Genomic DNA, 57,300 nt, shown 5'->3' on the forward strand with positions numbered 1-57,300 from the left:
CCGTTCCCCCTGCCCCCTGCCTCTAATAAAAAATAATTCTTCCTACTCAATCATCCTTGGAGGATGTAAGCTTCTAAGGGTTTTAAAAACCTAAGCCCCACAAACCCCTTACCCATACATCCTCTGCCCAAACCCTCAATTTGAACGTATCCTCACTTCTAGAGATTTAATTACTTTTGTTCCAGATCCGATACATATCATCGAAAGTTTCAGTGATCAAACTACAATTACTTTTAATGTGTATGGTTAAACTAACATCAAAGTTTTCTACTTCAACGTAGTTGACCTACCATAAAGATCCAACTTTCCTAAGACTATGCTTGCAGGGGTGAAAAAGTTATTTATACAGCCAGCAATTGTAACTAGTGTGGTAGTTACAATAATTTTGGTTGGTGTTCAAAGGCTCAGACTATTAGAGTACTTTGAACTTAAGGTTTTTGACCAGATGATGCAAAGGCGTGCAGACCTACCTCCCGACCCTCGCCTTTTAATTGTGGGATTCACAGAGCAGGATATCCAAGAACTCAAACAAATAACGCCCACTGATGAAGTACTAGACAGACTCTTAGGCAAACTAGAAAGCAATCAACCTTAGGTAATTGCCATAGACTTTTTTCGGGATGTACCTGTAGAACCTGGTCATGCCCAGCTGCTGAACCGGCTGCAAAAAAACGATAACATTGTTACGATTTGTAGTGCCACAGTTCCTCCTCCCCCAGGATTAGAGGAAGATAATGTGGGGTTTGCCGATCTTCCAGAAGACCCCGATGCAGTCATTCGTCGCGCCCTGCTATTTATCAATCCTGAGCCTAAATCGCCCTGTCAAAGTCAGTACTCTCTGGCAGTGTTAGCCACATTAAAATATCTGGCAAACACTGCCAAAATTAAACCGCAACTTACCCCAACAGGCGACTCATTACAACTGGGCAAAACCGTGTTAAAACGTCTACCACCAGACGCTGGCGGTTATGTTCAAGCAGATAATGGTGGTTTTCAAATATTGCTCAACTATCGTTCTTTCCACAACGTTGCCCGCATCGTCAGTTTTACAGACGTACTCAACAATAAAGTCAATCCCGATTGGGTCAAGGGCAAAATTATTTTAATTGGAGCCACAGCACCCAGTAAGCAAGATATTCGTAATACTCCTTATACCACTGGTAAACAAGATAACTCTGGTAAGATGCCAGGAATAGTTATCCATGCTCATATAGTGAGTGAGATTGTAAGTGCAGTTATTGACCAAAGACCAATATTTTGGTATTTACCAGAGTGGGGTGAAGTGGTTTGGCTTTGGGGCTGGACTTTAATCGGTGGGTTAATAGGATGGAAAATTAAGCATCCACTGATTCTAGGGTTAGTAGGTGGAGGATCTGTAGTTCTTTTGGCAGGTGGTGGTTTTGTCATTTTTAACCAGGCTGGGTGGATACCTCTAGCACCACCTTTATTGGGATTAGTTGCAGCAGCTGGTAGCGTAGTCGTCTACACTGCATACCACGAAAAACAACAGCGAGACAAAATTGCCCATCAGATTCAAGAACAAGACAAAACCATTTCTCTATTGAAATCGCTGTTAAGAGAAGGTGGAAATGCTGGCAGCGAATCCACTCCACCGGTTGATAGTATGCCCCAAAGCGGAAAACTGCTAAACAACCGCTACAAAGTGACACAAGTATTAGGTTCAGGGGGTTTTGGTTATACTTACTTAGCTGACGATACCAAGCGGCCTAGTTCCCCGAAATGTGTTGTCAAGCACTTACAACCAGCGCAAAAAGATCCCAGATTTCTGGAAGTTGCTAGACGCTTATTTAATACGGAAGCAGAAATTTTAGAAATTTTAGGTCATCACAAGCGAATTCCCCAACTGCTGGCTTATTTTGAAGAGAATCAGCAATTTTATTTGGTGCAGGAGTTTATTAAAGGGCATTGCTTGCAAGATGAACTGATTCCTGGTAAGCCTCTTGAGGAAGCTGAAGTCATCAAAATCCTTAAGGATGTTTTGAAAGTGCTGGCATTTGTCCACGATCATAACGTCATCCATCGAGATATCAAACCCAGCAATTTGATGCGGCGGGAAACAGACACTAGGATAGTGCTGATTGACTTTGGCGCAGTCAAACAAATTCAACCTCTCCCAGAAGAGGAAAACGCAGAAAACTTCACAGTAGCGGTGGGTACTTTTGGTTATGCCTCACCAGAACAACTCATGGGACAGCCAAGGCTAAACAGTGATATTTATGCCCTAGGGATGATTGGGATTCAAGCTTTAACTGGAAAAAATGCTAAAGAAATTGAGCGAGACCCTCAGACAACTGTGCCAATTTGGCGAAATAAGGCGCAAGCTTCAGACGCACTGGCTGCGATATTAGAACGGATGACTTCCTACGATTATCTCAGAAGATATCAAACGGCTAAAGAAGTTCTAGATGAGCTAGAAAAGCTCTAGTACCGCTGCGCGGAAGTCAAACCGTTGAGGATGTAGGTGTGAGAAATTCTTATACCCCTACACCCTCCCAAAACCAATAGTCGTCCTGAGGAAGTTAGGCGCTGAAATACTTCGCTACTGGATGGTAAGCAATAATCGCCGTTGTTGACTGTTCTGGATAAAGTTGTTCACTTTCATCCATATACAGGTTTATTCTGTCAGTCTCTAACAAACCTAACTGCTTATATTGATCCTGAATGTTTGGACAAGCTGGATAGCCGAAACTATAACGTGAGCCAGAATAGCGTTGTGCCAAAATATCCCGAAGATTATCCGGTTCCCCACTCGTAAAACCTAACTCCCGACGAATTCTGGCGTGTGTCCACTCAGCCAGCGCCTCTGCTATTTGCACCGCCAAGCCGTGGAAGTATAAATAATCTGTGTATTGATTATCTGCAAAAAGTTTTTGAGCAAATTCCGTTGCAATTTCCCCGACAGTTACAGCCTGCATCGGGAAGACATCAATTACCCCTGACTCTTTCGGCGCAAAGAAATCTGCAATACACAGCCGCCGTAAAGACTTCTGTCTAGGAAACTCAAAACTTGCACTTACCTCCGCGCCCTCTGCGCCTCTGCGGTTCGTTTCATAAACATACAGCGTATTCCCCTCAGATTGACAAGGGAAATAACCATAAATCACCTGTGGATGTAATAAGTTCTCCTCAATAATTCGCTGCTTCCAATTTTCTAAAATTGGGTAAACTTTTTCATTCAAAAAATCCTGATATTCTTCCTTAGATTGTTCTTTTGGTTTACGGAATTGCCATTGTCCTGCAATCAAGGCTTGCAAATCCAAATACCAGAACAATTCTTCTAGAGGAATATCACTAGATTGTAATAACCGCGTTCCCCAAAAAGGTGGTGTGGGGCGTTCAATATCTATGGCTACGGCTTCGGAACGGCGTGTGTCAATCTCAGTGCTGTTAGCGGTAGCGGGGCGAGTGCTGAGTGAAGAATCTTCAGTGATGACTTGTGATTTTTGACTGATAATATCTGCTTTCTCAGTTCCAACTTCATCTAAAAATCCTTGCAAGTCATCCCAATTATTTGCAGCTTTGGCTGGCATTAATTTATCCATGAAATGCAAGTCTGAGAAAGCATCTTTGCCATAAATGACTTTTCCTCTGTAGGCTTTTTGGCAATCATCATGGACAAACTTGGGAGTTAGTGCTGCACCGCCTAAAATTACCGGGACGTTAATTCCTTTTTCGTTGAATATTTCCAAATTTTCCTTCATGAAGGCGGTGGATTTTACCAGCAAACCACTCATGGCAATACAATCAGCTTTGTGTTGATTGTAAGCCTCGATAATGTTTTCTACTGGCTGCTTAATTCCCAGGTTAATCACCTTGTAGCCGTTGTTAGATAAGATGATATCCACTAAATTTTTACCAATGTCGTGGACATCGCCTTTGACTGTGGCAATAATTAACGTTCCTTTGGCGTTATTACCCGCCTCAGATTTTTCCATGAAGGGTTCTAAGTAAGCTACCGCCGCTTTCATGGTTTCCGCAGATTGCAATACAAAGGGTAGCTGCATCTGTCCTGAACCAAACAATTCACCAACTACTTTCATCCCATCCAACAGGAAAGTGTTAATAATTTCCAGTGGTTTGTACGCTTCTAAGGCTTTTGTGAGGTGTTTTTCTAAACCGATGCGTTCACCGTCAATGATATGGCGTTTGAGAATTTCCTCAATGGGGAGATTTTCGTCAACGCCTTTGTCACGTTTTGCGCTCACCCCGGCAAATAATGTGGTAAGCTCTGCTAGAGGATCGTAAACGCAGACATTGCCTGCAAATTTTCGCTCATCATAAATTAACTGGCGACAAACTTCTTGATGCTGAGGTTCTATCTTAGATAGAGGTAAAATTTTGTTGGCGCTAACGATCGCCGCATCCATTCCTGCTACCATTGCCTCATGTAAAAATGTTGAATTCAGCACAATTCGTGAAGCTGGACTCAACCCAAAGGATATATTCGACACGCCTAGAATAACGTGACATCCAGGTAATTCTTGGCGAATGCGGCGAATGGCTGCAATGGTGGCTTTGCCATTTTCTCTGTCTTCTTCAATCCCAGTAGAAATTGGTAGAGCTAAGGTATCAAAAAATATTTCTGTGGGAGGAATCCCATATTCTACAGCTTGACGGTAAGCACGCCCCGCGATCGCAAATTTTCTCTCGGCTGTCCGTGCCATGCCTTCTTCATCAATAGTACCAATAACTACGCCAGCACCATACTTTTTCGCTAACTCCAGCACTTTTAAAAAGCGCGGTTCGCCATCTTCATAGTTGGTGGAGTTCAGCAAACACTTACCACCAGCCACTTTTAACCCCGCCTCCATTTTTTCCCATTCGGTGGAGTCGAGCATTAAAGGCAATGTGACATTATTAACAATGCGCGAAACTAATTCGTGCATATCCCGCACACCGTCACGTCCCACATAATCGACGTTAACATCAAGGATGTGTGCGCCTTCTTTAACTTGCGCCCTGGCCATTGACACCAATCCGTTCCAATCTTCGGCGTTGAGTAAATCGCGGCATTTTTTAGAACCACTGGCGTTGAGGCGTTCACCGACAATCAAAAAAGAATTATCTTGGGTGTAAGGCTGAGTGGTATATATCGATGCAGCCGCAGGTTCTAGGCTTGGCTGTCTAACTTTTGGCTTCAAGTCTTTAGCAATTTCCGCCATTTGTTGAATGTGTTCTGGACGTGTCCCACAGCAACCCCCAATCACTTGGACACCCAAATCTTCAACAAAGTGCATCAACGCCATCCGTAATTCCATTGGTGTTAGGCGGTAGTATGCTTGACCACCAACATTCTCTGGTAAACCCGCGTTGGGAATACAAGAAACCACAAACGGCGAATGTTCTGCCAAATATTTGATGTGTGGTTTCATTAAGTCTGGGCCTGTAGCACAGTTCAGACCGAGAATGTCAATTGAGTAAGGTTCCAAAATTGTCAGAACAGCACTGATTTCTGTTCCTACCAACATTGTCCCCATGCTTTCCATTGTCACAGATACCATCAACGGTAGGCGATCGCCATTCTTGGTAAAAACTTCTTCAATTCCATTCAGCGCGGCTTTAATTTGCAGCACATCTTGGCAAGTCTCAACCAATAATAAATCAACACCACCATCAATTAGCGCTTCGGCTTGTTCAGCAAAAGACGCTTTCATCGTGTCAAAGTCAATATGTCCCAGGGTAGGAAGTTTGGTTGTCGGGCCAATGGAACCAGCGACAAATCTAGGTTTTTCAGGCGTGGAAAATTCAGCAGCGACACGCTTCGCCAATTCTGCTGCTGTTTTGCTGAGGTAGTAGGCTTGATCTGCTAAATCATATTCTGCCAGCACAATGGAAGTACTACCAAAAGTATCTGTTTCAATGACATCAGCACCAGCAGCAAGAAAGTCACGGTGAACCTTGGCGACAGCTTCGGGTTTTGTGTGGACTAAATATTCATTACAACCTTCATATTGTGCGCCGCCGAAATCTTCAGCCGTGAGGTTTTGGGTTTGCAAGTTAGTTCCCATCGCCCCGTCGAAGACAATCACCGGGCTATCTGGACTACGCAAGCGTTCAAGGAAAGGATGAGTCATATTTTCCTAGAGGAAATGAGGAAAGTAGCTGAGTCTTGTGATACTCGACTTAATCTATTATTTTCCACAATTGTGTGAGTTGCTTTAGAGTTTGATGAAAGCTGGTATGAAAAAATGAGCGATGGGCTACGGCGGGGCGTAGTCCATCGCTCACAATAATTAGGAAATAGCCAAGAATTACCGTCATGGTTCATTGAGTTCTGGATTTCGGCAAAGTCTGTATTATCAGAAATTTTTCCACGGTTGCGATAAAAACGCCGTAAACGTTATTTTGGTTAGAGTTATTCAGATTAAAATAGCTATAGCCAGTGATAAAAAATACTTATATACTTTTTTACTTCTTGTCTAAGGATTACAAATAATGCACGTTCTCAAGAGATCCATCAAACCAGCAAGTTACATATCATTCCTCTACATTTACCAGACTACTTGGGGGACGGCTGGTGATATCTGTTTAATCCGTGAATCTGTAGCGAATTCAGGCGCATCAAAGTTTATTGGTCATAAAATCCAGCTTGCCATACCAAAAGGGTTAGAACGCGATCGCGTGGCTAACTTTCCGGTGATCAAAGTTGCAGGTAATGTTGGTGATGGACATCCCAAAGATCACCCCTTGGAATGGGAAGCTTATGAAGGTGTAGATATAGAAATAGCGATCGCAGCCCTAAAACCTTGGGGCTTTAAGTTAATTGAGTCTACAGATTAACTATAAACAACAACAGAGTTCCGCTGGCTTTTCTGATTTCCTGCTTCTACGCCGTGCTGTACTCTGTCAAAAAAATTTTGCTTGCTCTGCCTCTGTTTGTCAGTCACAAACCATTAATTTTGGGTTGATAGACTGCTATGAACTTGTAAATGAATGTTGAGTTTAGCTTTCCATTCTCGAATAGCGATCGCTGTTTTATTTGTCGGTGATGTGTATGTTTGTGGAGGTTCTGCTTTTGGTTGATCCTGGAAGCCCCTTAGCGGTTTAGTTGTTAAACAGTTGGCTAAATTAGGTAAATTACTATCCATACCTAAAGCTTTGATGACATCATCAGCGCTCTTGAAGCGATCGTCTAGAGAAAATTTCACCATTTTTTCTAAAATCTTGGCAAATTTATCACTAACCTTCACTTCTTTTTGCCAATATATCTCACCTGTGTAGATATCATGTTCAAAGTCTAAAGGCCCTTTACCAGTTAAAAGATAAAGACAAGTCACTCCCGCTGCATAGATATCACTGGCGTAAACTGGCCGCAATGCAAACTGTTCTGGAGGCGCAAACCCCATCGTCCCCACAAAATTAGTCGTTGCAGTTTTATTACAAGAGTCTTCAGCAGTATCAACTAATTTGTCTTTCACTGCACCGAAATCTATCATGACTAACCGCCGATCATCTTCACAGCGCAACAAGTTTTGCGGTTTAATATCTCGATGAATAACGCGATTTTGATGGATGTATTGTAATATTGGCAGTATTTCTCGCAAAAACTGTTTGACTTCTGCTTCATTTTTAGTGCCGTTTCGCCTCACTTCTCGCGCTAAAGTGCAGCCTCGCACATATTCCTGGACTAAATAAAACTCACCATTCCCTTCAAAGTAGTCTAAAAGCATGGGAATTTGCGAATGACTACCAAGTTGAGCCAAAGTTTTTGCTTCTTTTTCAAACCGCTGACATGCTTTTTCCCAACTTTTACGACTAGTGGTTCTTGGACAAAGCTGTTTAATCACACACAGAGGATTGCCTGGTAATCGGGCGTTTCTGGCTAAAAACGTAATACCAAAACCACCTCTACCTAAAATTCGCAGTATGGCGTAGCGATCGCGGAATAGCTGCTTGGAACCACACAATTGAGCCAGTTTATTTTGTTGTAAACTGTACTCGTCTTGAAAATTGGTAATCTTTCCAGAAAAGCGATTCATGGCTCAAAGACAGCTACTCTGTGTTGTCTTCAATTTAACTACAAAATTATTTTTTTGCCAGTAGCATTACTGCTACTTTGTCAAATTCTAGTCTATACCTAAATCTCATCCTGAAATTAAAATCAAGAATTTATAGTTTTTACTCAAATTTATCCGGACTACTTAGACTGTGGGCAAAATTTTTACTATGTAGTATAGCAGGTGACAGGGAACAGGCTTCCGCCGTGAGCGTCAGCCGAACGGTGACAGGTGACAGGGTTAAAAGTCTTTTAGTGCATGAGTTTTATCATTGGCCGATGTCCTAACTGTCTTGGCTACTGCTATAGCTTTTTGCCCCAGCGATCGCGTTACAAATTAGACAGCGATTGATGGTTAATTTTTACGATGGCGAAGTTAGAAGGTTTAGAGACGGTTCTCGATTTTCTCAAAGGTTTATAGCCTAAAATCGCTGCCCAAATAGCGAAAAATGTAATGCCGCTGAACGTTAACCCCTTACCAGCAGATTATAAGAAATTAACTGGTTATCCAGGATACTATCGTGTAGATTCTGGAGAGTATCGTATTGTTTACCGCTTGGACATAGATGCAGATTTAGTCGAGGTGATTTTAGTTGGTAAACGTAACGATGATGAAGTGTATAAACAACTCAAACGCTTCCTAGGCTAAGTACGAAGGCTGAAACAATTCTTTTCATACTTCAGCCTTCATACTTCATACTTCCCTAGGGTACTTCAATCGGTATCAAAGCATTTTCTGGCACATAATCACAGAAATGCCCATGATCAGCCAACACTAAAATTAGACGCAGGGGATAATCAGGTGGAACTTGTAGGTCTGCCCAAGGCACAGATAACTCTAAACAAGTGTCTAAAGCTACTTGAGCGCGACTAAAGCGGGGCTGCCATTTAGAGTCTTCTGCGGCTTCTCGGAACTGTACAGATTGGGTCAGTAAATTAATTTCTAAATGATGGTGGTACAAATAATTCAGTGGCGCTTGCTCTGGCATATCTGCCAGAGGAATCGGGCTGTTGTGCATTGTCTTCTCAGGATAGAACCACAGCAAATTTAGCTCTGGTGGCAAATCCTGCCCTGGTACGGCTCCACTTTTGAAGTCCAGGCGTAAATAGAAATTCCGGTGATCTACCCCATACCAAAGTCGTTGGACGACACTGCTGTTGTGCATTGTGCCTCTTGCACCACCAACTTCTATACGTCCGGCCTTGTCCCAATCCTGTTCATCACCTCTGCCATCAATAATGGGGTGAATAAAGCTTTGTGGGGTATGGTTTGAGCGGGCTTCATGCACCTCTAAAGATTGTGATAGATAGGGTGGTATGGGTTCATTTAAGGCTTTGTAAATGCCACATAAATGTTCTCGAAATAATTGATCAAAGATGGCATCTTGATTGGAAGAATGCCCTTCACCAAACCACCAAAACCAGTCTGAACCCTCAGCAGCATACAACGCTTCCCATGCTGCGGGGTTGCTTTCTTCTGTGGCTTCGGGATGACTTGCCAGCATTGCTCTGGCTTGGGTGAGGTAGTCCCAAGCCCGATTTTTAGCAGGGTCGCCAATCCAGGTTGTGAAGCTGCCATCTACCCAGGAACCGCTATGTAATTGTTCTTGAGGGATGGTGGCTGTGGGGGGAAATTTTTGGACAAATTCGGAGACAGTAACGAGTTGGAGTTGGGGGTCATTACTGAGATTTTGATATAAGGCTTCTAGGAAGAATTTGCCGTCTTGGGGATAAAATTCCCAACAATTTTCGCCATCCAAGGCGATGGTGACTAACCAAGGTTGTTCGCTGGGATTTTCTCGTTGCTTTTTGGCGATCGCTTGCAGGTGTGCCACTAAGTCGGCAGCAGCTTGTTTTGGCGGCATTGAACCGTAGGTAAAGCCGATTAAATCTGACAATCTATGGTCGCGGAAGACAATGGCCAAATCACCTGCTGGTGTTGTCAGGCGATAGGGTTGATACAGCAGTTCTGGTTGCTGGACATTCCCTGCACCATCCCGATGGAAGAAGTGTTGCAGTGTCCAACCTAGGACTGCTTCATCTGAGCAAATCCATTGGAAGCCTTGTTTAACAATATACGGCAATACTTCCGGGCTAACTGATTGTTCGGAAGGCCATAAACCTCGTGGTTCCTGTCCAAAACGGTCTGTATATAAATCCCAGGCTTTGCGTAAGTGGCGAGGAACGTCTTCTATCCACTGGAAGCGATGCTCTGGCAAGGTCATGTTTGGCACTGCCACCCGACCAGCGTTGGTATCAGCAAGCAAGGGCATAATTGGGTGAGTGTAAGGCGTGGTAGTGACTTCTAACTGCCCCGCCTGTTGCATTTTCCGGTGTTGGGGAATAATGCGGCTTAAGATTTCGCGCTGTTTGGCATAAATTTGCTGGCGATCGCTTAAATTAAAATTCCGCCCTTGTTTTAACCACCCAGCAATTTCTGGATCATCCCAAAACAGCGGGTCTATCCATGCTAGGTTGTGCCAAGCCAGCAAGTCACCATAATCCTCCACTCCCCAATTTGTCAAACACCAAGCTTGCCCTTTCTCTTGTCTTTGCTGATACAACTCGGCGTAGCGGGGATGGGGATCAATCAACGTGTGGTGATTGGCATCAAAAAAATGTTGAACGATAAATTCTTGCTGGTACTGCGTTAGTTTTTCAGCCGGGGTCAAGCTGGCTGTTAAATAAGGGTCAAAAGCCGTACCAGCAATGTAATCTTCTAGTTGCAATATCAGAGATGGTACCAGATTCACCGTTTGGTGTAACTTCGGATACTGTTCAAGAATTAATATTAAATCTAAATAATCTTTGGTTCCGTGCAGGCGTACCCAAGGAAGCTTGTACTGCTGAGTAGATGAAACTGAAACGCCGCTGTCAGGAGATTTGTACAGCGGCTGATGTTGATGCCAGATAAAGGCAACGTAAAGTGGATGGGGCATAATATTTAAGTAGTGATTAGGGATTAAGGATTAGGGTTTGGGGCTTAATTAAAGCCAAAAGTAAAAAGTAAAAAGCTTTTTACTTTTACCTTTTTACTTTTGACTTCCTATTCCCCAGTCCCTAAATTACTTGCTCGACTTCAGCGATTTCAGGAATCATTTCTCGCAGGCGGCGTTCAATACCCATTCTCAATGTCATTGTGGAGCTAGGGCAAGAACCACAAGCACCTTGTAACCGCAATCTGACCACAGGGCCATCAAGTTCCACGAGTTCCACATTACCGCCATCAGAAATCAAATAGGGGCGCATTTCATCTAAAACGGTTTCTACGTTGTCAATTGTCAGTTCCATTGTTTTAGACCTGTGAAGTTAGTGATGGTCATTAGGTATGAGTTTGTTGTAGATTTTTGGCACTACTACCAACTCAATACCCATAACTTTATTTTTTAGCTTTGTTACATCAATGCTAGATCCAATTGCCCCTAGATTGCCTGTCGTACTTTTTTCTTTCCCTTTTGTGACAGAACCAATGACAGCATAAAGCAGTCTTCTGGAGATTCGTGAACTTACTAGTGAACACAGGTGAAAGACATCATAACTTTACACTACTCCCTACCCATAGCTGTAGTGTTTCCATATACATTCGGAAAAAGCTAATTTTGGCTTCGGGAATTTCTCCCTACTTTCTCACTTTCTTCAATCCAGTTTCAACAGACAAGCTTCTTGCTTAAGTTCTGATTAACAAGCACAATCTAAGTTGTTATCAGTTGATGAGACAAGAACTGGTTGCTGATACAAAGGTACTGTAAAGGTAACAGTTGAGCCAAGCCCTTCACCCAAGCTGTAAAAATGCACTTCACCACCCATTGCTTCAATCAACTTTTGGGATATTACCAGTCCCAATCCTGTACCACCATACTGGCGAGTCCGAGAACCATCTACTTGAGAAAATAATTGAAATAGTTTGTCTTGTTTGTCTAAAGAAACACCAATTCCGGTGTCCGCTACTCTGACTCTGACCATGCCAGGGAATTGTTGTTCTTGGAATTTGACCTTTTTCTGTACAATGTCGGCAGTGATGGTAATACCGCCTTCATGGGTAAATTTGATGGCATTGTTTACCAAGTTAATCATAACTTGGAGCAACCCTTGATAATTTCCTTGGACAACGATTTCATCGCAGGTGGTGGGAATTTGTATCCTCAAACTGAGATTTTTCATCTCAGCTTGGGGACGCATGAAACTTTCTACACCACAAAATAGCTCATCCAAGTTAACGGCAGCGCAATCTAATTCCATTTTGCCTGCTTCGATTTTGGCGATATCCAAAATGTCGTTGATGATGCTGAGTAGGTGAATTGAGGATTGATGCGCTTCTAGAAGAAACTGATGTTGTTCTTGTGGGTCATCTGCCATACCGTCTAGTATCAGCTTCAAGAAACCAATCATCCCATTGAGGGGAGTGCGAATTTCATGGGAGACGTTGGCTAAAAATTCACTCTTGAGGCGAGAGGCTTCTTCAGCTTTTTGACGGGCTGCTTCTAATTCTTTATATAAAGTAGCATGAGCGATCGCAGTTCCTAGTTGATCTGCTACTTCTTTTGCTAATTCTAGTTCTGCATTCGTCAGTGGGTAACACTCATCCCGCAAACTTAGGGCAATCAAGCCATTTGCTTGGTCTTGATAGCTTGTTGCTACCACTAAAACTTTTTGTTCTGGAGACAGAGTATATCCTGTCACTTCCATTACAGTTGGATCGAGGGTTGCTAATGCTTGGACAAATGCTGGCTCAGAAGCTACTTCTATTTCTAAGCCAAGCATAGAACTGCGCTCTGGCTGATGATACTCTGCTATAACTCGTACTTTTGAGCTAGAGGGCTGATAAGGACAGATAATGCAACGTTCTACCTTCAGTGCTTTACCCAAACTATCTACTGTTTGTTGCCAAATTATGTCTAAGTCCAAAGTTCGCCGAATATTTCTAGTAATTTTATTTACTAGTTTTTGATGTTGCTGCGAACGTAAAGCCAACTCGATTGGTGTAGGAGCTTTTGGCTTAATATTGAGTTCTTTTTGATGAACTGTTGCCTGTAATAACCGTCCCATGACTACAACTGTAGTGGCAGCAGTTCCCAGGGCTGGCATGATTGGACAAATTACTAATTCCAACTCGCACAACTCTTGGTAGTAGCGAAACCAACACTGTAACTTTTCTGGCACCAAACTTTCTAGAATTCGGTGCAACCGTTCCAGATAGGCTACCTTATCCACTGGCGCAAAAGTTTCATCTTCATGGCTGCCATTCACTATTTGCTCAGGGTTTAATCCCAGGACTTCGCTTTGCTGCCAATAAAATGTTAAGTAGCGTCCTGAAGCATCTTGCGTGTATACCAACTCAGATCCTAGAGCCGGTAACGAGCCATTAGTTTGATTAGCTATGTCTTCCAGATTTTGAGAAAATAAGTTCGGCAATTGGGAGTTGGCAGTAATAGTCATTAATCGAGTTGGGTAGACAAGTGGCAACTCAATATAGTTTTGCTAAAGCTGCTGCAAACTTGGCAGACAATATTACAGCTTTTGCATACTTACATTGGTATTTTGACTGTTATGGCATTGATAATTTACAAACTTTACATTTGTTTCCTTGTCTATTGACAGCTTATATATTGTTGCTGTCAATCATTCCATTCACCTCTAGGCGGAACAGGTGTGCGATAGGGAGTACGAGTCAGTTCGTCATCTCTAGGAACCTCACCCCGCAACCATTGGCGGATGGCTACTTCAATTACTTTACTGGGGTCATTGGTAAGATGCTGAATTTGCTCTAGTAATTCAGAATCTAAGCGGACAGCGATTTCTACCTTATCGGCTTGTTGTTGCTCCCCGTCGGTAGCTTTTTCTTTCATATTCATAGGTTTATATACTCTGAAATTGTTTTGTCTAAAGCTTTGTGAAGTAGTTCTACTCACATTTCGGGTTAGTTTACTGACAAATCTTAAAGGTATAGTTACATAGTTCCCCGAAATCTTACCAAAAGTAACAGCATGAAATTTTAAGTCGCAATTTTCGTAGAACTAACAGGACAATGCTCTGGAAGTTTTGTCAGTAAATCAGTATATCTGAGCATTTACGGGGTGTAACTGCCCACGATATCTACACTATGTACTTAATATATATTTATTGTACGCTGCTGTTTGATCAATACTTGTAAGGAAAAATGGACTTAATTATATAGATTTTATATAGATTTGCAAAATACATAAGAGTCAACTGAAGTATGAAGTGTGAAGTCTGAAGTCTGAAAGGGTATCTCTTAATAGAGGGCTGGAGCATAAATCAGGAGAAACTAAATCTTTTTTCGCCTACCATAAGGCTTATAAGCTGCTACGCAGCTTATTTCATACTTCATACTTCACCCTTCATACTTCATGGCAGCGTCTTGGCGAAGAAAGCATTAAAATACATGAAGTAAATCGCTTGTTTAACCTTGGTTGCTACTTCAGCAAAAATAGTATATGACTGACGTTCCCGCAGTTCGCATTCGCAATTTCTGTATTATTGCTCACATTGATCACGGGAAATCAACCCTCGCCGATCGCCTACTGCAAGCTACTGGCACTGTTGATGTAAGGCAGATGAAGGAACAGTTTCTCGACAATATGGATTTAGAACGGGAGCGCGGCATTACAATTAAGCTGCAAGCTGCCCGGATGAACTATCAAGGTAAAGATGGTCAGCAGTATGTATTAAATTTAATTGATACGCCAGGACACGTAGATTTTTCCTATGAAGTGTCTCGCAGTTTAGCTGCTTGTGAAGGAGCGCTGTTGGTTGTGGACGCGTCTCAAGGTGTGGAAGCGCAAACTTTGGCCAATGTCTATTTGGCGCTGGAGCATAATTTAGAAATCATTACAGTTTTAAATAAAATTGACCTCCCAGGGGCAGAACCAGACCGAGTAATTAGCGAAATCGAAGAAATTATCGGTTTAGATTGCAGTGGGGCAATTTTGGCTTCGGCGAAAGAAGGAATTGGGATTGATGAGATTTTAGAGGCGATTGTTGAACGTGTACCACCAGCACCCAACACAGTAGATGAAAAATTACGGGCATTAATTTTTGATAGCTATTACGATCCCTACCGGGGTGTAATTGTGTATTTCCGGGTGATGGATGGTCGGTTGAAAAAAGGCGATCGCGTCTATCTGATGGCATCCGGCACAGAATACGAAATCGACGAGTTGGGTGTACTCTCCCCCACCCAGAAACAAGTTGAAGAACTGCACGCCGGGGAAGTGGGTTATTTGGCAGCAGCAATTAGAGCCGTAGCGGATGCACGGGTAGGCGATACCATTACTTTATCTAATGCGAAAGCTCCAGAACCCTTGCCTGGTTACACCGAAGCCAACCCGATGGTCTTCTGTGGGATGTTCCCCATTGATGCTGACCAATTTGAAGACTTGCGAGAAGCTTTAGAAAAGCTGAGACTTAATGATGCTGCCTTGCATTACGAACCGGAAACTTCTAGCGCGATGGGTTTTGGTTTCCGTTGTGGTTTCTTGGGCTTATTACACATGGAAATCGTCCAAGAACGACTGGAACGGGAATACAACTTGGATTTAATTATTACCGCTCCATCAGTAGTTTACCGTGTAACTACCGTTAAAGGTGAAGAATTATATATTGATAATCCTAGCCATTTGCCAGCCCCCAACGATCGCGAAAAAATTGAAGAACCCTACGTGCAAGTAGAGATGATTACGCCGGAAACCTATGTCGGCACATTGATGGAGTTATCGCAAAATCGGCGTGGTATTTTCAAAGATATGAAATATCTCGCCCAAGGACGTACCACCCTTACCTATGAGTTACCGTTAGCTGAAGTTGTCACCGACTTTTTTGATCAGATGAAATCGCGATCGCGTGGTTATGCCAGTATGGAATATCATCTCATCGGCTACCGCGAAAATCCCTTGGTGAAGCTGGATATCATGATTAACGGCGACCCCGTTGATTCTTTAGCGATGATTGTCCACCGAGATAAAGCTTACAACGTCGGGCGATCGATGGCAGAGAAACTTAAAGAATTGATTCCCCGCCATCAATTTAAAGTGCCAATTCAAGCATCAATTGGCAGTAAAGTTATTGCCAGTGAACATATCCCCGCTTTACGCAAAGATGTATTAGCTAAATGTTATGGTGGTGACATCAGCCGGAAGAAGAAACTTTTGCAAAAGCAAGCCAAAGGTAAGAAACGGATGAAATCTGTAGGTACGGTGGATGTACCACAGGAAGCTTTTATGGCAGTGTTGCGTTTAGATCAAAATTAAATAGGCATCTAGTGAAAATGAGTGTAGAGACGATACATGTAACGTCTCTACAAGGGTTTAAGGTAACGCATGATGAATTTCTGGAGATGTCTAATAAACACGGTTATTAACTACATACAACCAAGAAATAACAAGGAATGTATAAAGGGAAGATTCTTCAGTGTGAATTCTCTTAACATTCCTTTATTTATTTCCTGATGATTTTGATTCAAGCCTGAAAACAAGCAAAGTACGGTGAGATGCTCAAACTCGCAAGAGGGGTAAGGTACTTCATCCCCTGGGGACATTTATCAATTAATCTAAGAAGTTTCATGAGGTATTTGCGAATTTGCTCAACCTTGTTACTCTGTGATCTATCCTTAAAATTATTAAAAAACTTTAGTAAACTTACTTACTCAATTGATTTCTTCTCCTTGTATTTTTAGATAAATCTAGTTTTTGAGAAATTTATAAAACTTTGGAGAGTTTAGTAAATGAAAATATTAGTATTAAGTTGGGAGTTTCCACCAAGGATAGTAGGCGGGATTGCAAGACATGTGGCAGAGTTGTACCCGGAACTCGCTAAGTTGGGACATGAAGTTCACTTAGTGACAGTAGAGTTCGGTCAAGCGCCGATGTATGAAGTGGTTGAAGGTATAAATGTGCATCGAGTACCAGTGGGACATAGTAGTGATTTTTTCCACTGGGTTGTGAATCTCAACCAGAGCATGGGACATCATGGTGGTAAGTTAATTTTAGAGGAAGGCCCCTTTGATTTAATCCATGCCCATGATTGGTTAGTTGGAGATGCAGCGATCGCTCTTAAGCATAATTTTAAAATCCCCTTAATAGCAACAATCCACGCCACAGAATACGGACGCTACAACGGTATTCATAGCGATATCCAAAGTTATATTCATGGCAAAGAAAACTTACTAGCTTACGATGCTTGGCGGATTATCGTTTGTAGTGAGTACATGCGAGGGGAAGTTGAACGCACACTCAAAAGTCCTTGGGACAAAATTGATGTGATACATAACGGTATCCGTCCTGAAAAGAAACAGCATCACGAAGAATATTTTCATGCCCAAGATTTTCGCCGCCAATTTGCCGAAGATAGTGAAAAAATTGTTTATTATGTCGGACGAATGAGCTACGAAAAAGGTGTATCAGTATTATTGAATGCTGCACCTAAGGTACTTGCGGCAATGGGTGGTAACGTTAAATTTGTGCTTATTGGTGGCGGTAATACCGATCATCTTAAACGGCAAGCGGCAGATTTGGGTATTTGGCACAAATGTTATTTCACTGGTTTTCTGTCGGATGAATACTTAGATAAATTCCAAACCATCGCTGACTGTGCAGTATTCCCTAGTTTTTACGAACCCTTTGGTATTGTAGCCTTAGAAAGCTTTGCATCTCGTGTTCCTGTAGTGGTTTCGGATACAGGTGGTTTCCCCGAAGTTGTGCAGCATACTAAAACTGGTATTGTTACCTGGGTGAATAATCCTGATTCTTTAGCGTGGGGAATTTTAGAAGTTTTGAAAAACCCCGGATATCAACAGTGGTTGATAGATAACGCTTATGAGGATTTAGGACGGCGCTTTAGCTGGCCAAAATTAGCCAAGCAAACAGAATCAGTTTATCAGCGAGTTGTAGAGGAGCGATCGCAAGTTGAGTGGTAATTAAACACAGAGTAAAACTGAGGATACCGCCGAGAGATGCAGAGAATAAATGTTCACCCTGGGCTATTTTGCGTTAAAAAACATTACAAGCCCTGTACGCTGGGAATTTTAAGCCTTCTGATGCGAGAGTAAACAATAAATGCAGTTTGCTCTAAAAACTTAGTATGACGAAGGCATTCCCAGATATAGCAAAGTTCTGGAACAATTTGGGAACTGTGTTGTTAAGGATGGGTGCCAGTTTAATAACCCGTCTTACAGCATACCTGAAACGCCACTTTATTGACAACACTGTTGATGTTGTTCTGCCCCTTCCCCGATTAGCAGGCCCAGTGCTGAACTTAGGCGGGGGAGGCCCCGATGTTGAGAAAGCCATGCAATGGATGATTGACCAAGTGCGGGGAAGTACTAGCAGCGCTACTAAAGTTGATGTGGTAGTTATCCGCACCTATGGTGGTGATGATTATAATCACCTCATCCATCGCATGAGAGGTGTGAACTCTGTCAAGACTCTCATCATTAGCAACCGCCAAGATGCCAACAGAAATGATCTCGTCGAAAAAGTCAGAAAAGCTGGGGTAGTTTTCTTTGCTGGTGGGGATCAATGCCAATACATCCGCAGTTGGAAAAACACCAGACTAGAGAATGCGGTGCGAGAAGTCTACACCAGAGGCGGTGCAATTGGTGGGACTAGTGCGGGTGCAATGATTCATAGTGAGTATATCTACGATTCTTGTGCTTGCGAAGACAGCATAGAAACTAAGGAGATCCTCGAAGACCCTTATCGGAATATCACCTTTACATACGACTTTTTTCAATGGAGTCATTTGCGCGGAACCATCATTGATACCCACTTTGATAGTCGTAAACGCATGGGTCGAATTATGGCTTTCATTGCGCGGCAAATTCAGGATGGTAAAGCTAACCGTGTTTTAGGGATAGCAATTAGCGAGGAGACATCCGTTGTAGTAGATAAGTATGGTGTGGTCAAGGTGATGGGAAGAAATGCCGCCTATTTTGTTCTAGGAGATCATCCGCCAGAGGTTTGCAAACCCCGAACTCCTCTTACTTACCATGACTACAAAATTTGGCGAGTTCCCACAGGTGAAACCTTCGACCTCAAAAACCCACCAAATCGAGGTTATTACTTCAGAAGTGTGAAGCGGGGACGGTTTAATTCAGATCCTTACTGATCGAGGACTGAGGCAAAAAGCCTCTCAAACTCTCATTCCTCTGTGACCTCTGTGTCTCTGTATTTCGATTCTCCGTAATCTGTGCGTAAGTCCTGTCATACTCCAATTCAGCAACGCCAAAAAGCTTATAATACAGTTCAGTTAAGGCTAAAAACCCAAACTGGTAGAAGTTAAACTGGACTATTCCACCTGATCCACAGGCACATCATATAAAACCCCTAGCCTGGGGAGGGGGAAACAATCCATCAACAAACGGTGTATTTCTTGGGCCAGCAACCCATCAACTTTTCACGACTTGGTGGGCTAGTTTTAGCAACTTAAACTGGTAAGTCTTTAAATTTTTTACGAGCTACAATTAGGCCAGCTATTGAAATGACTTATGTATACATGGCTTCCAAAAAAGGTCGAGCAAGCACAACAAGTATTAAAAGCTCGAAATGTTAAGCTAGGGTTCAAATTCAATTCTCCTGCTAATCAGGGTGAAATTCAGCGATGTGAAGAAGAGCTTGGATTCATTCTGCCTGATAGTTATAAAGAATTTTTAAAATTCAGCAATGGAGCAAATCTTTTTTGCAACGATGAGCCAAGAGTTGAAATTACTTTACCCTGGTTCGCTGATAGCGGAATTCTAATTCAAAGCACGAGTACTATTGTTGCATTCAATCAAAATCAAGATAAAGTCTATGTCGAGGATAATGGTGAGAAAAAGTATATTGCTTTCTGTTATTTAGGCTATTTAGCTACAGGCGATTTTTGCAGTTTTGATGTGACAACCAACGTCGATTCAGAGTACAAAGTACTCGATTGTCAACATGATTTCTCGTTTAAAGATTGGCAAGCAGAACACGTTATTGCCAACTCTTTTGAAGACTGGCTCATCAAAATCTTTGATGAAGTGATTTACAATAACAATCGTCCAGAATACTGGATTCCATCACCTTTACAAAAAGAATTTTCTCTGTAAACAATGTGGTTGGACAAATCACAAAACATATGGACGTAGTGTAGGTAAGTCTTAAGTGGAGGAAGCCTCTATTGAAACTTCTCTCCACACGCAAGTAACTTCCTAATTTACAATTTAGTACCGCACTCCGCACAGAAGTTATGGTTAGGAGCATTTATAGTACCGCAATGACTACAACAAACTGGTTCTACGGAACTTTTTGGTGGTTGCTTGGGTAAGCCAACCATCTGCCCGTTGCTCTTCCCAGGAGCTACCATTGGATAGCAGTTTTCGTCTTTGGTGACGTTGATATTCAAGATTACGGGGCTGTTATATGCCAACATTTGGGCGATCGCATCTTTTAATTCAGCACGTTCTTTCACTACAATGCCTTTGATGCCATAGGCTTGTGCTAACAACTCAATATCTGGCATCCCGACTTCCATATTTGAGCAAGAGTAACGTTCGCCGTGGAAAGCTTGTTGCCACTGGCGTACCATTCCCTGCCAACCGTTGTTCACAATTACAACCTTGACATTAATGCCATATTGTGCTGCTGTTCCCAATTCTTGTAAACACATTTGGAAACTAGCATCACCGCTGATACAGATAACTTCATCATCTGGGAAGGCAACCTTTGCGCCAATCGCCGCAGGTAAACCAAAACCCATCGTTCCCAAACCAGCGCTGGAAATCCACCGCCGTGGCCCATTCTTGAGGAATTGGGCTGACCACATTTGATGCTGTCCCACATCTGTAGTGTAGAAAGCGTTGGGTGCTTGGCGACCAACTTCTACAATTGCTTCTTGGGGTGAGATGCTGTCGGGGTGTTGTGGCACTACTAGAGGATACTCTTCCCGCCAACGGTTAATTAAATTCAGCCATTCTTGGTTTTGGTTGGGTGTGGGTTTGACACTTGATTGCTTGCAGCGCCGCAATAAGTCAACCAAGACGTTACGGACATCGCCAACAATGGGTACTTCAGGAATCCGGTTTTTGCCAACTTCCGCGGGGTCAATGTCGATGTGGATAACTTTCGCGCGGGAGGCAAATTCATCTAATTTACCAGTTACGCGATCGTCAAATCTTGCGCCTACACAAATCAGCAAGTCACAATCACTCACGGCAAAGTTAGCGTAGGCAGTGCCGTGCATCCCCAACATACCCAATGATAGAGGATGATGTTCGTCAAATGCCCCAATCCCCATCAATGTGGTGGTGACAGGAATGTGAAATAACTCAGCTAACTGTTTAACTTCTTCATGGGCGTTAGAGGCGATCGCACCACCACCAACATACAACAATGGGCGGCGACTTTCTTTAATTAACTGAATTGCCGCATTAATTTGGCGGGGATTTCCCTTCACAGTCGGGCGATATCCTGGCAACTTGACTACACCAGGCTCTATAGGTACGTAATCAAATTCTTCAAAGGCTACATCTTTGGGGACATCAATTAAAACTGGCCCCGGTCTTCCCGTGCTGGCAATGTGGAAGGCTTCGGCGACAATTCGGGCCATGTCTTTGGGATCGCGCACTACATAAGAGTGCTTGACTATGGGTAAAGTAATCCCGTAAATATCGGTTTCTTGAAACGCATCTGTACCGATCATTTTTCGGGGTACTTGTCCAGTTACCACCACCATCGGGATCGAGTCCATGTAAGCTGTAGCGATACCTGTTACCAAGTTTGTCGCCCCAGGGCCAGAAGTACCAAAGCACACTCCCACCTTCCCAGTAGCACGGGCGTAACCGTCTGCGGCGTGGGCTGCGCCTTGTTCATGCCTCACTAAAATGTGCTTTAGCGCACCAGTTGATTCTACTTTGTAGAGGTCGTCATAAATTGGTAGAATTGCGCCGCCAGGATAACCAAAAATATATTCAACTCCGTGGCGTAGGAGGCTGTCAAGTAAGGCAAAACCACCAGTTGCCCGTTTGGGTGTCACAACTGACGATTGAGAACCTGTAGAATGGCTTTGATTCTCGGTTTTTGGGGGACTAATGGGGGAAGGCAAGCTCAAGGTCACGGTCGAACCTCAGATAATAGCTAAGTTAACGCTGAAATTCTGTAGTTAAGATTTCATTTTAATTGAAAAGTTAGATTAAATGCTTATAAATTTTAAATATAAGTCAGAGGATAGAAGTAATAAGTAAATAAATCTGTTGGCGATCGCTATTTTTGAAAATCGTTTTAGGCTAAGTTTGAGAAAAATTATTAAACCACAGAGGAGCCAGTTGTGTGGTGAGGTAGCGCGGTCTTGGGGGTTTCTCCCATGAGCGACTGCCGAAAGGGTTTCCCGACTTGAGCAAACTGGCGTAGCGCAGAGAACACAGAGGTAAAACTGACTATCTTCCATCATAAACAACTCAACCAGTGTGAGGCGGCTAATTAAATCACATCTTGGAGAACTCGGCGGGTGTTTTGCCACGCCCAAACCCCAACAGTAGCCACAACAATGCTCATACCGACTAAGACAACACGTAAGCCGAGAAAGTCAGTTAATGGGCCAGTAATGGCTAAAGGTACTGATAAAGCAATGTTGACAGCGTGGTTTTGAAACCCAAATACTTTGCCATACATGCTTGGCGGTGTTTGCTGTTGAATTAAGGTTTGCATGGGTACGCCAATTAAAGAAGCGCCTATGCCTAACAATGCACACAGTCCCAAGGCTAAGAATAAATTATGGGTAAATGTGAATACACCCAAAACGATCGCCATTGCCAAAAATCCTATTAAAGGTAAGGGCTTATGATGCAATTTATCACCCCAGTGACCTAATATACCTGCACCACTGACCATCCCTACCCCTGCTGCTGCCAAGAAAAAGCCAAATTGTTGTTCTTTTAGGCCAAAATCGGCGGCTAATCTAATTGCCAACACCATTAATGCTGCGAATACGCAATACAAAGTGGTTAATTGCAGCATGGCATTCAAGATTAAGCGATTTTTCTTGAGATAACGCACACCTTCTTTAAAATCGGCTGCCGGATTAATTAATGAGCGAATATCGTTTGTTGAGGTGTGTTCGCTTCTAAAATTAATCGGTTGTATTGCCAAGCTAGACAAGAGGTATAAACCGCCTACTACTATTTCTTGTCCAGAGTTTTCACCAAAAGCGGTTTTTGCCAAACTTAGTATTGGTTCTCCGATTGCAAAACCAACAATCAAAGCTCCCATCATGGTACTGCTATAAAGCGCATTGGCCGCCATAAAATTTTCTTTGCGGACTAAAACCGGAATCGCCGCTTGTTCTGCTGGTGCAAAAAACTGCGCCAATGTGGAAATCGCAAAGGTCAAGATCAGTAAAATGAAGAAATTCTGTGGCAAAAATGCGATTAGCAGTGTCAGTATGGCTTGTACAAGGTTAGAACCGACTAACACCAGCTTTTTAGAAAAGCGATCTACAAAAATGCCCCCAGCAGAACCAAATAAAATTGCTGGTAATGTGAATGCCACCATCAAAGTCGAGTACATCGAGTTTTCTGCTAACCCTGGTGGCGGTGAGTAGTTTTCTAATAAAGCAATCATTAACACAAAGAAAACTTTATCTCCTAACTGGGACAATAACAGTCCAATCCACAGGAGCATGAAACTACGGTTTTTTAGCAGTGCGCTAAACCCATTATTAATAGCAGCAGGTTCAGTTGGAAACATCAGTTACTTAGTGATAACGACTAGGGTAGATGGGGCAGTTAGGAAGCAGGGGAGCAGGGAGCAGGGGAGCAGGGGGATTTCTCATCCTGCCTCTTGTTTCTTCTATTTCTCACTCCTGTTTGCCTGTACTGTTTTCCGGAGTATTTTTATTCATAGCGTTTTACCAATAAATGCAAAAACTCGGCAGCAGTCAAGCGCATTTGTTGGGAAGAAAACCCACAATAAGAGTCTACCCACCAACCTTGCACAGTTTGGGGCGATCGCCACATAGATAGATGGTCTACTGCTGGTTCTGCGTAAAAATTATTATGCCCACTACCCAGTAACGAGGAACTCCAATGTGTAAAATAATCGTGGCTCAGGCGATGAATGGGAAAATTGCCCCATAAAGGCACACCCCACCCATCTATAGCAATAAAGGCTTTGACTTGTCCTCCTAAGATTTGCCAATTCCATGCGGCGACTATTGCTCCTAGCACTCCCGCACTGAAGCTAATAAATATAACTGGTGAGTCTTGGGGATTGGGGAGGCGATCGCTCAAAAACTGCATAATGTGAGGCGCGGATAAAGCCAAAACACCTCGTCCCGGAAAAACCATTGTCTTGGCTATATTTTGACTGCTTGAGCTATCAGCGCCTACATCTAACCAGTCTGAAATAAAGCTGTCAGTTAATTCTGGCTCATGGATTCCAGGGCAAACAATGATCCTCATTTATCTTTAGGTCATAACAACTTTCACGCTCTGATTATTGTGTTTTTTGTATTTAAGTAGACTTTTAAGTTAAGTATTTATACGTATATTAAAAGCTGTAGAAGCTACTTTAATATCGAAATTTCGTGAAATTTTCGTTTAGTTACAATTTAAGTATTTTCTCTATGATACTAAAAAAATATTTTGCCATACTCATTATCCAGTCGTAACCCTAAGTAACGCCGTGTGCAACTTTCTCTCAAACCTAACCCCCAACCCCTTCCCTTGCCGGGAAGGGGAGTAATAATTAAAGCCTCTCTCCTGGCAGGGGAGCCAGTGCGTTGCGGGGGTTCCCCTCGTTGTAGCAACTGGCGTGAGAGGTTTGGAGAGGGGTTTCAAGAATAAGTCACACATCGCGTTAAGTATGTCTTTTGAAGTATTGTTATTAATTTTCTGGTGATCCTATCCCCCTGGAAGGGATAATGACTTATGATTCAGAGAATAATAGAGCTACTACTTAGCTCGTTTTGCTCCTTACTCTGATTTCTATCGAGGAATTTACTGTGGTTGCTACGCCAGAAAAACTGCAATCTACCCACGAGCATCTACCAAGTCAAGATCGTGTAGCTGTATTGCTCATGGGTTATGGTGAAGTCGAAAGCTACGAAGATTTCGCCAATTATAACGAACAGGCTTTAAATTTACTGACAGCAAAATTCGCACCAGTCCCAACTTGGATTTACCCTCCCCTAGCAAAGCTTTTGGCGTTATTTGATCGCCATGAATGGGGTCATACACACCACGATTTCATTTCACCACACAACGCCATATTTGAACAGCAACGAGCCGGAATTGAGCAGAATTTACAGGCTAAGTGGGGCGATCGCATTCAAGTTTTCAAAGCTTTTAACTTCTGTGCGCCGTTTCTTCCCAAGCAAGTTTTAGCAGAAATCCACAACCAAGGGTTTGACAAGCTGCTAATTTACCCATTGTTGGTTGTAGATTCGATTTTTACAAGTGGAATTGCGATCGAGCAAGTTAATAATGCGCTATCTGAGATGGCTGGTGGCGAAGAACATTGGGTTAAAGGACAGCGTTACATTCCTTCCTTCTATAACGAACCAGCCTACATTGATTTGATGGCGCATCTGGTTGAGGAGAAAATCAACGCTGACTTAGCCGCAACTTACCTACCTTCTCAAATCGGTATCGTGTTAATGAATCACGGTTGTCCTCACAAAGCTAAAGGCTTCACATCTGGGATTACTGAAAGTCAAGCACTATACGATTTAGTTAGAGATAAATTGATTAACCACTATCCCTTAATTTCGGTGGGTTGGTTGAATCACGATACACCTCTGATTGACTGGACACAGCCAAACGCCGAACAAGCTGCCAAAAACTTAATTCAATTAGGTGCGAAAATAGTAATATTCATGCCCATTGGTTTTGCTACAGAAAACCACGAAACTCTGTTAGATGTCCACCACATTATTCATGCTTTAGAAAAGCAATATTCCAATGTGAATTATGTGCAGATGGCTTGTGTTAACGACAATGAAAAATTTTTGGTAATGGCCGCAGAATGGGCAAATCCTCATATTGCAGAGTTGTTGTCAGAGGAAGCTTTAGCAGTTAATCCCCACATTACTGAACATCATCACCACCACCATCATCATTAAATAAATTAGGTGGGCAAAGTTTTGCCCACCCTACAGATAATGCTAATCATCTCAACAAAATTACGCATGAAGATTAGCTTGTTCTTGTAACCAAGAATCTACAGGTTGTCCATCTTTACGACGCAATTCAATTTCCACTGCTATGACTTCTTTGGAACCAGGAGGAGCAGGTTTTTGATGGAAAATTATATCGTAATCTAATGGATTTTGATTGCGTTCTTTAAGCCATTCCTGGACTTTGGTTGTAGCAAAAAATGATTGCCCTTGGTCAAACATCCGAGTAATCTGCATTTGTAGGGTGTAGGGATTTATACGACTCATTTTTTACGACCTTTGTAAAATAGTTTAAAGTTAATATATTGCCTACTATATGTTATACTATAAGGCTTGAATTTAAGCTATGCCTTCGGCAACGTCTTCTCTACGAGACGCTGCGCGAACGACGATCGCACCATATTGACAATCATAATCGCACCAATACGCACTAGGGTCACAATTGCGGGAAACTGAAAACAGATCCATTAAACAAGGAGAACCTAATGGGCTGGACTAAAGTTATTGCTGCTGATGCACTTACCCCTGGTGCTAGAGAAGTTGTGAATGTTGGCAAGCGAAAAATTCTCTTATTAAATCACCAAAATGAATTATATGCGGTGGATAATGTTTGCCCTCATTTAAAATTACCTCTCAAGGGTGGTAAAATTGAGGATGGCGCGATCGTTTGTCCGACTCATCGCAGCGCCTTTGATTTACGTACCGGACAGGTAAATAATTGGTGTCCCTGGCCACCTGGAATCGGTAAAGTATTGTCAATGATTTCACAACAAAAAACACTACCGGTTTTTCCTGTGCGCGTGGAAGAAGGCAGTATTTGGATTGATGTAGAAGATAACTAAGTTTTTTAATTGGATTAATTGGGTGGGCAAAATGCCTACCCTACCTACAAAGTATATATGGACAGAAATGTTACCTATAATTACATAAAGGCTCCATTCATAGTATTTTGAGGGAAAATTATAAATGTAGGAAGCAAAGGCTAGATAGAAAATTAACCTCTGTTTCTCAACAAAAAACAAAGTTCAGCGCCTCAAGTGCCTTTGCCAAGATAGCAAATGGAGGTGTCCTATGTTTAACGATTTTCCACTCTCTGACCCTACAACTTACCTCATTGTTAAACTTGCCGCACTGATTTTAGCACTACTACTTTTAATGATAGTTTATGCGGCTCCAGCCGTGTAAAGAAAAGCCAGTCTCTCAGAAATTTATAGGTGAGATTATGCTGAAAATGAGCAATTTCTTACCACTGGCTGGAATCTGTGCAACGTTATTAGCAGGTTCGCTAGTTTCCAATAAATCTCTTCTTGCTCAAAACTTTCGGCTTGCAAATCAACCAGTAAATATTGCCAGTTTAGCAAATGGTAACTACCAGCTTTGTAGTCAACCTGATCCCAAAGATTGGCGCGATGGCGCTGGAGTTTGTTTTAATTTTAGTAAAAATGGAAATCGTGTTAATGGCTATTATGGCTATCCCCACTCTGATCAATTTATTTGTGTTCGTGGGATAGTAGATGGCGATGCCTACAGCAACCCCAGAGTGGAACGCATTACTGGTGAAGGTTTAGCTATAGTGTGGGATAATCTTCAGTTAAAAAATACACCTGAACCTGCTGAATTTAAGTGGGATTCAGAAGGACATTTAACACTTAGTCAGGGTAATATCCTCAATACCATTAATGCTGACGAGGATGGTGCTAAGTGGATTTTGTACCGCAAGGCTTCACTAAATCTTCAGGGATTTTACCAATACAATCGCCCTCGCATGACACCAGTCTCTCAATTGTGTCAGTGGAGTTCCCAGTAGCGATTGATTAACTAGCGTGTTCCCAATCACTGAGTAACTCATGTTCTTGCTTAATTTTTTTGGTTTTGCGGAGTGGAACTTTCGGCGTACCAATATCCATGCGCGGAAAAGACTGCTGTTTTTTCTGCGTAGATTTTTGATTTTCTGTAGTTAAAGTAGTCATTGATGATTATTTTCTCAAAACTCAGCACTAATTTAAATCATCAATTTCAAAACAGCAAATTTCTGAAGAGGTATTATTAAGTTTAGTTAGGCGATCGCAAGGTATAAAAATATAGTACTAGCATAGACATGCTAATGTACACACGCTTTTTCCTAGCTAAGTATATTACCGACTTCCTCCAATACTTAATTTTTAGTATTTTTAATTGGCTTAGGTCGAGAAAACTTAGAAGGCGTTTTGAAATTCTCCACTGGTACACCTTTAAGAGCCTTCAGCATAAAATCGCGCCAGATGGGAGTAACCATCCCTCCACCTGTCGCACCGCGAACCAATTGTGTGTTGTCATCTCTCCCTACCCAAATGGCAGTTGTTAACTGTGGTACTGAACCAATAAACCAAATATCCTTTTCTGAAGAAGTTGTCCCGGTTTTGCCAGCCACTGGACGATCTATAATTGCGCCTCTACCAGTTCCTTGTTTAACTGCCGTTTGCATCACATCTACAACTGCGGCTGATGCCCAAGGGTCAAGAACTAGACGAGGTTTAGGGGTATTATCAAGTAATACATTGCCACGACTGTCAGTGACACGAGCAATGAGTGTTGGAGGCGATCGCCAGCCATAACTAGCAAAAGTCGCATAAGCACTAGCCATTTCGAGTGGTGTTACACCGATCGCACCTAGTGGTAAAGAAGTTACAGGTTCCATTGGACTCATAATTCCCAAAGTGCGCGAAGTTGCGATGACTTTATTAATGCCCACAGCTTGACCAAGCTTGACAGCAGGGACATTGCGAGATAATGCTAAGGCAGTACGAATCGGTATTGCACCCTTAAAAGTATTATCGTAGTTACGTGGAGAGTACCGAGTATTACTATCAGGGTAGCTGACTGGGGTATCTAAAACCGTTGTATCTGGTGTAAACTTACCACTAGCAAAAGCAGCATAGTAAACAAACGGCTTAAAAGCAGAACCAGGCTGGCGGAGGGCTTGAGTTGCTCTGTTAAACTCGCTAGTTTTCGAGTCTACACCACCCACTAATGCTTTGATAAACTGTGTGCGTGGATCAATTGCTATTAAAGCCATTTGATTTTTCTTTAACCCTCGACTTTCAAGGGTTTTATGCCACTTTTTGATAGTTTTTTCTGCCATCATTTGAAAGTCTGCATCTACGGTGGTTTGCACCCGCATTCCGCCTTTGATGACTGCATCATGCCCAAACTTTTTAATCAGTTCTTGTGCCACAGTATTGGTGACATAAGGAAGGCTACTAGGTTGAAATGACCTGATTTTGCCAAGTTTAATTTCTTGGTTAATGGCATTATCGTACTCTTGCTGGGTAATCCATTTCAATTTCAGCATCCTTTCCAGCACTAATTTTTGTTTTTGCTTGGCCAAATTTATATTCACAAAAGGGCTAAATTGTTCTGGAGCCTGAACTAAACTCGCCATCATTGCTGACTCGGCCAAAGTCAAATTTTCTGCTGATTTGTCAAAGTAAGTGCGTGCTGCCGTTTCCGCACCATAGTTATTATGACCCCAATAAACTTCATTGAGGTACATTTCTAAAATCCGATCTTTAGTGAGAAGTTGTTCTACACGAATTGCTAATATCGCTTCTGCTACTTTGCGTGTAAAAGCACGCCTGTTAGATAGAAACAGATTTTTCACCAGTTGCATGGTGATTGTAGAACCTCCCTCTTTTACACCACCTGCTTTCCAGTTGACTACCGCAGCACGTCCGATACCGCCAGGATCAATACCGTGGTGGTGATAGAAATAACTATCTTCACTGGCTAAGACTGCTCGTTTTAAATTTGGGGAAATTTTATCTAGTGATACGAATTTTCTGTTAGCTTCACCATGTATACCCACCAATAATTTGCCTTTGATATCATAAATGTAAGTTGTTTCTGCTGGTAATAAGTTTTGTATTTGTCTGACATTTGGCAAGTTACGAAAACTAATGGCTAAACCAAGCAGCCCTCCAGCCACAACACAACTTGTCAGCATAGTGGTTGATAAGAGAGTACCACCAGTGATTAATCCTACTTGTCTCCAAAACTCGAAACTGGGAGAAGTTTGAATTTCTGGTTGCTGCTGTTCAAAAGTATTTGATGAAGACATGGCAATCGTACTTCCTCACTTGTTCAAACGACTACAATTTATTCAACTAAACCGGTTAGATAATTGTTGGCAACTGTAGTTTGATAGTTTGAAAATTGAATAAATTGCTTGCCAATATAATTAATCTAACTTTTGATAGTTGGCGAAAATAACTAATAGGAAATAACGCTGGTGTTATACCAATTCACGAAAAATATGATACAAATCTAAAGCCTGAAAGCTTCACTGCATCTAATTTTTTTAATTGCGTTAGCGAGTCCGCGAACTCCTGCGGAGAAGCAAGCGTTCGACTGAACTCATACCAATTCACGAAAATCTTGATACAAATTAATGGTTTTTAATTCTTTCCCTCTGCTCCCTACCCCCTGCCCCCCTGCGACCTACTTGTATCAAACTTAAAGTGAAACGGTATCACGCCGAAGTCTATGCTTTTAGCGTCTCGTAGAGAGCGTCATTGCGAATTGTGAATTGGTATTACCTGTCATGGCAATAACTAAGTATCCATAAATGTTGAATATTTTTTCAAGTAGGAAATATATCTATCTATTGTGATGATTATGAAAATAGTATCCTCTGATAAAAGATAGAGAAAATCTAGTTAAAGGTTAGAAATGATAATTGCAATTATCAAACTATATTGCTGTTTTTTATTAATTGGTTCATGCTGATGTCAGATAACTTCATTAACCGCATGGATAACAATTTGAGCAATTTCGTAGGCTGGTAATATTGGCAACTGGCTAGATATAGTTAATGAGAAAAGCTAAGCTGCGTAGATACGCTTTTCACTTGAGAATTAACAACAGAAAAACCTCGGCGTGTTGGTTTAATCTTGGCTAACTCAACTTGGAAATTTATTTTATCACGCATTTCGCCACTTCGCGCTTCTAATATCCAGTTACCAGGACGCAAATACCAAAATAAATTAGTTGATTGTGTATCAAGTTGTTCACCGTTCAACCACCATTCGACAGATGTAGATTGATTTCCTGTGAGTTTAAATTCTAATTTTTGCTGTGCTTCTGCGCCGGGATATATTAAGAATAAATCGCCATTGTGGGGAGAAACAATTCTCAAATTGCTAGAAACGAAATTTGATTGCTGCTTTGCTAACCACTCATCATATTCTGGCGGTAAATTAAAGTTTGTCTGAGTTTCGTAGGCGATTTTGTCTTCTGGATAGAAGTACTCTTGCACTACAGAAGTACAATCTGATGACGGGCGTAAACCAGAAACTGCACATATAGGTAGTTTAATTAATCCTTGGGGAAGTGTGAAATCTGCGGGTTCTTGATTTTCGTGCAGATGTAATATGATGCGGTTCCATAAAGGTGCTGCACCCATGACTCCCGAAACCTGACGCATCGGTTCGCCGTTGAAATTCCCTACCCAAGTAGCAACGGTGTAATCGCTGGTGAAGCCAACAGTCCAAGTATCTCGAAAGTTGGAGGAAGTACCCGTTTTGACAGCGACGGGGAAGGGCAAGTTTAATACTGAGTCTACACCAAAAGCGGTTGCACGCGCATGGCGATCGCTCAGTATATCGGTGACGAGTTGCCATGTTGTCGAATTTTGGATTTTAGATTTTGAATTTTGGATTGGAGAATTGGTAACTGTAGCTATAAGTGGTGTGGCTTGTCCTTGTCTAGCCATTGTGACGTAAGCTGTTGCTAATTCCCAAAGACTGACTTCGCCACTACCGAGAGTCAAACCCAAACCGTAATATTCTGGAGTTTGATTAAGGTGTACAAATCCTAATTTACGCAGATGTTCTAAAAAAGTTGGCACGCCAATTTTTTCTAAGACGCGCACGGCTGGTATATTTAGGGAATTGGCTAAAGCTATTCGCACGCGTACTGGGCCGAGAAACTTTTGGGTATAATCTGTGGGGCTATAAAGTTTCGCACCGGGAATAGCATAGTGGGTGGGTACATCTGCCAAAATAGTGTTTGGGCGAATCAGTTTTTTTTCTAACGCCAACTCATATACAAATGGTTTGAGGGTAGAACCTGGTTGACGTAGCGCCTGTACTCCGTCGTTACGTCCGAGTTTTGCTTCGTTGAAATAATCTGGTGAACCGACGTAAGCTAAAACTTCGCCAGTGTGGTTATTAATTACTAAAGCAGCTGCATCGTGGACGTTGTGAGATGTGAGGGTAGCAAGAACTTGCTGTGTTTGTGCTTCGACAAATTGTTGTAATGGCTTATCTATAGTGGTAGGGATAGGAGATTTTTCATCTGATAGTTGAGTTGCTAACCAAAACAAGAAATGAGGTGCGGCGATAATTCCGCGTTTACGAGACTGGAAGACAACTTTTTCAGTTTGGGTTTTCTCTGATATTTGTGGAGTAATATAGCCATCCTGTATCATGCGGTTGAGGACATATTTTTGGCGTTGTTTTAACCTATCCCAATGTTGTAGCGGGTCAAAGTAAGTGGGATTATTGGGAATAGCCGCAAAGAGACTGGCTTGTGCAAGATTTAAATCACTGGCTGGGATAGAAAAATAAGTGCGGGATGCGGCTTCTACACCATATATGTTCCCGCCCATTGGTAATCTATTGATATATGCAGCCAGAATTTCATCTTTATTCATCCCCGCAACTAACCGCCAAGATAACCAAATTTCTTGTAATTTACCAGATAAGTTACGCGGGGACTGTTCTAACATCCGCGCCAACTGCATGGTAATTGTAGAAGCACCAGAGACAATACGTTTGTGTTGAATGGCTGCATTGATAGCGCGGATAATAGCTTTCATATCCAACGCGCCATGATGATAAAAGCTGCTATCTTCGGCGGCTAAAATGGCCTTGATAAATAAAGGTGAAACTTGATTGAGTGGTATAACTGCCGTATGTTCTTGGTCACGGGTGAGGATTGTTCCTAATGGTAACTGATGGCGATCGCTAAATTCCAAGGCTAATTGATTTTGCTGTATATCTGTGGTGTGGATAGGTGCAAAATAAGGAAGTAGGCGCACTACTAAGCATATCAAGACTACGGCTAAGATAAACTTTGATTTTTGGATGAGCGATCGCCTACTTAATCTCATCAGAGAACGCCTGTATAGTACAACTTACCCTAATTTTGGCGCGGCGGCGATCGTTATATGGGGAATTGTCTCAAACACTTAACAATTTTTACCAGTGTAAATTAAGAATTGTAGTGATTTTTGGGAATAATTACAATAAATTGGTTATCCATTGTGTACCGAGTTCCTCTTTGTTTTCTTTCTTTGTGTCCTACCCTTCGGGAAGCCACTTCGTGTATACGCGCTCTTTGCGGTTCGTTTATCAAAATAATATTTAATGATATTTTGGTCTAAGATAATGAAACTTTTTTTTATGAACCGCAAAGGACACAAAGAGCGCAAAGTAAAAAGAGATTGATCTTTATTAAATATGATTAAAAAAAACTTCCTTACAATATTTATTACTCTGACATTTATATTTGGTATTAGCGGCTGTAATTTACTGGGTATATCTCCAAGTAAGGAACCATTACCCTCTGTCTCACAACTCACACCCCCAAAGTTACCAGACTGGATAGAACAAATTAGCCCGCTTGGCGATGCAAAACCTCTCAACCAAATTCGGATTCGTTTTAAGGAAGCTTTAATTCCTATCGAAAGTCTTGACAGTCCAGAACAGCAAAAGTTACTACAACAATTTGTACTTTGGCCGCCTTTACCCGGACAGTTTCGCTTTTTAACACCGCGGATGGTAGGCTTTCAAGCCGATAAAGCATTGCCACAAGCGACAAGATTTAAAGTTACACTCAAGGCTGGTTTAGCAGATTTAAAAAATCATAAGTTAAATCAAGATTTAGCTTGGACTTTCAATACTGAACCGATTAAGCTGACTAATTTACCCGGTGTTAATCCTGTAGAAAAAGCAGAAGTTCAACCAATTGATTTACAACAAAAGCTGCAATTCACCTCTAATGTAGAATTAAAGTTAGCTTCTGTACAAGAGCATTTACAATTGCTGTCTGAAGGTAAAAATCAAGGGGTCAAATTTAAGGTAGAATTAGCACAAGCTGAAAAGCCATCAACAGGTGAAGATCCTTTAGAGAAATTTGACTCTTCAACACGCAATTGGGTTTATAATCTTTTCCCGCAGCAAGGTTTAGAAAAAGCAACTAACTATCGCCTTGTATTTTCTCCAGGCATATTACCAGATTATGGTAATTTACCAACACAACAAGAGTTTGTCAGCAAGGTAACGACTTATTCACCTTTAGCATTTCAAAAAATTAACTTTTACGGACAACCAGATATCGGCGGAACTTACGGACGTTTCTTAAAAGGTAGTCCACAGTTAGAATTTAACAACATATTAGTTGCAGATTCAGTTAAAGAGAATATCAAAATTGAACCAGCACCAAAAGATATCTCTCGAATGCTACAAGTGAGTGATGAATCGAGTGTGGTGACTATCAATCCCTACTCTTTAGCACCTGCCACTAACTATACAATTACTATTGGTGCAAATCTCAAAGATAAATTTGGGCAGACTTTGGGTAAACCTGTCAGCCTCAAATACAATACTGGCGATTTAGCTGGTGATATTTGGGTTCCTTCAGATTTACATATTTTCCCATCAAGTCAAAATTTACAATTAAATATTACTACAGTTAATCTGCCAGAATCTAAATATAAAGCTGCTTATCGTGTAGTTCAACCCACAGATTTAGTTTATTTTAATGGTGCTTATCCTAAAGGTAATGGTAAGGATTTATTACCTCAACCAAGTGCATGGGCAAGTTCTAAAGTCTCAACGAAGAAAAATCAGCAAGTTGATATTACTGTCCCGTTAAGAGAAAAGCTTGGTAGTTCTACAGGGATGTTAGCTTACGGAGTCCAAGCACGCACAAATAAATATCAAGAAAATGGTAAAGAATTATGGCGCGAACCAACAACTTATGGTTTAGTACAATTGACGAATTTGGGTATATTTAGCCAATGGTTCCCAGATTCGGGGTTAATTCGTGTCAATTATTTAAGTGATGGGTCGCCTGTGAAGAGTGCGGCTATCGAAATTTATCAGTCAAAGTTGGAGGCAAAATCTCAAGATAATGCTGTACCTTGTGCAACAGGTAAAACTGATGAGAGTGGTAATTTAAGACTGCAACGCGAAAATCTACAGCAATGTTTTGCAGGTAATCAAAGATTTGTCAAATCGCCACAATTATTAGTCATTGCGCGAGAAAATCAAGATTGGGCTTTTGCAAGAACTGAAGAATATAGTGGTGTGTATGGTTACGGGATTGATGCAGGTTGGCAAGCAGGTAAACCAGAATCTCGCGGAGTGATTTTTTCGGATAGACAGTTATATCAACCAGGAGAAAAAGCTTGGTTAACTGGTTTTGCTGATTATTTAGAAAATGGAGTTATTCAGCAAGATAAAAATGCTAGTTATCAATTGACTTTGGTTAATCCCGACGGACAGAAAACAGATTTAGGTAGCAAAACTACAAATGAGTTTGGGACGTTTTCTTTAGAGTTACCAATTCAAAAAACTCAACGTTTAGGCTATTACACAATTCAGGCAAAGGGAAAGAAGGGACAAGAAATTTCAGGTGAGTTACGAGTTGCAGAATTTAAGCCACCGAATTTTAAAGTAGAACTGAATTTAGATAAAGAGTTTGCGTTGATTAACGAAACAATTGAGGCAAAAGCTGCCAGTAATTATTTATTTGGTGCGCCTGTCGAAGCCGGAGAAGCTAAATATTTTATTACTCGTCAGCAAGCTAATTTTGTTCCTAAAGGTTGGGAAGAATTTATTTTTGGTAGACAATGGTTTTGGCCTGAAGAAAGTCCATCTGTAACTAGTGATGTGTTGCAAACCAAGACTAAGTTAGATGCAGGTGGGAAAACTAGTCAAACGGTGACGGTAGCGAAGGATTTACCTTACCCAATGACATATCGTGTTGATGTACAAGTCGCAGATGTTTCTAATTTATCTGTGGCTAATTCCCAAAGTTTTACAGCTTTACCAAGTAACCGTTTAATTGGGTTAAAAAGTAACTTCATTGCTGATGGTGGTAAAGCTTTACCTGTGGAAATGATTGTGACTGAAGCTAACGGCAAACCCATCACAGGTCAACGAGTACATATAGAATTGCAGGAGATGAAATATAGTAGTGTGACGCAGTTAGTAGAAGGAAGTCGCACTGCTAAAAATCAAGTTGAATATAAAACAGTCGAACAAACTGATATTACGTCGGCTGAAACTCCTAAAATATTAACTCTCACCCCAAAAGCATCAGGTACTTACAGAATTCGTGCGAATTTTAGCAATACAAAAGATGAATTTACTGCGACAGATATACAAATTTGGGCGACTGGAGAAAACCCTGTATACTGGAGTTCGGAAGATGAAAATCGTCTAGAAGTGCAACTAGATAAAAAAGAGTTTAGAATTGGCGATGTTGTCACTGCTTTAATCCCATCTCCCTACCCAGAAGCAGAATTGTACTTTGCAGTTATCAAAGACAAACCACTTTATCAACAAGTAACTAAAGTGAAGGGTGGCGCACCGCAAATTCAGTTTCAAGTTACGCCAGAAATGTTACCTAATGCAGCAGTTGAAGCTGTATTAGTCAGACAAGGCACACCTCTTAATCAAGTGGAAACAGGAAGTTTAGATAAACTTGTGAAAATTGGTTTTGCACCTTTCAAGGTGAACTTGCAAGACAAATATTTAAAAGTGGAAGTCACACCTTTACAAGCATCTCTTGAACCTGGTGCGGTAGAAACGATACAATTAGGACTCACGGATAACCAAAATAATCCCATCCCCGGACAATTTACAGTGATGGTGGTAAATGAAGCAGTGCTGCAACTTTCTGGTTATCGTCCGCCAAACTTGGTAGATACAGTTTATGCAGAACAACAAATATCTACCCGTTTCAGTGATAATCGTCCTGATGTGGTGATACAACCGCAAGATGTGGCAAAACCCAAAGGCTGGGGATATGGTGGTGGTTTTTCCCCAGGTGCAGCAAGTACGCGTGTCCGCACAGATTTTCAAGCTTTAGCTTACTACAATGCTTCTGTGTTAGCCGATGCCAGTGGTAAGGCGCAGGTAAGTTTCAAATTACCAGACGACTTAACAACATGGCGAGTCATGGTTGTTGCTACCGATGGAAACTTACGTTTTGGCAATGGTGACGCGACATTTATCACAGCTAAACCACTGCTCACTAATGCCATTTTGCCACAATTTGTCCGTCCAGGCGATCGCATCTTCGCAGGTTTATCCGTCACCAACACCACCGGAAATACTGGAAACCTCTTCATTAACGGCGAACTTAACGGTACACTCAAGTTTGCCGACAATAATTCTACAACAACTTCATTGCAAACCAACGCCGAATCAGCAACTCGCGCTTATCGTTTTCCGATGATTGCAGGTAACGTCGGTGAAAGTAAAGTCCGCTTCACCACCCAACTAAATAATACAGCTGCCGATGCTTTTGAAGTTCCACTAGAAGTGAAGGCATTAGAAGTAACTGAACAAGTTGTCGAAACTGGCGTAACTTCCAAACAAGTCAAAATTCCCTTAAATGTTGATAAAAATACTTCCCCTGAAACTGGCGGTTTAGATATTCAACTCGCCAGTACATTGATACCGGAAATTAAAACACCCGCCAAACAAACTTTAGGCGATGATAATTTACCCTTCGCAGAACCAGCCGCTAGTCAATTAATTATCGCAGCTAATTTGCAAACTCTCTCACAAAAATACAGCCAAACATTTGCCGAATTTAACCCTAACCAAAAAGCAAACCAAGCTATTACCCAACTGCAAAAACTCCAAATAACCGATGGTGGTTTTGCAGCTTATCCAGGACAAGAAAAATCTGACCCTTGGATTTCTGCTTACATTGCCGAATCGTTAGTCAAAGCTAATCAAACATTTCCTGCTTTCCTTGATTCTGCAACACTTACGCGCTTGAAAACTTACCTGCAAAAAGTTTTAGCAAATCCCGGACAATACGATTTTTGTAAACAACAACTTTGCAAACATCAACTACAATTAAATACCTTAATTGCTTTAGCAGAATTAGGCGATAAACGCAATAGCTTCCTGGGAGATATTTATCAACAACGTCAAAACTTTGATATCGTCACGCAAATCAAACTAGCGCGGTATTTATCTCAGTTCCCCGAATGGCAAAATGAATCGCAACAACTGTTGAACCAGTTACAACAGAATATCTCCGAAACTGGACGCACAGCCATTATTAATTTACCACGAAACTGGGGCTGGATGAACTCTTCTACAACTGCCCAAGCGCAAGCCTTACGATTATTTATTGCTAAACAAAGTAAACCCGAAACTATCGCTAAACTGTTCCAAAGTTTGTTAACATTACGTCGTCACGGTACATGGCAAACTAATTATGATAACGCTCAAGCATTAACAGCCTTAGTAGAATATAGTCAACTACAACCTACACCACCAAACTTCGTAGCAACTGTACAATTAGCTGGTAAAAAGTTAGGCGAAAATCGCTTTAATGGTTATCAAAATCCTAGTTTACAGTTAAATGTACCAATGGAAAAACTACCCCGTGGTCGTCATGATTTAACATTGCAAAAATCTGGCAAGGGTAATTTACATTATTTAGTAGCCTATAATTACCGCTTGCAAGGCAATCAACCAGGAAGATTTAATGGTTTAAGAATCACACGAGAAATTAGCAAAATTGGGGAATCAAAAGTATTGCAAAAAACCGGAATATATGCTTTGGATAAACCCTTAACTGTAGATAGTGGACAAGTATTTGATATTGGTTTAGAAATAATTTGCGATCGCCCAGTCGATCATCTAGTAATCAAAGACCCATTACCAGCCGGATTTGAAGCAGTAGACCAAAGTCTTCAAACTGCCACAGCCGCATTGCAAGCCAAAGCCGATAGCTGGGAACTAGGTTATAAAAATATTTACCGCGATCGCATTATCGCCTACGCCAACCACCTCGAACCAGGAGTTTATAGCCTCCACTACTTAGTCCGTTCTGTGACCCCTGGTACATACTTATGGCCTGGTGCAGAAGCACATTTACAATATGCACCAGAAGAATTTGGGCGTTCTGCTGATTCGACAATTATTCTGGAGGAGAAGCGGTGAGTTTTCAACGCAGAGGTTTGCTAAGGTAAACGCAGCGAAAAGTTCTAAGGAGGGTTTCCCTAAGTAGGAAACTTTTCAAGACAAAGTTACGCGGAGTCTTTCTCTCTGCGTCCTCTGCGCCTCTGTGGTTCGTTCATTTCTGCAACTGCTGCACAAACGCATTATGTTCCGGCGACTTCAACCCCAGTTGCACCACCTCCAACACTCGCACCATCTGATTGTTTAACAGCGCCTCTACCGCCAACCACAAACCCGGAAATACCTGAGAACGAATAATTCCATCTGCACCCGGAGATAACAATTGATACTCACCATCAACTAAGCGAAACCACTCAATTCGATTCTCGTAGGATTGCCAGATTACATACTCCAACACCCCATTACGGCGATAAACCTGCTTTTTGCTGCCTGTATCAATTGCTACACTACTAGCCGCAACTTCCACAATCAATTCGGGAGATCCTTCAATGTAACCGTCATCACTTAATCGAGTTTGTCCACCCCTAGCAGGTTCAATAAACAGCACCGCATCCGGCTGGGGTTCGTTATCTAAATCGAGTCTGACTGTCGGTGTATCACTGAAGTCAACACCAGGAGTTAATGCTTGATAGATTCCTAGCCAAGTCATAACTCGACTGTGGGGTTTGCCATGCTGTTCATGTCTTAAAGGAGATGCCACGTAAACGATTCCTTCAATCAGTTCTGCTTTCTTGATATGGGGTGCAGCTGCATAACGGCGTTCAAATTCAGGACGAGTTAGGCGATCGCCACTTTCCAGTGGAGGTATTGATTGTATTTTAACCATTTGCCAATCTGGGGAGTTGTTGGATACTTCTAACCTTAGCAAACCACAGTTATTTAGAAGGGTCGCCCATATAATTATGAAAAATCTCGAAATAATTCTAATAACTTTTGTCGCACTCGTTCTATAACTACTTCCTCCTCACCAGATAGCCCATCAAATAACATTTCATATATCAATGGTACGCCCAACTCTAACTTTTCTAAAAAACTACGCTGACTAAATACATCTTGTGGTGTACCTTCTAGTACTAATCGTCCTTTATCCATGACAAAAACCCAATCTGCCCATCGATAAACTAAATCTAAATCGTGGGTTGCCATGATTAAAGTGGTTCCATTTTGATGAATTTTTTGCAGAGTTAATATCAAGTTACGAGTATGTTTAACATCTAAATAAGCAGTAGGTTCATCTAACACCAATAGTTCTGGTTGCAACACCATCACATCTGCTATAGAAACTCGCTTTTTTTGTCCTAAACTCAGATGATGTACTGGTCTTTCTGCTAAATTAGTTAGTTCAAATTCAACTAGTGCTTGTGCTACTCGGTCTTTAATTTCGGATACTGGCAAACCCAAATTACATAAACCGTAAGATATATCTTCTTCAACAGTAGAAGCTACTAATTGTTGTTCTGGATCTTGAAATATTAGCCCAACTTTTTGTCGTAAGTTACAAAGATAATTCCGATTATAAATTAACGGTTCACTACGCCAATATACAACCCCAGAATCAGGCTTATATAGACCGTTAGCTAATAAAAATAGTGTCGTTTTACCACAACCATTCTGACCAATCAAAGCACATCTTTTCCCAGATGGAATTCTCAGTGTTAGACCATTTAAAGCCGATTCCTGTGAGCCTGGGTAGGTGTAATATACCTGTTCAAATTCGAGTAAATATTTCTGCATTCCGCCAAAATTCTAATCCTATTAATCCTATACAGCCGCAAATTGCTTCGATGATATATCGCGCTTGGGGACGATAGCGGCGATGATGCCAAACTCGAAATTCACCAACAAAACCTCGTGCTTCTAGTCCCAGAGAAAACTGACTATATCGTTCTAAGGTTCGCTGTAATAATTGTCCAATGAGTAATGCTAAACTTTTCATTCCACTAGCAAGAGTGCGGTAGCCACCACGGGAATTTTGTGCTGTCCACAATTCATTGGCTGTGTTCAGCAAAATGAAAATAAACCGATACATGAGTAATAACAAATCGGTTAAAAGTACTGGAAATCGCAAGTAACGCAGAGTTTGTAAAATTTCTGTGAAAGGAACAGTTAACATGAGAAAATATAGACAAGAAACAGAGGCTAATGCTCTAGTTAAAATTCCCAATGCTTGGATACTGCCACTATGACTGATATAAATATGGAAGTGTCCGATAGTTAGCCCATATAACGAATCTAATTGCACCTTTGGCAAATCATTAATCACAACTCCATTCACCATCAGGGCTGGCAAACTTGTCAAACAAAAAAGTATGGTAAACAATAACAAACGGAAATAAACACCAGCCGGAATTCTGGCATAAATAACTGTCCAAACACACATCCAAAGCGCTATCAAAATTTGCGCTAATGGATGGGTAGCCAGGGAAATAGCAAGGGTAGTCAATGCAAAAATCAGTTTATGTTCTGGTGGCAATCTTCGCAGTCTATTAGTGTAAGCTAAAGTATCTAGTTGCAAGCTCATTCTTCATGTTTTTGTTGTTGAGAACGTCCTTTATACAATCCAATCGCATAACCAACTACTCCTGCACCTAAGGCAGCTTGCGAAGCAAATAATAAGCTTGCTATTTCACTACTAGCTGGTTCAAAAAGTGATTTGAACCAAGGTTTATATTCTGGTTCTATTTCATTAATAACTTCTTGTGCTTTGCCATCAGCACCGCCAAATTCCGCACCACGCAAAAAAATTAACGGTGCAACTGCTAAAGTTAATACTGCTACTACCAACAGCCAGTTACTCAATCCTTTTTTAGATTGATTCATTGCTTTGACGCTCCTGCTTGATTAATTTCAACAATTCCAATTCTTGAGGATTATAAGATTGCAACCAGTTCCACACCAACACAGTTAGCAATCCTTCACTAATTGCTAAGGGAACTTGAGTTATGGCAAAAATTCCGGCGAATTTGGCAAATGAAGCGAGAAAGCCACCAACAGGTGCAGGAAAAGCTAGGGCGAGTTGGATAGAAGTGATAATGTAAGTGAGTAAATCTGCGATCGCTGCTGCTAGAAATATGGCGATTTGTGGTTTACTACCCAACTTGATTGTAAAATTATATATCCAGTAAGCCACGAAAGGGCCAGCGATCGCCATCGAAAAAGCATTTGCACCCAGTGTAGTTAAACCGCCATGCGCCAGTAACAAAGCTTGAAACAACAATACTAAACTACCTAAAACCGTCATAGTCAGGGGGCCAAACAGCACCGCACCTAACCCTGTCCCCGTGGGATGAGAACAGCTACCTGTGACGGAAGGGATTTTCAACGCTGACAACACAAAAGTAAAAGCACCAGCCAACCCCAGCAATAATTTCAATTCCGGGTTAGCTTGGGTAACGCGAGTCAAATTACGCAATCCCAAGATAAAAAATGGTAATGCCACAATCCACCAAAAAACTGCCCACTGCACTGGTAAAAAACCTTCCATAATGTGCATGGCATAGGCGGGTTTGGGTAAACCAACTACTAGATAAAAACTGATGACGGCCATCAGGGTTAGGCTAACTAACACCTGCTTTTTTCTGTTCATAACCTGTACCTCGCAGATTTATGTAAATATATCAGTTCTCATCGGCGGGCATCCTGACTTACCCAATTTTGGCTTACAGTTGCGGGACAGCGCCGGATTTACACCGGACTTTCCCCCTTGCGTCCGATGGCTGCTCCCCATCAGAACCGATTTTAGTAACTATATCACCATTTGCAATTTTGTCACTTCAGCCGCGGCTGTTTCAAAAATCAAATATAGTATCATTCATCAGATTTAGGTGAGGTTGAATGCAGAAACTAACAAAACAAGTAGTCATTTGGCTGAGTGCAACTATCATGGTTTTGGTTTTAGTCAGTTGTGAGAAATTTTTTGGCGCTTCTGGAGACTTGGTTGAACGAGTGAGTGATGGTGACACTTTGGCTGTCAAAGATGCCAAAGGTAACAAATTCAACGTCCGCTTTGCATGTATGGATGCGCCAGAAGTACCCCATTCTCAAAAAGAAAGGAACAGTAAACGCGCCAGCGATCGCAATCAATATAGTTGGGGTACAAAAGCACAGGAACGCTTGCAGCAATTGGTAAAACAATCAGGCGATCGCGTCATTTTGAAGATCACAGATAGCGATCGCTATGAGAGGAAAGTAGCAGAAGTTCGCTTGAAAGATGGTACGTTTGTTCAAGAAGTTTTGTTGCGAGAAGGTTTAGCTAAGGTATATCGCCCTTATTTAAATAAATGTCCCAGTCAAGAGTTAGTCCAACAAGCCGAAGCACTAGCACAGCAGCAAAAATTGGGGATTTGGAGTGATACTAAATTTATCGATCCTTGGGAGTATCGCCGTTTTATGGCAGAAGGCAGAAGGCAAAAGGCAGAAGGCAGGAGGTAAGACTATTATTATTCCTATATTCCTTCATGATTAGAGTCAATAAAACGAGTTTGCATACTTCACACTTCATACTTCTATTTGTTCTTCCCAGCCATGCTGAGAGGCTATTTCTTTAGTCACTAATTCGATGAGTGTTGGGGATGCGGCTGATATTAAAACACTGGGATAAACTGCTGTACCCCAAATAGGATGCACTAGTACACAGCATTTGTTTTTAATTACTGAATAGCCAAGTAATGTTTTTACTACTGCTGTATCATTGTGGGGAATTGCACCAGGACGCGAAAGTAAAGGATAGCCAGTGCGGGGATCAATTATGTCTGTGAGATAGCCGCGATCGCGCAGGTAAAAGGCCACGTCGCAGCCGTACCGCATAAACTTTTCTCGTAACTTTTGTTTTTCTGCCTCTATTTCCTTTGTACTTGTGACTAAATGATATTGCGATCGCTGTAAGACAATCACAACCCAAAATAAAGGTTGCTGTTTCCAATCTGGTAATATCTGTTCGCAGTTGGCACAGATATATTGGCTAGGCGCATGAATGGATATTTGCACCGCTTGTCCCATTTCGCCAACTAAATTTATGGGACTGTTCTGCTCCGAAATGTAAATGCTGGGATAGTTCACTGCATTAATTCGGTTTTTTACAAGTTGTTAATTTATGTCTTGGGATCGATAATAACTCTTAAAACTTTATAAAAATCATCAATTTTTCCTAATCCGAAGGATTTTTTGCCAGTTATGTTTGTAAACTATAAATTTTTAATCCAATTTTTATAATTTATTAACCTTGCTGGAAAACAATATCTAGGGAAGACTCATTTTCGTACTTGGCGGTAAAAGCTTTTTGATTAAGATTGTGGAAAATGTTAAACACCCTCTTTCCCAGTTCCTGGTTTCTTACTATCTGAGGCAGCAATCCTCAACCGAAGGCAATATGAACAATAGTTTTGCCAAATGTAAATTTTAATACGCTTTTTTGGCAGACAGGATTTCAAACTCGTGATATTTATTGGAGAAGTTGCCCCAACAATCAAGTCAGGACAACTTCTGGTACACCCCTTGCACAATAAAAACAATATCAGTATTCATAACTATTTGTTTGCCAATTTGGCAAAAATTTAGAATGAAGCGGTAAATCCAGCGTCGTGCTACTATATAGCCATTAAGAAATGGTTTTAAATGTAATCATAGAAGCAGTTACTTAATCGAGTCTAAATAGTTAAATTGACTTCATTGCGTAAGTCCTAGCTCTCAGGAATCAACTAAGCTCAGTGAGGCTACTTATGAATAATTATAAGCAAATCAACCTGAATCTCTGCGATGAACTTGACGCAGCCAGAAGACAGTTGAAATACGACCAAAAAAGTGGAATTGCAGCTTTAGATAATATTTACCGCCGAGGTATAGTCCCAAACCAACTTTTAAATGGTCGTTATTGGGGTGAGTTTCTTGCCTCTAATTTCCACCCAGTTTTAGATAATTTGTTAGATATCATAACTAAAATTTGGCTACCTTGGGAAGGTAAAAAATTCGATGCTCAAAATAATACTGGAGATAATATTTTCACGAATGATGGTTTATTATTAGGACGCTTAATTTGGCCTTTCTATAATGGTTATGTTGTAGATAGTAGAGGGCGATCGCTTGCTTTCAAATTCCAATCATCTCTGGGTAGGTGTTTATTAGAGCCAGATATTGAAGTCTTGCGATTGAATTTTGATTTACCAGGTAATCCGCAGTTCCTGATTCGTGACTTGGTAGATCAATTAGTACAGATTGATGACGATTTTTACCTAGGCAAAGCTGTGTTAAAACATCCTGAAGGAGGTTGGTTTTGTGCAGCTTATTTCACCCTCAGTTCTGGTTTAGTTACTCATAATTAAAAGCTCAGATCCCCGACTCCTTAAAGGAGTCGGGGATATTTTTGTGTATGTATTAATTACAAATTAGTATTTCCATTTCTAAGATTCAACAAAATAAATACATTTATCACATACTTCAGATGGATTCACAGCACATTGGATGTAAGGCGATCGCGCATTAAATAAACAGTCATCTTTTCCCAGAAAATTCTTGTGTTTGCGGCTTTGATTCTGTTCTCGAACTTGCATCTGCGGTGAAGCGATTGCTGATAACATTCCGAGTAATATCCAAATAGTACCACAAAAAACCATTAAAATAAAATCAAAAACGCGCCGCATATTCAACACCTAGCTAAAATACTAACTGCAAAGATTTTAGCGATTCTATGGTAATTGCTTCATCCGTCATTAGACATTCATCTTTGGTAAAGAAAAATGATTAGTAACATGTGAAAAAGCATAAATACACATAAAATACAAGTGTTAAATGTTATATGAGTAGTCGGACACAATAAAATTCATGGGTAAAGATAGGTGACAGGTTACAGTCAAAAATTTGTGTAATTAATTCTGTCTAATTACTTATCTATATTATTTCTACCACGGTAGTTAGCTGTAAGCTCATTAATGTCTGTTGAAGATTAATCAACAAAAGGTAGTATAATTTACTCGGTTATTGTATTATTTAACCAAAAATTTTTTCAAGCAAATAATTTTGGTATTGCTCTAATGTTAAGTCCAGTAATTACAATCAGTATTTTTCAAAAACAAGCCGCTCCTCAAATATATTCAGCAGGTCAAGTTATTTTTGAAGAAGGACAGTCTGGTGATTGTATGTTTGGTATTGTCGAAGGAGAAGTAGACATATTAGTAAAAGGTAAAGTCGTAGAGACAATTACAGATGGGAATATTTTTGGCACAGGTGTACTAGTTTGGATCAAAAATCGTACCTATACTGCGATCGCTAAAACTGATTGTAACCTCATATCTCTGGACGAAAAAAGATTTCTCTTCGCCGTTCAGGAAGCACCTATGTTTGCACTGCATGTAATTAAAAATTATTCAGAGCGCTTGTCTCGCTTGCAACACATGGTTTAGAGTCAAATCTACCACTAGCAAATCATATCCAAAATAAAGAGCGATCGCAGTTCCGTGTAAGCGATCGCCTAGCTTATAGCCTATAAAACCCTGAACAAAGTAATCGATTACTAAAATTATATTTTCACTCGCTTCATTCAGGTTGCAGGGTTAGTCCCCTCAGGGGTATAACCCCTTAACACTGCGATCTTATTTATACTGATATTAGTTCGCCTAATTTACAACAAAATCAGAACGCTATCCCGTAAATGAAAATCAGCCTCAGTACCTTTATGTGCTAATGCCCAATAAGAAATTTGACTGCTTTTTTGTTTAACCACAGTAGTAATTGCAACATCAATGGCTGGCTCTGAGGAGACGATTTTAGTTAAATCCACACTTAAATTTAAAGCTAAAAGATTAGCCTGATGTTCAACCAGGAATGGCAAGTTAGTAAAGGCTGTTTCCTCTTGCATACCTTGACGATAGCCATCAAAACGATAGACATTCCAATGTCCTGCGGGGGAGAGGTTAAATTCCCAGTACCGTTGGGAGTCTACAATCCCAACAAAGAACTCAAAGCAAGTGTCTTCCCAAAGTTCGTGTTTTCGGGTTGGTGTATCTGACGGTGAAGCAATGATAATTTCTGTTAAGTCGCCGAGTAAGTTGTAAGTAACAGCAAGTTGATGAGCATTTCGGGCGATATTACCTGTAATCTGCACATCAGGTAGCAAGTTGTCAGACGCAAAGGGTTGCAAAGAGAATTTCTGCTCGTTCATTTCATATCCTGAATAATGTTGCGAATCTGGCTTTCTTGAGATTCGATACTTTCGGTTAGCTTAAACTGAACGATCGCCCTTGCTAAGTTATGTTCTGGATGCTTAACTTTAAAGTAGACGTTCCCTGCTAAGTAATCTGCAAAGAATCGCAGTCCTAATTCAAAAGCAATTAAACGAATACCATCATAGATGTAGGCATAATCATTTTCAGTTAGAAACGCCTTGGCGACAGCAAGATAACCTTGTAAAATTCCTTGACACAAATCAGTGTCAAAATAAACACTATCCCATTCCTCAGTTTCTTCACCAGCCGGATTGCAACCAGAACGCAAACAGTCACCAATATCGTAATGTACCAATCCAGGCTTTACCGTATCAAGGTCTATCACACTGACAGCTTTTTGCGTCGTAGTGTCAAACATGACATTATTGATTTTGGGATCACCGTGCATCAGGCGTAATGGTAGTTTGCCTTGTGCTTTGGCATGTTCTAGAATGTGTGCAAAATTCGTGCGATCGCTGACAAACTGCAAGCAATAATTGACTTCAGGGGATAATTGCGGACTAGTGTTTGCTAAAACTTCTTGATAATGACCCAGGTAAAGCGGTGTAATGTGGAAACCGACAAGAGTATCTGCCAGTCTTTCTGCTGGTAAATCACTGATCAAATTGTGAAACATCCCCAAGGCATAGCCAATTTCTTTGGCATATCCTATATTTGGCATTGTGTCGAAAGACTGTGAGTTTTGAATAAAGCTAATTGCTCGCCAAAAAGAACCATCAGCATCAATGCAATAATCTTGAGCATCCTTGGTTGACAGTACCCGTGGTACTTCCCAGCGACGGTTGAGGGGTGTGTGTTGCAAACGTTGATAAACATGATCGCTAAAAACGCGCATATTCTGCATAATCAGCCGCGGCTGACGAAACACCTGGGTATTGATGCGTTGCAGGACAAAATACTGTTCTGTAGCAGAATTGAGTGTGACTAGGAATGTGTCATTAATATTGCCACTGCCAAATGCGGCAACACTCCTAACGTTATCCTGAATCACAAATTGCTCGGCAATTACAACTAAATTCTCCGCGCTCTGCTTGCTGATAACTGTTGTCATATTTATTTTTTCCCACTCCCCACGCAAAATGCACAAAAGCAATAGCAGACATGTTAACTCAAGTGTTGGCTTCAGGGTGTATCAATGTGTTGCGACTGTAAAGTTTTACCTATTTTTGTGAGATGTCTGACATTTTGCGTTTGCTAATCAAGTAAATAGAAAAGTGAGGAGAAGTCGTCAACAGGAGCCACTTATATGAAGAAATAACTCAGTACAACTGCCAGATGTTGCCGTTATAACCACGCAGTAATCAACTTTGGGAACTTTGCGGAGCATCTTCAGTCTAACGGATTGGACAGAAAACGTTACGTAAAATTCCGCAATTGCCACCAGGACAACTGAATACATATCATGTCATCTTTAACTAGAAAATCAGTAAGTGGTAGTTATTTTATAAATTTCCACTACCTCCATAACGCGATCGCTTTATATATATTTAGATTGTTCCTCCTATGTCCGCAAAACACACCAAAATTAAATTTCCCTTTTGGCAGTATCTCAACCAACCCTTATTTAGCCGTGATTCTAATTTAGAATTAAATCCTCGTCGCTTTGCTCGTAGCTGGCGTATTGGACTTCTCAAAAGATGTTGGCATAAAGAATGTGATGCCAAGGGACATCAACAATCATAAATTTAGATATTAAGTAAATATTCGTAGTGTCTGTAGAGACATTGTATTGCAACGTCTCTACAGACATTTTTAGTTTGTGAAAATTCTTATCCGAACTGTATGGCGCGATCGCCGTAGATGAATTGCACATCGGAAACTGTTCCAGCGATGAAACCAGAAAGTCATGCTGTGAAAGAAGCCTGCAAAACTCTGCTCGTTATAATTGTTAGCTAATAGTTATTTTTTAACTTTAGTTAATCTCTTATTAACCCATCCTATTTTTAGTCATCTAGCTAGTATCAAATAAATTTTTTGATGCTTTTTGACATAGTTAACCGCAAATAAAGAAGCTAGACCTAATATGAGCAAATGTTTCAATTTCATGACTTAAATTTTATTAATATATTTAATAGTACTCGCTCTGATAACTTGTAATTTAAATTGATTATTACTTAATAAGTATGAATTGCTAAAGCTTTCAAGATGGCAAGCTAATTGTTTCTTGATAAATATTTCAAATAAAATATAAAGTTATTATTGAGATTTCGTTAATTTTTATTAATTTAACAAAATATTTATAAATTAATAGGATGCAAATAACAGATATTTCTAGTAGAATTTTTATGATTAAATCTAAAAATCCAAGTTAATTAAACATAATTGTAGATATCCAGAATTTTTACTGGAAAAAATTTTAAAACTTAGGATTCATGATTTTTAACAATTTATCAACTTCTGCAACAGGCATATATGAGCAAAGCCAGTGTTAAAACAAGTTTGTTGCAAAAGCAACTGTGGCAGCGCGAAAGACGAGCGATCGCATTATTATCCTGTTTAAACTATCGATCTGGGGAACTATGTAACTATCTACATAGCATTGCCTGCGGAGTGAGTGAATTGCTGGAAGTACATTGGTCTGTGGTAACGCTGTGCCAAAAAGGTTTTGAGACAGTATTAGCCAGCAGTATTGATATGGGTGAAGGTGAACATGTCTATTCACTACATGGTTCACTCGTTGGTACTGTAATAGAAATTGGTCGTCCCTTAGCAGTAGCAAATGCCGTAAAAAATCCACAGTATGGAGAGATTCCCCAAGGTTACTATGCTTATTTGGGCATACCATTGCGGACTGCTGAAGGGAAAGTGATTGGTACTGTCTGCTCTTTTTATCGCGAGCCACGAGAGTTCACACCAGAAGAAATCCAAGTAGCAGAAGTATTTGCTGAACGTGCAGCTACAGCAATTGATAATTATCATCTCTACCAGCAACAGTGCGAGTTTAATCAAATTTTGGAGTCTGAAGTCGAAAAACGCACCGCCGAACTGCGGACAGCACAAGCCAAGCTTGTAGAACAAGAACGACTAGCAGCCATTGGTGAATTTGCAGCCATGATTGTCCATGAAATTCGTAATCCCTTGACCACAATGATCATGGGATTGAAGTATTTCAAAAAAACTATTTTGAATGAAGCTGCTAAAGAGCGATTATCGTTAGCACTCAGCGAAGCCAGTCGTTTAGAAAATCTGCTGAGTGAAATTTTGCTTTACGCCAAGCCTCAAGTTTTGCATCTCGGTGAATTGGATGTGAATGAATTCATTCATGAGTTGCTCAAATCAATTGGTGACATGCCAGAAGCACTCTCAAGAAAAATTGATTTTATCCCAGGCTCATCTACAGTCAAAATTTTAGGTGATAAAGATAAGCTCAAACAAGTATTTATCAATATTATCCGTAATGCCTGTGAGGCCGTTTCCCCAGGAGATGTGATTAGATGGGAAGTCAAAAATTCATCTCCAGGTAAAGTGGGGATCAATGTTTGCAATGGCGGTGAACCAATTCCCCCAGAGATTCTATCCAAGCTAACTCAGCCATTTTTCTCCACAAAATCTGGTGGTACTGGGTTGGGGTTGGCGATTACCAAACGCATTGTCAATGCTCATGGTGGGGAATTCTCCATTCATTCTGATGCACCATCAGGTACTACTGTGACGGTGCAATTACCTGTGGTTATGCCTCAAAACCTGATGCACAGATGCTAGTACTCTGTCGTAAGGTATTTGTCCCATATTCCTCAATCCAAAATCTAAAATTCTTCAGCCAGCCAAAAGGTAAGGGATAATTTGTGAAAGATACAGGCAGGGGTGAATACCATTGGTGCAACAACCAGAACTCCAGCAAAATTCCTCAATGCAGTCAATCCAGCGGGTACTAGAGAGTTTACGCCATTACCGATGGATTTCATTGGGAGCTTTGATTAGTCTCTTACTATTGACAGCTGCGAATGCGGTTACTCCCCAGCTATTTCGCTGGGGAATTGATCAAGGCATTAACCAGCAAAACTCACAAATAGTACTTTACAGCGCCGCGTGGATGGTAGTGGCCGCGATCGCTCGTGGTGTGTTTAATTTTGGCCAAAGCTATTTGGCAGAAGCCGCTTCTCAAGGTGTCGCCTATGACCTGCGTAACAAAATTTTCAGCAAAATTCAAAACCTCAGTTTTAGCTATCATGACCAGTCGCAGACTTCTCAACTTTTAACCCGTGTCACCAGCGACATCGAGCAAATCCGCACATTTGTAGGCACTAGCTTGATTCAAGTCATCGGCGGATTGGTGACATTACTTACTATTGCCGTGATTTTGCTAGTCATGAACTGGCGACTAGCCTTAATTACCTTAACAGTAGTACCGATATCAGCATGGTTGATGGCGCGATTTATTATCCGTAATGATCGATTATTCCGGCAGATCCAAGAGCAACTGAGCAACCTGAATGCTGTATTGCAAGAGAACTTACTGGGAGTCAGAGTAGTCAAAGCCTTCGTGCGGGAGTCTGCCGAAAAGTCGCGTTACACAACCTTGAATGATGCCCTTGTCACGGCAAACATGCAAGCCATTCGCGCCATCCGCAACACCTTCCCGTTTATCTTTTTGCTGAGTAATTTAGTGACCCTGGCGGTTTTTGGCTATGGAGGAGCGCAGGTAATTGGTGGTAGGTTTTCCGTTGGTGAACTGGTGGCGTTTAACTCCTACCTGGTGTTGATTTTACAACCAATTTTGTTAATTGGCTTTGCTGCCCCGGCGATCGCCCAAGCCGCCGCCTCGGCTGCACGCGTCTTTGAAGTAGTAGATGCCGCAGTTGAGATCCGCGATCGCGCCAATGCCATGCCATTTGAAACTTGCGGTGGCAGAATTACCTTTGAGAACGTCTGTTTTCGCTACCCCGGAGCCACAACCGAAGCCCTGAAAAATGTTTCCTTTGAAACCAAACCCAATGAACTAATCGCCGTTCTGGGCATGACAGGTTCAGGGAAAAGCACAATTATGAACTTAATTCCCCGCTTTTACGATGTCACAAAAGGAGCAATTCGGATTGACGGGCGGGATGTGCGAGATTTTACCCTCAAAAGTCTGAGAACCCATATTGGCATTGTGTTCCAAGAAACAACCCTATTCTCTGGCACTATCCGCGAGAATATCGCCTATGCCAAACCCAACACCACCTTAGAACAGGTAGTTGAGGTGGCGAAAACTGCCCAAATTCATGATTTCATTAGCAGTCTGCCCGATGGCTACAACACGATTGTGGGTGAACGCGGCGTTGGTTTATCTGGGGGACAAAAACAACGCATAGCGATCGCACGGACTTTACTCACCGATTACAGTATCCTGATTTTGGATGACAGTACTTCTGCTGTGGATGCCAAAACAGCGGCGCAAATTCAAGCCGAACTCGATGATTTAATGCGCCAAAAAGCTTGCGTCACTTTTGTTGTGGCTCAACGCATCAGCACCGTTAAGAATGCCGATCGCATTTTTTTAATCGATAAAGGACAATTGGTAGCCCAAGGAACCCATGAGGAATTGATGCAAACCAGTCCCCTCTATGGTGCAATTTTGGAATCTCAAATCAAGCAGAAGCAATCTACTTCTTCAATTGTCTAGACATCCACTCAATATCTGCATCACTCAATACTGGTGGAGGCGGGGGTTGGGTATAGTCTATTGATAAATCATACCCAGCCTCATCGTAGATAGCATGGAGGGCAGCTTGCAACTCTAGTACAGCATCACAGTCGCCTTCACCCAAAGGAACAGGTATCGTCGGGAGAGGATCTTGTAAAGCCACAGGCCACACATTAATAACTCCAGAGTGCGATCGCGTTAAGGTAATCAAGTAAGGAACATTTGGCAGACGAGGGTGATTAAATGGTCGATTTCCTCGCCGCAGCAAGTCAATTTCAATGAGATGGACGTTTGCATTATATAAACGTTGGCGTTTCTGACGGTAGTCAGTAATATTTGGTTCGCGTTTGTTGACAGGGGAGAGGATTTCGATACAACTTACCAGGACGTTGTTAGCTGTATCCCGAATTTCCACTGTGGGGATGCGGACTTCCACTGGTTGGATAACTGGTAGCGTTAATGGCGCAGGGGTTGTGGTAATATTCGATGTGGCGGTGGGAGGAGTTACATCGCGCCGTTGTTTGATCTGCATTACCTCAACATCTGGGTACAAAATGCCAATTTCACTAGCTGGAGAAATATCTTCTACAACATATATATCCAGCCGTGCAACATATTTGGGGCGCAGTTGTGGCGCAAGAAAGGCACGAATTTTACTAGCAAGAGCGTTGTGTACGTCACTCCACAAGTAGCCTTCAAGATATGGGTTCATGCCAGGGAACGGAGAAGGCATTTGACATCCTCGCTTGACTGCACCTTAATATTTTAGAACTTGGGGCTAAAAATTTCCGGCGCTGTATATTTGTGAGATAATTTTACATGCTCTGTTTGTCAAATAGCGTAGAGTTCATCCCAATCAAAAAATAATTCTAAGACTTACCATTGACCAAAAAAACAAATATGTATAAAGACTAAACAAAAAACCGCAGAAATATTTGGAGGGGGTTTGGGGGACGCAACCGTCCCCCAATCGGGGGTGTGGGGGAAAATCCCCCAAATCTTGGCTCAGACAGACCATGATTAATTTGTATAGTGCGTAAGTCCTAAATACGACAGATAGATTGACTTTAAGCCAGACGCAGAAAAAATTCCCAATCTAAAATCCAAAATTATTATGAGAGGTACAAGCCCGATTGTTGCATCCGAGCAACTGGCAACTCAGCAACTCTCCACCTTACGGCGCTTTTTACAATACCTGCGACCCTACCGCAAAGAAATTCCCATTGCCTTGACATTAGTATGTATTGGTGCATTAACTCAGGCGATCGGGCCATTCTTATTAGGCTGGTCAATTGATTATTTAATTGTCAATGGGAATTTGTCTGGTTTGCTGCTGCTATTAGGACTACTAGCACTGATCTATGTATTTGGGATTTGGGCAATCCGGGGTCAAATTATTCGTGTCGGCTGGATTATGCAGCGATTGTTGGCTCAACTGCGGCAAGATATTTTTATTAAAATCCAAAGTCTGCCACTCAGCTTTTTTGACCGTAGTGAAGCGGGCGATTTAATGAGTCGCCTACTGAATGATGTCAATACCGTAAATCAGGCATTTGGACAAACCGTAGCCCAAATGTTGGGTAACACTTTCAGTTTGATTGGCATTGTTATTGCCATGCTTTCAATTAATCTACAACTTGGCTTGTTAAGCAACCTAGTTGTACCACTAATGATTTTTACCACCAGCTTATTTGCCCGTTGGGCAAGAGCTAGATTTCGCGTCACTCGCCAAACAATCGGCGAACTTTCTGCCAAGTTAGAAGAAGATATTGGCAGTGTGCGCGAAGCCCAAGCATTTAATCGCGTGCCGATCAATATTCAAGAATTCGACATTCTCAACGCCGCCAATCGTGATGCCAATGTCGAGGCGGTAGCAATTACCGCGGCCTTTTTACCATCGATTGATTTTCTCAATACCCTAGCAACAGCAGGTGTATTAGCCTATGGTGGGTATCTCGCCGTCACCGGAGCAGTAACAGTTGGAGTAGTGACATCGTTTTTACTTTATGTACAACAATTTTTTCGCCCCATCCAAATTCTTAGCCAGTTCTACACCCAAGCTCAGTCTGCTTTTGCTGGGTTAGAGCGAATTTTCCTGTTGTTGGATGAACCAGCGCAACTCAACGATGCACCCGATGCCGTGAAAATGCCACCTATTCAAGGTGAGGTCAGATTTGAGAATGTCACCTTTGGCTATAACCCAGAGCAACTGGTTCTCAAAGGAGTGAATTTACACGCTCGTCCAGGACAGATGGTTGCATTAGTGGGGCCGACTGGCTCAGGCAAAACGACAATTATTAACCTGATATTGCGTTTTTATGATGTGTCTGGTGGTGCAGTCAAAATTGATGACATTGATGTACGTAGTGTTACCCAAGCTAGTCTGCGTCACCAAATTGGTATTGTTTTGCAAGATAATTTATTGTTCACTGGAACTGTGGCTGAAAATATTGCCTTTGGCGCTCCTTACGCTACCCAAGCCGATATTGAAACAGCTGCACAATTGGCCAATGTCCATGAGTTCATCACCTCACTACCACAAGGTTACGCAACACAATTGGGGGAACGAGGTGCGCCTCTAAGTCAGGGACAGCGACAGCTTATTAGTATCGCTCGTGCGGTGTTGATTAATCCGCGAATTTTGATTTTAGATGAAGCAACCAGCAGTATTGATACCCGTACAGAAGCATTAGTACAAAGTGCGATCGCTCGTTTGTTACAAGGTCGTACCAGTTTTGTGATTGCTCACCGCCTCAGTACCGTAACTCAGGCTGATCAGGTGTTAGTAATTCAGCAAGGACAAATTGTAGAACAAGGCTCTCATACAGAACTTATTGATCAGCAAGGAGTATACGCGAATCTCTATGCTCTCCAGTTGGGTGCAAATAATTTCTAATACGTAAGTGCTTTTTAACTACAGTTAACTGCGGAAGCCGAAGTTACTTTTGTTAAATCGCTAGTAAATGTGGCTGTGTATTTATAAGGCGATGAACCAGTGCAAGTCATGGAATTTCGATCACCACGGCGAGGAGACCACCACGAATCTGCTAACACTTTTAAAGTTTTTCCATTCCATGACAATTTTGTGACAACTAAAGAGTTAGTTTTACCATCACTTGGCTTTTTGGCAGTAACAAACGTAGCATAGTCAACGTTGCCATTGGAGGCATTAATCCGCGCTAGAACTGCTACCTTTGCACCACCACCGTTACCGTAATAAGATAGCCAACGGCCTTTAGCAAAGCGTCGAAAATCATTACCAGTCTGGCTACCAGTGGAAGAGAAAACACCATACAAAACGTTTCCTCCATCCCATAGCAATCCGTAGCCTCTGCTATCGTCTAATGTTGTTTCGTAGTCACTGCGACACCATTTTTTGACACCATTATCAAATCGAATAATGCGGGGATCTTGGTTCAAAGATGATACTTGCTGATAACCAATATAGATAGTTTTTCCTGCAATACTTATCTTCGGCCCATTTTTAGCTTTGATGGTCGCTTCACTGTCATTGCATGTAAATGTTACACCTTTACTGACAGATGACTGTATGGTAGTTTGAGCAAGAACTTGAGGAATTGCTAAATCAATTCCTAATCCTGCTGATAAACCTAAAAATGTTAGATATTTGGGTAGTTGGTGGCGATTCATCATGGTTTTGGAATAGGAAAAATGTATAAACCGACACCATAACACAAAGTTTGATCAGCGCCAATCTCATTGTCAATATTGCTGGGAAATGTTTAGTCGCTAGACTTTAGCTTATTTCTGCTAATTTAGCTTGATTCTTAGGTTTTTCTAATCTGCGCGATCGAAGTTTAATCCACCTTTTTGTTGCTATCATTCCTCATCATTACCGAAAGTCACGCATGGGCTGTCAACTTCCTCGATAGGTTGAAATGAACTACAAAAAGTGACAACAGCACAATTAACTGTAAATTCATCAGGGTGAATGCACTCTATGGCTGCTTTTACTTTGACATGAAAAGCACAGTCATTACATATCGTGTGACATGGTAATGGTTGGGAATCTTGATTAGAGGCAGGGGGCAGGGGGAACGCTGTCTCTTATACACA

General features: G+C 41.4%; 44 protein-coding genes, 1 pseudogene and 1 riboswitch. Of the genes and pseudogenes, 19 read left to right on the forward strand and 26 right to left on the reverse strand.

What is annotated here, in order from left to right; genetic code table 11:
• Positions 1 to 367: 367 nt before the first annotated feature.
• Positions 368 to 1,309 (forward strand): annotated as a pseudogene (locus IQ259_RS27165) (CHASE2 domain-containing protein); the annotation flags it as partial.
• Between the two features lie 315 nt (positions 1,310 to 1,624).
• Positions 1,625 to 2,446, forward strand: a complete 822-nt coding sequence (locus tag IQ259_RS27170) for a serine/threonine-protein kinase (RefSeq protein ID WP_228014531.1) — start codon at positions 1,625 to 1,627, stop codon at positions 2,444 to 2,446.
• A 94-nt stretch (positions 2,447 to 2,540) separates the two neighbouring features.
• Here the strand turns inward: IQ259_RS27170 and metH are convergent, their stop codons facing one another.
• A complete protein-coding gene (gene metH, locus IQ259_RS13800; protein WP_193885612.1) occupies positions 2,541 to 6,095 on the reverse strand; it encodes a methionine synthase in 3,555 nt (1,184 codons plus the stop codon).
• A 361-nt stretch (positions 6,096 to 6,456) separates the two neighbouring features.
• Between metH and IQ259_RS13805 the strand changes: the two genes are divergently transcribed.
• A complete protein-coding gene (locus IQ259_RS13805) occupies positions 6,457 to 6,801 on the forward strand; it encodes a hypothetical protein (RefSeq protein ID WP_193885614.1) in 345 nt (114 codons plus the stop codon).
• 113 nt (positions 6,802 to 6,914) lie between these two features.
• Here the strand turns inward: IQ259_RS13805 and IQ259_RS13810 are convergent, their stop codons facing one another.
• Positions 6,915 to 8,000 carry a serine/threonine-protein kinase gene (locus tag IQ259_RS13810; RefSeq protein WP_193885616.1) on the reverse strand — a complete coding sequence of 362 codons (1,086 nt, stop codon included), beginning with the start codon at positions 7,998 to 8,000 and terminating at the stop codon, positions 6,915 to 6,917.
• A 444-nt stretch (positions 8,001 to 8,444) separates the two neighbouring features.
• On the opposite strand from IQ259_RS13810, the gene IQ259_RS13815 reads away from it, so the two are divergent.
• On the forward strand, positions 8,445 to 8,666 hold the full coding sequence (locus IQ259_RS13815) for a type II toxin-antitoxin system RelE/ParE family toxin (protein WP_339383893.1): 222 nt from the start codon (positions 8,445 to 8,447) through the stop codon (positions 8,664 to 8,666).
• A gap of 55 nt (positions 8,667 to 8,721) precedes the next feature.
• Here the strand turns inward: IQ259_RS13815 and IQ259_RS13820 are convergent, their stop codons facing one another.
• The 4 genes from IQ259_RS13820 to IQ259_RS13835 all read right to left on the reverse strand — a co-directional run bounded on the left by IQ259_RS13820 (position 8,722) and on the right by IQ259_RS13835 (position 13,869).
• Positions 8,722 to 10,956 (reverse strand): glycoside hydrolase, encoded by a 2,235-nt coding sequence (locus tag IQ259_RS13820; RefSeq protein WP_193885618.1) that lies wholly within the window; start codon positions 10,954 to 10,956, stop codon positions 8,722 to 8,724.
• Positions 10,957 to 11,077: 121 nt separating this feature from the next.
• Positions 11,078 to 11,308, reverse strand: coding sequence for a NifU family protein (locus IQ259_RS13825; protein ID WP_193885620.1), 231 nt, complete (start codon positions 11,306 to 11,308; stop codon positions 11,078 to 11,080).
• Between the two features lie 387 nt (positions 11,309 to 11,695).
• Complete coding sequence (locus IQ259_RS13830) at positions 11,696 to 13,453, reverse strand: cell wall metabolism sensor histidine kinase WalK (RefSeq protein WP_193885622.1); 1,758 nt, start codon at positions 13,451 to 13,453, stop codon at positions 11,696 to 11,698.
• Positions 13,454 to 13,632: 179 nt separating this feature from the next.
• A complete protein-coding gene (locus IQ259_RS13835) occupies positions 13,633 to 13,869 on the reverse strand; it encodes a hypothetical protein (RefSeq protein WP_193885624.1) in 237 nt (78 codons plus the stop codon).
• Positions 13,870 to 14,472: 603 nt separating this feature from the next.
• Here IQ259_RS13835 and lepA point away from each other — a divergent pair.
• From lepA to IQ259_RS13855, 4 genes are all read left to right on the forward strand, one after another.
• The gene (gene lepA / locus IQ259_RS13840; RefSeq protein WP_193885626.1) at positions 14,473 to 16,284 is read left to right on the forward strand and encodes a translation elongation factor 4; all 1,812 of its coding nucleotides are present in this window, start codon (positions 14,473 to 14,475) and stop codon (positions 16,282 to 16,284) included.
• A gap of 473 nt (positions 16,285 to 16,757) precedes the next feature.
• Positions 16,758 to 17,948 carry a glycosyltransferase family 4 protein gene (locus IQ259_RS13845; protein ID WP_193885628.1) on the forward strand — a complete coding sequence of 397 codons (1,191 nt, stop codon included), beginning with the start codon at positions 16,758 to 16,760 and terminating at the stop codon, positions 17,946 to 17,948.
• Positions 17,949 to 18,112: 164 nt separating this feature from the next.
• Positions 18,113 to 19,138, forward strand: a complete 1,026-nt coding sequence (locus tag IQ259_RS13850; protein WP_193885630.1) for a cyanophycinase — start codon at positions 18,113 to 18,115, stop codon at positions 19,136 to 19,138.
• 379 nt (positions 19,139 to 19,517) lie between these two features.
• A complete protein-coding gene (locus IQ259_RS13855; protein ID WP_193885632.1) occupies positions 19,518 to 20,102 on the forward strand; it encodes an SMI1/KNR4 family protein in 585 nt (194 codons plus the stop codon).
• A 107-nt stretch (positions 20,103 to 20,209) separates the two neighbouring features.
• Here the strand turns inward: IQ259_RS13855 and ilvB are convergent, their stop codons facing one another.
• The 3 genes from ilvB to IQ259_RS13870 all read right to left on the reverse strand — a co-directional run bounded on the left by ilvB (position 20,210) and on the right by IQ259_RS13870 (position 24,449).
• Positions 20,210 to 22,108 (reverse strand): biosynthetic-type acetolactate synthase large subunit, encoded by a 1,899-nt coding sequence (ilvB, locus tag IQ259_RS13860; protein ID WP_193885634.1) that lies wholly within the window; start codon positions 22,106 to 22,108, stop codon positions 20,210 to 20,212.
• 362 nt (positions 22,109 to 22,470) lie between these two features.
• Positions 22,471 to 23,736, reverse strand: coding sequence for an MFS transporter (locus IQ259_RS13865; RefSeq protein WP_193885636.1), 1,266 nt, complete (start codon positions 23,734 to 23,736; stop codon positions 22,471 to 22,473).
• Positions 23,737 to 23,882: 146 nt separating this feature from the next.
• Positions 23,883 to 24,449 carry a hypothetical protein gene (locus tag IQ259_RS13870; protein ID WP_193885638.1) on the reverse strand — a complete coding sequence of 189 codons (567 nt, stop codon included), beginning with the start codon at positions 24,447 to 24,449 and terminating at the stop codon, positions 23,883 to 23,885.
• A gap of 542 nt (positions 24,450 to 24,991) precedes the next feature.
• Between IQ259_RS13870 and IQ259_RS13875 the strand changes: the two genes are divergently transcribed.
• Positions 24,992 to 26,110, forward strand: coding sequence for a ferrochelatase (locus IQ259_RS13875; RefSeq protein WP_193885639.1), 1,119 nt, complete (start codon positions 24,992 to 24,994; stop codon positions 26,108 to 26,110).
• A 60-nt stretch (positions 26,111 to 26,170) separates the two neighbouring features.
• Here IQ259_RS13875 and IQ259_RS13880 read toward each other — a convergent pair whose 3' ends face one another.
• Both IQ259_RS13880 and IQ259_RS27575 read right to left on the reverse strand, forming a co-directional pair.
• The gene (locus IQ259_RS13880; protein WP_193885641.1) at positions 26,171 to 26,431 is read right to left on the reverse strand and encodes a hypothetical protein; all 261 of its coding nucleotides are present in this window, start codon (positions 26,429 to 26,431) and stop codon (positions 26,171 to 26,173) included.
• Positions 26,432 to 26,503: 72 nt separating this feature from the next.
• Positions 26,504 to 26,632, reverse strand: coding sequence for a hypothetical protein (locus IQ259_RS27575; protein WP_255525382.1), 129 nt, complete (start codon positions 26,630 to 26,632; stop codon positions 26,504 to 26,506).
• 17 nt (positions 26,633 to 26,649) lie between these two features.
• Between IQ259_RS27575 and IQ259_RS13885 the strand changes: the two genes are divergently transcribed.
• Together IQ259_RS13885 and IQ259_RS13890 are read left to right on the forward strand one after the other, a co-directional pair.
• Positions 26,650 to 27,006: a Rieske (2Fe-2S) protein gene (locus tag IQ259_RS13885; protein WP_193885643.1), complete on the forward strand. Its 357-nt coding sequence runs from the start codon at positions 26,650 to 26,652 to the stop codon at positions 27,004 to 27,006.
• Between the two features lie 380 nt (positions 27,007 to 27,386).
• On the forward strand, positions 27,387 to 27,971 hold the full coding sequence (locus tag IQ259_RS13890) for a hypothetical protein (RefSeq protein ID WP_193885645.1): 585 nt from the start codon (positions 27,387 to 27,389) through the stop codon (positions 27,969 to 27,971).
• 7 nt (positions 27,972 to 27,978) lie between these two features.
• On the opposite strand, the gene IQ259_RS13895 is transcribed toward IQ259_RS13890, so the two are convergent.
• The 3 genes from IQ259_RS13895 to pbpC all read right to left on the reverse strand — a co-directional run bounded on the left by IQ259_RS13895 (position 27,979) and on the right by pbpC (position 33,314).
• The gene (locus tag IQ259_RS13895; protein WP_193885647.1) at positions 27,979 to 28,134 is read right to left on the reverse strand and encodes a hypothetical protein; all 156 of its coding nucleotides are present in this window, start codon (positions 28,132 to 28,134) and stop codon (positions 27,979 to 27,981) included.
• Positions 28,135 to 28,319: 185 nt separating this feature from the next.
• The gene (locus tag IQ259_RS13900; protein WP_193885649.1) at positions 28,320 to 30,260 is read right to left on the reverse strand and encodes a transglycosylase domain-containing protein; all 1,941 of its coding nucleotides are present in this window, start codon (positions 30,258 to 30,260) and stop codon (positions 28,320 to 28,322) included.
• Between the two features lie 750 nt (positions 30,261 to 31,010).
• The gene (pbpC, locus tag IQ259_RS13905) at positions 31,011 to 33,314 is read right to left on the reverse strand and encodes a penicillin-binding protein 1C (RefSeq protein WP_193885651.1); all 2,304 of its coding nucleotides are present in this window, start codon (positions 33,312 to 33,314) and stop codon (positions 31,011 to 31,013) included.
• A 349-nt stretch (positions 33,315 to 33,663) separates the two neighbouring features.
• Here pbpC and IQ259_RS13910 point away from each other — a divergent pair, with 349 nt between their 5' ends.
• A complete protein-coding gene (locus IQ259_RS13910) occupies positions 33,664 to 39,402 on the forward strand; it encodes an alpha-2-macroglobulin (RefSeq protein WP_193885653.1) in 5,739 nt (1,912 codons plus the stop codon).
• Between the two features lie 133 nt (positions 39,403 to 39,535).
• On the opposite strand, the gene IQ259_RS13915 is transcribed toward IQ259_RS13910, so the two are convergent.
• The 5 genes from IQ259_RS13915 to IQ259_RS13935 all read right to left on the reverse strand — a co-directional run bounded on the left by IQ259_RS13915 (position 39,536) and on the right by IQ259_RS13935 (position 42,967).
• On the reverse strand, positions 39,536 to 40,207 hold the full coding sequence (locus IQ259_RS13915; RefSeq protein ID WP_193885654.1) for a Uma2 family endonuclease: 672 nt from the start codon (positions 40,205 to 40,207) through the stop codon (positions 39,536 to 39,538).
• Between the two features lie 74 nt (positions 40,208 to 40,281).
• On the reverse strand, positions 40,282 to 41,115 hold the full coding sequence (locus IQ259_RS13920; protein ID WP_193885656.1) for an energy-coupling factor ABC transporter ATP-binding protein: 834 nt from the start codon (positions 41,113 to 41,115) through the stop codon (positions 40,282 to 40,284).
• A complete protein-coding gene (gene cbiQ / locus IQ259_RS13925) occupies positions 41,090 to 41,902 on the reverse strand; it encodes a cobalt ECF transporter T component CbiQ (RefSeq protein WP_193885658.1) in 813 nt (270 codons plus the stop codon). The genes IQ259_RS13920 and cbiQ overlap by 26 nt, the downstream gene beginning before the upstream one ends.
• The gene (locus IQ259_RS13930) at positions 41,899 to 42,201 is read right to left on the reverse strand and encodes an energy-coupling factor ABC transporter substrate-binding protein (protein WP_193885660.1); all 303 of its coding nucleotides are present in this window, start codon (positions 42,199 to 42,201) and stop codon (positions 41,899 to 41,901) included. Before IQ259_RS13930 ends, cbiQ begins: the two co-directional genes overlap by 4 nt.
• A complete protein-coding gene (locus IQ259_RS13935; protein WP_193885662.1) occupies positions 42,188 to 42,967 on the reverse strand; it encodes an energy-coupling factor ABC transporter permease in 780 nt (259 codons plus the stop codon). Before IQ259_RS13935 ends, IQ259_RS13930 begins: the two co-directional genes overlap by 14 nt.
• Before the next feature lie 25 nt (positions 42,968 to 42,992).
• Positions 42,993 to 43,133: riboswitch (cobalamin riboswitch) on the reverse strand.
• A gap of 82 nt (positions 43,134 to 43,215) precedes the next feature.
• Between IQ259_RS13935 and IQ259_RS13940 the strand changes: the two genes are divergently transcribed.
• Positions 43,216 to 43,812, forward strand: coding sequence for a thermonuclease family protein (locus IQ259_RS13940; RefSeq protein ID WP_193885664.1), 597 nt, complete (start codon positions 43,216 to 43,218; stop codon positions 43,810 to 43,812).
• A gap of 66 nt (positions 43,813 to 43,878) precedes the next feature.
• Here IQ259_RS13940 and IQ259_RS13945 read toward each other — a convergent pair whose 3' ends face one another.
• Positions 43,879 to 44,379: a methylmalonic aciduria and homocystinuria type D protein gene (locus IQ259_RS13945; protein ID WP_193885687.1), complete on the reverse strand. Its 501-nt coding sequence runs from the start codon at positions 44,377 to 44,379 to the stop codon at positions 43,879 to 43,881.
• A gap of 719 nt (positions 44,380 to 45,098) precedes the next feature.
• Here IQ259_RS13945 and IQ259_RS13950 point away from each other — a divergent pair.
• Positions 45,099 to 45,698, forward strand: a complete 600-nt coding sequence (locus tag IQ259_RS13950) for a hypothetical protein (protein WP_193885666.1) — start codon at positions 45,099 to 45,101, stop codon at positions 45,696 to 45,698.
• A 78-nt stretch (positions 45,699 to 45,776) separates the two neighbouring features.
• Here the strand turns inward: IQ259_RS13950 and IQ259_RS13955 are convergent, their stop codons facing one another.
• Positions 45,777 to 46,016 carry a DUF6464 family protein gene (locus tag IQ259_RS13955; RefSeq protein WP_193885668.1) on the reverse strand — a complete coding sequence of 80 codons (240 nt, stop codon included), beginning with the start codon at positions 46,014 to 46,016 and terminating at the stop codon, positions 45,777 to 45,779.
• Between the two features lie 390 nt (positions 46,017 to 46,406).
• On the opposite strand from IQ259_RS13955, the gene IQ259_RS13960 reads away from it, so the two are divergent.
• The gene (locus IQ259_RS13960) at positions 46,407 to 46,775 is read left to right on the forward strand and encodes a cyclic nucleotide-binding domain-containing protein (protein WP_193885670.1); all 369 of its coding nucleotides are present in this window, start codon (positions 46,407 to 46,409) and stop codon (positions 46,773 to 46,775) included.
• A 218-nt stretch (positions 46,776 to 46,993) separates the two neighbouring features.
• Here the strand turns inward: IQ259_RS13960 and IQ259_RS13965 are convergent, their stop codons facing one another.
• Positions 46,994 to 47,533 (reverse strand): DOMON-like domain-containing protein, encoded by a 540-nt coding sequence (locus tag IQ259_RS13965; RefSeq protein ID WP_193885672.1) that lies wholly within the window; start codon positions 47,531 to 47,533, stop codon positions 46,994 to 46,996.
• Positions 47,530 to 48,648, reverse strand: a complete 1,119-nt coding sequence (locus IQ259_RS13970; RefSeq protein ID WP_193885674.1) for a phosphotransferase enzyme family protein — start codon at positions 48,646 to 48,648, stop codon at positions 47,530 to 47,532. The genes IQ259_RS13965 and IQ259_RS13970 overlap by 4 nt, the downstream gene beginning before the upstream one ends.
• A gap of 452 nt (positions 48,649 to 49,100) precedes the next feature.
• Between IQ259_RS13970 and IQ259_RS13975 the strand changes: the two genes are divergently transcribed.
• The 3 genes from IQ259_RS13975 to IQ259_RS13985 all read left to right on the forward strand — a co-directional run bounded on the left by IQ259_RS13975 (position 49,101) and on the right by IQ259_RS13985 (position 53,202).
• Complete coding sequence (locus tag IQ259_RS13975; RefSeq protein ID WP_193885676.1) at positions 49,101 to 49,280, forward strand: hypothetical protein; 180 nt, start codon at positions 49,101 to 49,103, stop codon at positions 49,278 to 49,280.
• Between the two features lie 729 nt (positions 49,281 to 50,009).
• Positions 50,010 to 51,299, forward strand: coding sequence for a GAF domain-containing sensor histidine kinase (locus IQ259_RS13980; RefSeq protein WP_193885683.1), 1,290 nt, complete (start codon positions 50,010 to 50,012; stop codon positions 51,297 to 51,299).
• Between the two features lie 148 nt (positions 51,300 to 51,447).
• Positions 51,448 to 53,202 carry an ABC transporter ATP-binding protein gene (locus IQ259_RS13985; protein WP_193885688.1) on the forward strand — a complete coding sequence of 585 codons (1,755 nt, stop codon included), beginning with the start codon at positions 51,448 to 51,450 and terminating at the stop codon, positions 53,200 to 53,202.
• Here IQ259_RS13985 and IQ259_RS13990 read toward each other — a convergent pair.
• Complete coding sequence (locus IQ259_RS13990) at positions 53,183 to 53,956, reverse strand: DUF4058 family protein (protein WP_193885684.1); 774 nt, start codon at positions 53,954 to 53,956, stop codon at positions 53,183 to 53,185. The two genes, IQ259_RS13985 and IQ259_RS13990, sit on opposite strands and share 20 nt — an antisense overlap.
• A 381-nt stretch (positions 53,957 to 54,337) precedes the next feature.
• Here IQ259_RS13990 and IQ259_RS13995 point away from each other — a divergent pair, with 381 nt between their 5' ends.
• Positions 54,338 to 56,119 carry an ABC transporter ATP-binding protein gene (locus tag IQ259_RS13995; protein ID WP_193885685.1) on the forward strand — a complete coding sequence of 594 codons (1,782 nt, stop codon included), beginning with the start codon at positions 54,338 to 54,340 and terminating at the stop codon, positions 56,117 to 56,119.
• Between the two features lie 14 nt (positions 56,120 to 56,133).
• Here the strand turns inward: IQ259_RS13995 and IQ259_RS14000 are convergent, their stop codons facing one another.
• Together IQ259_RS14000 and IQ259_RS27175 are read right to left on the reverse strand one after the other, a co-directional pair.
• Positions 56,134 to 56,877: a hypothetical protein gene (locus IQ259_RS14000; RefSeq protein WP_193885686.1), complete on the reverse strand. Its 744-nt coding sequence runs from the start codon at positions 56,875 to 56,877 to the stop codon at positions 56,134 to 56,136.
• A gap of 186 nt (positions 56,878 to 57,063) precedes the next feature.
• A complete protein-coding gene (locus IQ259_RS27175; RefSeq protein ID WP_228014534.1) occupies positions 57,064 to 57,276 on the reverse strand; it encodes a hypothetical protein in 213 nt (70 codons plus the stop codon).
• Between the last annotated feature and the right edge of the window lie 24 nt (positions 57,277 to 57,300).

Source organism: Fortiea sp. LEGE XX443 (assembly GCF_015206815.1).
Classification (GTDB): domain Bacteria; phylum Cyanobacteriota; class Cyanobacteriia; order Cyanobacteriales; family Nostocaceae; genus Nostoc_B.

What these genes read in the sequence shown, in the direction of transcription:
- IQ259_RS13930 (WP_193885660.1), bottom strand. Translation starts at nt 42,201, where the DNA reads ATGAATCAATCTAAAAAAGGATTGAGTAACTGGCTGTTGGTAGTAGCA.
- IQ259_RS13945 (WP_193885687.1), bottom strand. Translation starts at nt 44,379, where the DNA reads ATGGGACAAGCGGTGCAAATATCCATTCATGCGCCTAGCCAATATATC.
- lepA (WP_193885626.1), top strand. Translation starts at nt 14,473, where the DNA reads ATGACTGACGTTCCCGCAGTTCGCATTCGCAATTTCTGTATTATTGCT.
- IQ259_RS13870 (WP_193885638.1), bottom strand. Translation starts at nt 24,449, where the DNA reads ATGAGGATCATTGTTTGCCCTGGAATCCATGAGCCAGAATTAACTGAC.
- IQ259_RS13960 (WP_193885670.1), top strand. Translation starts at nt 46,407, where the DNA reads ATGTTAAGTCCAGTAATTACAATCAGTATTTTTCAAAAACAAGCCGCT.
- IQ259_RS13825 (WP_193885620.1), bottom strand. Translation starts at nt 11,308, where the DNA reads ATGGAACTGACAATTGACAACGTAGAAACCGTTTTAGATGAAATGCGC.
- IQ259_RS13950 (WP_193885666.1), top strand. Translation starts at nt 45,099, where the DNA reads ATGAATAATTATAAGCAAATCAACCTGAATCTCTGCGATGAACTTGAC.
- IQ259_RS13830 (WP_193885622.1), bottom strand. Translation starts at nt 13,453, where the DNA reads ATGACTATTACTGCCAACTCCCAATTGCCGAACTTATTTTCTCAAAAT.
- cbiQ (WP_193885658.1), bottom strand. Translation starts at nt 41,902, where the DNA reads ATGAGCTTGCAACTAGATACTTTAGCTTACACTAATAGACTGCGAAGA.
- pbpC (WP_193885651.1), bottom strand. Translation starts at nt 33,314, where the DNA reads ATGAGATTAAGTAGGCGATCGCTCATCCAAAAATCAAAGTTTATCTTA.
- IQ259_RS13995 (WP_193885685.1), top strand. Translation starts at nt 54,338, where the DNA reads ATGAGAGGTACAAGCCCGATTGTTGCATCCGAGCAACTGGCAACTCAG.
- IQ259_RS13920 (WP_193885656.1), bottom strand. Translation starts at nt 41,115, where the DNA reads ATGCAGAAATATTTACTCGAATTTGAACAGGTATATTACACCTACCCA.
- IQ259_RS14000 (WP_193885686.1), bottom strand. Translation starts at nt 56,877, where the DNA reads ATGATGAATCGCCACCAACTACCCAAATATCTAACATTTTTAGGTTTA.
- IQ259_RS13940 (WP_193885664.1), top strand. Translation starts at nt 43,216, where the DNA reads ATGCAGAAACTAACAAAACAAGTAGTCATTTGGCTGAGTGCAACTATC.
- IQ259_RS13910 (WP_193885653.1), top strand. Translation starts at nt 33,664, where the DNA reads ATGATTAAAAAAAACTTCCTTACAATATTTATTACTCTGACATTTATA.
- IQ259_RS13805 (WP_193885614.1), top strand. Translation starts at nt 6,457, where the DNA reads ATGCACGTTCTCAAGAGATCCATCAAACCAGCAAGTTACATATCATTC.
- IQ259_RS27170 (WP_228014531.1), top strand. Translation starts at nt 1,625, where the DNA reads ATGCCCCAAAGCGGAAAACTGCTAAACAACCGCTACAAAGTGACACAA.
- IQ259_RS13845 (WP_193885628.1), top strand. Translation starts at nt 16,758, where the DNA reads ATGAAAATATTAGTATTAAGTTGGGAGTTTCCACCAAGGATAGTAGGC.
- IQ259_RS13865 (WP_193885636.1), bottom strand. Translation starts at nt 23,736, where the DNA reads ATGTTTCCAACTGAACCTGCTGCTATTAATAATGGGTTTAGCGCACTG.
- IQ259_RS13915 (WP_193885654.1), bottom strand. Translation starts at nt 40,207, where the DNA reads ATGGTTAAAATACAATCAATACCTCCACTGGAAAGTGGCGATCGCCTA.
- IQ259_RS13980 (WP_193885683.1), top strand. Translation starts at nt 50,010, where the DNA reads ATGAGCAAAGCCAGTGTTAAAACAAGTTTGTTGCAAAAGCAACTGTGG.
- IQ259_RS13935 (WP_193885662.1), bottom strand. Translation starts at nt 42,967, where the DNA reads ATGAACAGAAAAAAGCAGGTGTTAGTTAGCCTAACCCTGATGGCCGTC.
- IQ259_RS13970 (WP_193885674.1), bottom strand. Translation starts at nt 48,648, where the DNA reads ATGACAACAGTTATCAGCAAGCAGAGCGCGGAGAATTTAGTTGTAATT.
- IQ259_RS13990 (WP_193885684.1), bottom strand. Translation starts at nt 53,956, where the DNA reads ATGCCTTCTCCGTTCCCTGGCATGAACCCATATCTTGAAGGCTACTTG.
- IQ259_RS13955 (WP_193885668.1), bottom strand. Translation starts at nt 46,016, where the DNA reads ATGCGGCGCGTTTTTGATTTTATTTTAATGGTTTTTTGTGGTACTATT.
- IQ259_RS27575 (WP_255525382.1), bottom strand. Translation starts at nt 26,632, where the DNA reads ATGGATCTGTTTTCAGTTTCCCGCAATTGTGACCCTAGTGCGTATTGG.
- IQ259_RS13900 (WP_193885649.1), bottom strand. Translation starts at nt 30,260, where the DNA reads ATGTCTTCATCAAATACTTTTGAACAGCAGCAACCAGAAATTCAAACT.
- IQ259_RS13965 (WP_193885672.1), bottom strand. Translation starts at nt 47,533, where the DNA reads ATGAACGAGCAGAAATTCTCTTTGCAACCCTTTGCGTCTGACAACTTG.
- IQ259_RS13890 (WP_193885645.1), top strand. Translation starts at nt 27,387, where the DNA reads ATGCTGAAAATGAGCAATTTCTTACCACTGGCTGGAATCTGTGCAACG.
- metH (WP_193885612.1), bottom strand. Translation starts at nt 6,095, where the DNA reads ATGACTCATCCTTTCCTTGAACGCTTGCGTAGTCCAGATAGCCCGGTG.
- IQ259_RS13880 (WP_193885641.1), bottom strand. Translation starts at nt 26,431, where the DNA reads ATGAGTCGTATAAATCCCTACACCCTACAAATGCAGATTACTCGGATG.
- IQ259_RS13895 (WP_193885647.1), bottom strand. Translation starts at nt 28,134, where the DNA reads ATGACTACTTTAACTACAGAAAATCAAAAATCTACGCAGAAAAAACAG.
- IQ259_RS13885 (WP_193885643.1), top strand. Translation starts at nt 26,650, where the DNA reads ATGGGCTGGACTAAAGTTATTGCTGCTGATGCACTTACCCCTGGTGCT.
- IQ259_RS13835 (WP_193885624.1), bottom strand. Translation starts at nt 13,869, where the DNA reads ATGAATATGAAAGAAAAAGCTACCGACGGGGAGCAACAACAAGCCGAT.
- IQ259_RS13850 (WP_193885630.1), top strand. Translation starts at nt 18,113, where the DNA reads ATGACGAAGGCATTCCCAGATATAGCAAAGTTCTGGAACAATTTGGGA.
- IQ259_RS13985 (WP_193885688.1), top strand. Translation starts at nt 51,448, where the DNA reads ATGCAGTCAATCCAGCGGGTACTAGAGAGTTTACGCCATTACCGATGG.
- IQ259_RS13975 (WP_193885676.1), top strand. Translation starts at nt 49,101, where the DNA reads ATGTCCGCAAAACACACCAAAATTAAATTTCCCTTTTGGCAGTATCTC.
- IQ259_RS13810 (WP_193885616.1), bottom strand. Translation starts at nt 8,000, where the DNA reads ATGAATCGCTTTTCTGGAAAGATTACCAATTTTCAAGACGAGTACAGT.
- IQ259_RS13855 (WP_193885632.1), top strand. Translation starts at nt 19,518, where the DNA reads ATGTATACATGGCTTCCAAAAAAGGTCGAGCAAGCACAACAAGTATTA.
- IQ259_RS13820 (WP_193885618.1), bottom strand. Translation starts at nt 10,956, where the DNA reads ATGCCCCATCCACTTTACGTTGCCTTTATCTGGCATCAACATCAGCCG.